This is a genomic window from Pseudomonas sp. HLS-6 TE3448 (assembly GCF_053629555.1).
In genome coordinates, this window is sequence record NZ_JBRJIO010000001.1 from 1,833,716 (window position 1) to 1,890,600 (window position 56,885).

51 protein-coding genes and 1 riboswitch (2 of these 52 running past the window's edge) are annotated in these 56,885 nt (G+C 60.9%); of the genes, 37 read left to right on the top strand and 14 right to left on the bottom strand.

The window, feature by feature from the left end; genetic code table 11:
* The 4 genes from AB7M23_RS08495 to AB7M23_RS08510 all read left to right on the top strand — a co-directional run.
* Positions 1-251, top strand: partial view of an antimicrobial resistance protein Mig-14 gene (locus AB7M23_RS08495; RefSeq protein ID WP_454240599.1) — the end only. The gene continues 646 nt to the left of window position 1, outside the view; 251 of the gene's 897 nt are visible here — the last part of the coding sequence; its start codon lies beyond the left edge, outside the window; it ends in the stop codon at positions 249-251.
* Positions 248-1,657: a PIG-L deacetylase family protein gene (locus tag AB7M23_RS08500; protein ID WP_454240600.1), complete on the top strand. Its 1,410-nt coding sequence runs from the start codon at positions 248-250 to the stop codon at positions 1,655-1,657. The genes AB7M23_RS08495 and AB7M23_RS08500 overlap by 4 nt, the downstream gene beginning before the upstream one ends.
* A gap of 48 nt (positions 1,658-1,705) precedes the next feature.
* Positions 1,706-2,662, top strand: a complete 957-nt coding sequence (locus AB7M23_RS08505) for a glycosyltransferase family protein (RefSeq protein WP_454240601.1) — start codon at positions 1,706-1,708, stop codon at positions 2,660-2,662.
* A gap of 323 nt (positions 2,663-2,985) precedes the next feature.
* Complete coding sequence (locus tag AB7M23_RS08510) at positions 2,986-4,101, top strand: glycosyltransferase (RefSeq protein ID WP_454240602.1); 1,116 nt, start codon at positions 2,986-2,988, stop codon at positions 4,099-4,101.
* Here the strand turns inward: AB7M23_RS08510 and AB7M23_RS08515 are convergent.
* Positions 4,087-4,692 (bottom strand): lipopolysaccharide kinase InaA family protein, encoded by a 606-nt coding sequence (locus tag AB7M23_RS08515; protein WP_330522286.1) that lies wholly within the window; start codon positions 4,690-4,692, stop codon positions 4,087-4,089. The genes AB7M23_RS08510 and AB7M23_RS08515 overlap by 15 nt on opposite strands.
* On the opposite strand from AB7M23_RS08515, the gene AB7M23_RS08520 reads away from it, so the two are divergent.
* From AB7M23_RS08520 to hldE, 3 genes are all read left to right on the top strand, one after another.
* Positions 4,691-4,897, top strand: a complete 207-nt coding sequence (locus tag AB7M23_RS08520; RefSeq protein WP_330522287.1) for a hypothetical protein — start codon at positions 4,691-4,693, stop codon at positions 4,895-4,897. The genes AB7M23_RS08515 and AB7M23_RS08520 overlap by 2 nt on opposite strands.
* Before the next feature lie 8 nt (positions 4,898-4,905).
* Positions 4,906-6,714 (top strand): lipid A export permease/ATP-binding protein MsbA, encoded by a 1,809-nt coding sequence (gene msbA / locus AB7M23_RS08525; protein WP_330522288.1) that lies wholly within the window; start codon positions 4,906-4,908, stop codon positions 6,712-6,714.
* Positions 6,715-6,847: 133 nt separating this feature from the next.
* Positions 6,848-8,269 (top strand): bifunctional D-glycero-beta-D-manno-heptose-7-phosphate kinase/D-glycero-beta-D-manno-heptose 1-phosphate adenylyltransferase HldE, encoded by a 1,422-nt coding sequence (gene hldE, locus AB7M23_RS08530; RefSeq protein WP_065758721.1) that lies wholly within the window; start codon positions 6,848-6,850, stop codon positions 8,267-8,269.
* A 15-nt stretch (positions 8,270-8,284) separates the two neighbouring features.
* On the opposite strand, the gene AB7M23_RS08535 is transcribed toward hldE, so the two are convergent.
* The 4 genes from AB7M23_RS08535 to AB7M23_RS08550 all read right to left on the bottom strand — a co-directional run bounded on the left by AB7M23_RS08535 (position 8,285) and on the right by AB7M23_RS08550 (position 11,673).
* On the bottom strand, positions 8,285-9,247 hold the full coding sequence (locus tag AB7M23_RS08535; RefSeq protein ID WP_454240603.1) for a metal ABC transporter ATPase: 963 nt from the start codon (positions 9,245-9,247) through the stop codon (positions 8,285-8,287).
* Between the two features lie 40 nt (positions 9,248-9,287).
* The gene (locus AB7M23_RS08540) at positions 9,288-10,100 is read right to left on the bottom strand and encodes an aldo/keto reductase (RefSeq protein ID WP_454240604.1); all 813 of its coding nucleotides are present in this window, start codon (positions 10,098-10,100) and stop codon (positions 9,288-9,290) included.
* Positions 10,097-11,272, bottom strand: coding sequence for an NAD(P)/FAD-dependent oxidoreductase (locus AB7M23_RS08545; RefSeq protein WP_454240605.1), 1,176 nt, complete (start codon positions 11,270-11,272; stop codon positions 10,097-10,099). Before AB7M23_RS08545 ends, AB7M23_RS08540 begins: the two co-directional genes overlap by 4 nt.
* A gap of 68 nt (positions 11,273-11,340) precedes the next feature.
* Complete coding sequence (locus tag AB7M23_RS08550) at positions 11,341-11,673, bottom strand: DMT family transporter (RefSeq protein ID WP_065758725.1); 333 nt, start codon at positions 11,671-11,673, stop codon at positions 11,341-11,343.
* A gap of 88 nt (positions 11,674-11,761) precedes the next feature.
* On the opposite strand from AB7M23_RS08550, the gene AB7M23_RS08555 reads away from it, so the two are divergent.
* Both AB7M23_RS08555 and waaA read left to right on the top strand, forming a co-directional pair.
* Positions 11,762-12,652, top strand: a complete 891-nt coding sequence (locus AB7M23_RS08555) for a LysR family transcriptional regulator (RefSeq protein ID WP_454240606.1) — start codon at positions 11,762-11,764, stop codon at positions 12,650-12,652.
* 14 nt (positions 12,653-12,666) lie between these two features.
* Complete coding sequence (waaA, locus tag AB7M23_RS08560; RefSeq protein WP_065758727.1) at positions 12,667-13,935, top strand: lipid IV(A) 3-deoxy-D-manno-octulosonic acid transferase; 1,269 nt, start codon at positions 12,667-12,669, stop codon at positions 13,933-13,935.
* Between the two features lie 62 nt (positions 13,936-13,997).
* Here waaA and AB7M23_RS08565 read toward each other — a convergent pair whose 3' ends face one another.
* Positions 13,998-15,428, bottom strand: a complete 1,431-nt coding sequence (locus AB7M23_RS08565; protein WP_454240607.1) for a TolC family outer membrane protein — start codon at positions 15,426-15,428, stop codon at positions 13,998-14,000.
* Positions 15,429-15,581: 153 nt separating this feature from the next.
* Positions 15,582-15,687, top strand: a riboswitch (TPP riboswitch).
* A gap of 154 nt (positions 15,688-15,841) precedes the next feature.
* Between AB7M23_RS08565 and thiC the strand changes: the two genes are divergently transcribed.
* On the top strand, positions 15,842-17,728 hold the full coding sequence (gene thiC, locus AB7M23_RS08570) for a phosphomethylpyrimidine synthase ThiC (RefSeq protein WP_065758729.1): 1,887 nt from the start codon (positions 15,842-15,844) through the stop codon (positions 17,726-17,728).
* A gap of 100 nt (positions 17,729-17,828) precedes the next feature.
* Positions 17,829-19,166, top strand: coding sequence for a putative hydroxymethylpyrimidine transporter CytX (cytX, locus tag AB7M23_RS08575; protein WP_454242158.1), 1,338 nt, complete (start codon positions 17,829-17,831; stop codon positions 19,164-19,166).
* Here cytX and AB7M23_RS08580 read toward each other — a convergent pair.
* Complete coding sequence (locus tag AB7M23_RS08580) at positions 19,135-19,881, bottom strand: RsiV family protein (RefSeq protein WP_454240608.1); 747 nt, start codon at positions 19,879-19,881, stop codon at positions 19,135-19,137. The two genes, cytX and AB7M23_RS08580, sit on opposite strands and share 32 nt — an antisense overlap.
* A 187-nt stretch (positions 19,882-20,068) precedes the next feature.
* On the opposite strand from AB7M23_RS08580, the gene AB7M23_RS08585 reads away from it, so the two are divergent.
* The 9 genes from AB7M23_RS08585 (at position 20,069) to AB7M23_RS08625 (ending at position 29,338) form a co-directional block, all read left to right on the top strand.
* Positions 20,069-20,686, top strand: a complete 618-nt coding sequence (locus AB7M23_RS08585; RefSeq protein ID WP_454240609.1) for an NUDIX domain-containing protein — start codon at positions 20,069-20,071, stop codon at positions 20,684-20,686.
* Positions 20,677-21,129, top strand: coding sequence for a DUF1249 domain-containing protein (locus AB7M23_RS08590; RefSeq protein WP_065758732.1), 453 nt, complete (start codon positions 20,677-20,679; stop codon positions 21,127-21,129). The genes AB7M23_RS08585 and AB7M23_RS08590 overlap by 10 nt, the downstream gene beginning before the upstream one ends.
* Before the next feature lie 84 nt (positions 21,130-21,213).
* On the top strand, positions 21,214-22,029 hold the full coding sequence (gene cpdA / locus AB7M23_RS08595; RefSeq protein ID WP_099773403.1) for a 3',5'-cyclic-AMP phosphodiesterase: 816 nt from the start codon (positions 21,214-21,216) through the stop codon (positions 22,027-22,029).
* A 107-nt stretch (positions 22,030-22,136) separates the two neighbouring features.
* The gene (locus AB7M23_RS08600; RefSeq protein WP_102052383.1) at positions 22,137-22,745 is read left to right on the top strand and encodes a YqiA/YcfP family alpha/beta fold hydrolase; all 609 of its coding nucleotides are present in this window, start codon (positions 22,137-22,139) and stop codon (positions 22,743-22,745) included.
* 36 nt (positions 22,746-22,781) lie between these two features.
* Positions 22,782-24,686, top strand: a complete 1,905-nt coding sequence (gene parE, locus AB7M23_RS08605) for a DNA topoisomerase IV subunit B (protein WP_065758735.1) — start codon at positions 22,782-22,784, stop codon at positions 24,684-24,686.
* Complete coding sequence (locus AB7M23_RS08610; protein WP_454240610.1) at positions 24,683-25,669, top strand: esterase-like activity of phytase family protein; 987 nt, start codon at positions 24,683-24,685, stop codon at positions 25,667-25,669. Before parE ends, AB7M23_RS08610 begins: the two co-directional genes overlap by 4 nt.
* The gene (locus AB7M23_RS08615; RefSeq protein ID WP_065758737.1) at positions 25,666-26,184 is read left to right on the top strand and encodes a retropepsin-like aspartic protease family protein; all 519 of its coding nucleotides are present in this window, start codon (positions 25,666-25,668) and stop codon (positions 26,182-26,184) included. The genes AB7M23_RS08610 and AB7M23_RS08615 overlap by 4 nt, the downstream gene beginning before the upstream one ends.
* Before the next feature lie 10 nt (positions 26,185-26,194).
* Positions 26,195-28,453, top strand: coding sequence for a DNA topoisomerase IV subunit A (parC, locus tag AB7M23_RS08620; protein ID WP_454240611.1), 2,259 nt, complete (start codon positions 26,195-26,197; stop codon positions 28,451-28,453).
* Between the two features lie 174 nt (positions 28,454-28,627).
* Complete coding sequence (locus tag AB7M23_RS08625; RefSeq protein ID WP_065758739.1) at positions 28,628-29,338, top strand: PqiC family protein; 711 nt, start codon at positions 28,628-28,630, stop codon at positions 29,336-29,338.
* A gap of 214 nt (positions 29,339-29,552) precedes the next feature.
* Here the strand turns inward: AB7M23_RS08625 and AB7M23_RS08630 are convergent, their stop codons facing one another.
* Entirely contained in the window at positions 29,553-31,055 is a 1,503-nt protein-coding gene (locus tag AB7M23_RS08630; protein WP_454240612.1) for a histidine kinase, read from the bottom strand.
* A 135-nt stretch (positions 31,056-31,190) separates the two neighbouring features.
* Here AB7M23_RS08630 and serB point away from each other — a divergent pair, with 135 nt between their 5' ends.
* Positions 31,191-32,405, top strand: coding sequence for a phosphoserine phosphatase SerB (serB, locus tag AB7M23_RS08635; RefSeq protein ID WP_454240613.1), 1,215 nt, complete (start codon positions 31,191-31,193; stop codon positions 32,403-32,405).
* A gap of 64 nt (positions 32,406-32,469) precedes the next feature.
* Here the strand turns inward: serB and asd are convergent, their stop codons facing one another.
* The 3 genes from asd to AB7M23_RS08650 are packed head-to-tail and all read right to left on the bottom strand — an operon-like array spanning position 32,470 to position 35,740.
* Positions 32,470-33,333: an archaetidylserine decarboxylase gene (asd, locus tag AB7M23_RS08640; RefSeq protein WP_065758742.1), complete on the bottom strand. Its 864-nt coding sequence runs from the start codon at positions 33,331-33,333 to the stop codon at positions 32,470-32,472.
* A 9-nt stretch (positions 33,334-33,342) separates the two neighbouring features.
* Positions 33,343-34,158, bottom strand: a complete 816-nt coding sequence (locus tag AB7M23_RS08645; protein WP_409277329.1) for a rhodanese-like domain-containing protein — start codon at positions 34,156-34,158, stop codon at positions 33,343-33,345.
* Positions 34,159-34,204: 46 nt separating this feature from the next.
* Positions 34,205-35,740, bottom strand: coding sequence for an HDOD domain-containing protein (locus AB7M23_RS08650; RefSeq protein WP_454240614.1), 1,536 nt, complete (start codon positions 35,738-35,740; stop codon positions 34,205-34,207).
* A 131-nt stretch (positions 35,741-35,871) separates the two neighbouring features.
* Here AB7M23_RS08650 and motA point away from each other — a divergent pair, with 131 nt between their 5' ends.
* Together motA and motB are read left to right on the top strand one after the other, a co-directional pair.
* The gene (gene motA, locus AB7M23_RS08655) at positions 35,872-36,723 is read left to right on the top strand and encodes a flagellar motor stator protein MotA (protein ID WP_065758745.1); all 852 of its coding nucleotides are present in this window, start codon (positions 35,872-35,874) and stop codon (positions 36,721-36,723) included.
* Between the two features lie 3 nt (positions 36,724-36,726).
* Positions 36,727-37,746 (top strand): flagellar motor protein MotB, encoded by a 1,020-nt coding sequence (gene motB / locus AB7M23_RS08660; RefSeq protein ID WP_454240615.1) that lies wholly within the window; start codon positions 36,727-36,729, stop codon positions 37,744-37,746.
* Between the two features lie 76 nt (positions 37,747-37,822).
* On the opposite strand, the gene rsgA is transcribed toward motB, so the two are convergent.
* Entirely contained in the window at positions 37,823-38,854 is a 1,032-nt protein-coding gene (gene rsgA, locus AB7M23_RS08665) for a small ribosomal subunit biogenesis GTPase RsgA (RefSeq protein ID WP_454240616.1), read from the bottom strand.
* A 93-nt stretch (positions 38,855-38,947) separates the two neighbouring features.
* Here rsgA and orn point away from each other — a divergent pair, with 93 nt between their 5' ends.
* Both orn and AB7M23_RS08675 read left to right on the top strand, forming a co-directional pair.
* A complete protein-coding gene (gene orn / locus AB7M23_RS08670) occupies positions 38,948-39,490 on the top strand; it encodes an oligoribonuclease (RefSeq protein WP_330522300.1) in 543 nt (180 codons plus the stop codon).
* Between the two features lie 101 nt (positions 39,491-39,591).
* Positions 39,592-40,203, top strand: a complete 612-nt coding sequence (locus AB7M23_RS08675) for a trimeric intracellular cation channel family protein (protein WP_065758749.1) — start codon at positions 39,592-39,594, stop codon at positions 40,201-40,203.
* Here the strand turns inward: AB7M23_RS08675 and queG are convergent, their stop codons facing one another.
* The gene (queG, locus tag AB7M23_RS08680; protein ID WP_330522301.1) at positions 40,204-41,286 is read right to left on the bottom strand and encodes a tRNA epoxyqueuosine(34) reductase QueG; all 1,083 of its coding nucleotides are present in this window, start codon (positions 41,284-41,286) and stop codon (positions 40,204-40,206) included. It lies immediately after the preceding gene.
* Between the two features lie 63 nt (positions 41,287-41,349).
* Here queG and AB7M23_RS08685 point away from each other — a divergent pair, with 63 nt between their 5' ends.
* From AB7M23_RS08685 to AB7M23_RS08740, 12 genes are all read left to right on the top strand, one after another.
* The gene (locus AB7M23_RS08685) at positions 41,350-42,210 is read left to right on the top strand and encodes an NAD(P)H-hydrate dehydratase (protein ID WP_454240617.1); all 861 of its coding nucleotides are present in this window, start codon (positions 41,350-41,352) and stop codon (positions 42,208-42,210) included.
* A complete protein-coding gene (gene tsaE / locus AB7M23_RS08690; RefSeq protein ID WP_102052356.1) occupies positions 42,198-42,668 on the top strand; it encodes a tRNA (adenosine(37)-N6)-threonylcarbamoyltransferase complex ATPase subunit type 1 TsaE in 471 nt (156 codons plus the stop codon). Before AB7M23_RS08685 ends, tsaE begins: the two co-directional genes overlap by 13 nt.
* Before the next feature lie 3 nt (positions 42,669-42,671).
* Complete coding sequence (locus AB7M23_RS08695) at positions 42,672-44,102, top strand: N-acetylmuramoyl-L-alanine amidase (protein WP_330522303.1); 1,431 nt, start codon at positions 42,672-42,674, stop codon at positions 44,100-44,102.
* The gene (mutL, locus tag AB7M23_RS08700; RefSeq protein WP_454240618.1) at positions 44,099-45,994 is read left to right on the top strand and encodes a DNA mismatch repair endonuclease MutL; all 1,896 of its coding nucleotides are present in this window, start codon (positions 44,099-44,101) and stop codon (positions 45,992-45,994) included. The genes AB7M23_RS08695 and mutL overlap by 4 nt, the downstream gene beginning before the upstream one ends.
* A 1-nt stretch (position 45,995) precedes the next feature.
* A complete protein-coding gene (gene miaA / locus AB7M23_RS08705; RefSeq protein WP_065758755.1) occupies positions 45,996-46,970 on the top strand; it encodes a tRNA (adenosine(37)-N6)-dimethylallyltransferase MiaA in 975 nt (324 codons plus the stop codon).
* A gap of 96 nt (positions 46,971-47,066) precedes the next feature.
* Positions 47,067-47,327 carry an RNA chaperone Hfq gene (gene hfq, locus AB7M23_RS08710; protein WP_065758756.1) on the top strand — a complete coding sequence of 87 codons (261 nt, stop codon included), beginning with the start codon at positions 47,067-47,069 and terminating at the stop codon, positions 47,325-47,327.
* A gap of 12 nt (positions 47,328-47,339) precedes the next feature.
* Positions 47,340-48,641 (top strand): ribosome rescue GTPase HflX, encoded by a 1,302-nt coding sequence (gene hflX, locus AB7M23_RS08715; protein WP_454240619.1) that lies wholly within the window; start codon positions 47,340-47,342, stop codon positions 48,639-48,641.
* A gap of 96 nt (positions 48,642-48,737) precedes the next feature.
* Positions 48,738-49,898, top strand: a complete 1,161-nt coding sequence (gene hflK, locus AB7M23_RS08720; protein ID WP_102052360.1) for an FtsH protease activity modulator HflK — start codon at positions 48,738-48,740, stop codon at positions 49,896-49,898.
* The gene (hflC, locus tag AB7M23_RS08725) at positions 49,898-50,767 is read left to right on the top strand and encodes a protease modulator HflC (RefSeq protein ID WP_102052361.1); all 870 of its coding nucleotides are present in this window, start codon (positions 49,898-49,900) and stop codon (positions 50,765-50,767) included. Before hflK ends, hflC begins: the two co-directional genes overlap by 1 nt.
* Positions 50,768-51,009: 242 nt before the next feature.
* Positions 51,010-52,197: an ATP phosphoribosyltransferase regulatory subunit gene (locus AB7M23_RS08730; protein WP_099773413.1), complete on the top strand. Its 1,188-nt coding sequence runs from the start codon at positions 51,010-51,012 to the stop codon at positions 52,195-52,197.
* A 54-nt stretch (positions 52,198-52,251) separates the two neighbouring features.
* Complete coding sequence (locus AB7M23_RS08735) at positions 52,252-53,544, top strand: adenylosuccinate synthase (protein ID WP_065758761.1); 1,293 nt, start codon at positions 52,252-52,254, stop codon at positions 53,542-53,544.
* A gap of 187 nt (positions 53,545-53,731) precedes the next feature.
* Positions 53,732-55,666, top strand: coding sequence for a methyl-accepting chemotaxis protein (locus AB7M23_RS08740; RefSeq protein ID WP_065758762.1), 1,935 nt, complete (start codon positions 53,732-53,734; stop codon positions 55,664-55,666).
* Positions 55,667-55,711: 45 nt separating this feature from the next.
* Here the strand turns inward: AB7M23_RS08740 and AB7M23_RS08745 are convergent, their stop codons facing one another.
* Positions 55,712-56,885 carry the 3' portion of an ABC transporter permease gene (locus AB7M23_RS08745; RefSeq protein WP_454240620.1) on the bottom strand. The gene runs 392 nt beyond the window's last position, so 1,174 of the gene's 1,566 nt are visible here — the last part of the coding sequence; its start codon lies beyond the right edge, outside the window — the gene reads right to left on this strand; it ends in the stop codon at positions 55,712-55,714.

Consider the following 56,885-nt stretch of genomic DNA (forward strand, 5'->3'; position numbering starts at 1 on the left):
GTGCCCCCATCGCCATTCAATTGGTGTATCGGGTTGAAGCGCCGGAATGGATCAGCGTTGAGTACGTCAATGGCGGTGTCGATCCTGAAACCAAGGCTTTCAGCCCTGGCAGCGTATTGAGCTTCCTCAACACACAGAGCGCCTGGGAAGACGCCCGTGCGCGGAACAAGCCGTTGCGGTTTTCTTTCGGTCGCTCCGATCGCGAGTACAAGGACCGATGGTGCAACCCCGTTCCGGTGTTTCAGGTGTGAGCCGCAAGCAACAGTTGCTCAAGCGCCATCGGCGCAACAAGCGTCTGGGCTTGCTGCTCGGCCTGCTCGTGCTGCTCGGCGTGGGTGTCGGCGTTCACTGGTGGTTGCCACTGGTGCTGTTGCCGCTGCTGTGGGTGGCCCACGAAGCGTGGTTCGCCGACCACTTGTTCTATTCGCCAGCCGAAGATTATCAGTACACCTTCCCTGAAGGCTGTGAGCCGGTTGCGGTGTCACTGGCCGGCCAGGCCCTGCGCGTGACTCAGCCACTGCCGGTAACGGGTGACGAAACATTGATTCTTCGGGTCCGCCTGAAGTGCACCTGGCTAGGGCGTTTCTTCGACCCTGCCATTGAGGTGCTGGGCGGTGACGTCCCAGACCTGCAGACGTTCGAGCGTGGTGTGCGAGGCGTGCGCTACCTCAACCTGACGGGCCAGGCGACGGCAGTAATGGCAGGTAATCTGCGCCTGCGTGGCCGGCATTGTCGGGTGCTGGATGCATCGCAACTGTGGGTCGTGCGCAACGGTGACCTGTACCAACGGCGGGTCATGGTCATTGCGCCCCATGCCGATGATGCCGAGCTGGCCGCCTATGGCCTTTACAGCAAGGCCGCAGAATCCTGGATCGTGACACTGACGGCAGGTGAGATCGAGGCAGAGCATTACCAGCAGATGGGCCTTGAGCGTGCCGAGGCTGCACGCCTCAAAGGGCGTCTGCGTGCCTGGGACAGTATTGCGGTGCCACGCTGGGCGGGTGTACCGCAGGCGCAGTGCGTACAGCTGGGGTACTTCTGCCTGCAGTTGCCCGCTATGCAAGCCGCACCGGATCAGCCGATGGCTTCTCGGGAAGCCGAGATGGCCGACACTCGGCTGTTCCGGCAGTTCAATAGCCTTGCCTTGCCCGGCGACCACGATGGCGCTCCAACCTGGAACAACCTGCTGGCTGACTTGCGAGCGCTGATTGTGCTGGCGCGTCCACAGGTGCTGGTGATGCCGCACCCGACACTCGATCCTCACCCCGACCACATGTGCGCCCAGGCAGCGGTGCTCGAAGCCTTGCAAGGCCTTGAATGGCAGCCTGAAACCCTGTTGTGCTACGCCAATCACCTGCATGACAACGATCGCTGGCCGATGGGCGACAGCGGTGCAGGCGTGGCGTTGCCACCGCAAATGGAGGCTGGCCAAGGCTGGACTCCGCACAGCCTGGTGCTTGACCTGAATGCACAGCGTGACAAGGCCATGGCGCTGGGCATGATGCATGACCTGCAGTCTGCTCCCCCGTTCAAGCGGCGCCTGCGACGCCTGTTGCAGCGCTGGCTGGCAGGCCGCAAAGCGTCGCCCTACGGTGAGAATGAGTTTTTCCGTAAAGCAGTGCGTCGACATGAATTGTTCTGGCGCCGGGATCTGTAGGTCCAGGGCGTGATTGATAGCGGTAGCGCATGCGCCGTAAGGAAGACAATGAAAGTTCTATTTCTGGTGCAGAAGGAACAGCGGGCCATTCTGGATCGCTTGTACGAAGGGGTTGCTGAGCATTGCGAGTGCGACCTGCGTTGGTTGACCAGCGCCGATCAGCGCAATCTACGTGCGTACTTTCGCCGTGAAATCGACGTCAGCCAGTATGACCGGATCATCTTCTTCCTGCGGTTCAAGCAGGAGATCCGGCAGGTCGGTTTCATTCGTACGGTTCCCAACCTGGTCATCCTCGAGCACGATGCTTACCAGAATTACATTCCCTGCAAGTACACCGGTGCTTTCAGCAAGCATTATCGCAAGCTGCCTTGGGCGCGCGTGATCAGCTCCGGCTACATGGTCAGCGAGCGTCTGCGGCAGGAAGGGTTTGATGCGGTATTCGTGCCCAAGGGGTATGACCAGCAGTTGCTGGCTGATCAGGGGCGTGAGCGGGACATCGAGTTGGCATTCGTTGGCAGCACCAACAGCGTTGCCTACAGCGGTCGCAAAGCCTTGCTCGATGAACTGGCTCAGGTCGAAAATCTGGTCGTTACCCGAACCAAATCGGGCGAAGAGTACTGCGATACGCTTAACCGGATTCGTTTTTTTGTAAGCGCTGATGTTGGCATGGGCGAGTACATGATCAAGAACTTCGAAGCCATGGCGTGTGGCTGCGTACTGCTCGCTTACGATCAGGGCGATGCTGAAAACCGTGCGCTGGGTTTGCAGGATATGCACAACGTCGTGCTGTATGGCAGCATTCCCCAGTTGCAGGAAAAGTTGAACATCCTGCGTGCAGATCCTGCGCTGGCGCAGCGTATTGCTGTCAACGGCCGTGATCTTGCGGTTTCGCGCTTCAGTTTTGCTCAGGTCGGACGCAGCATTGTCGAGCAGTTGCAACCGCCTCTTCGGCCTCGCCCGGCGTTGACCGGTTGGCAGCGCCTACGGCTAAGCCTGGGTTTCTGAGTGGCCCAGGCAATGTGCCGGTATGCCCTGGTTTCAGCAGGCATGCCGGCGTAACGTCTTCGATTACTTCAACCTGAGCCTTTTGCGCTTGAGGGGTTAGCCAGGCGCAGGCGGCGAAGGGCAGAACTGCTCCGCATCAGGCGCTCGGTTTGTGGCAATATCCTGCCTTTTTGGCGTCATGTATTCGTCGTGTTCATGCGCGCTGTTCGGATTGTGCAGTAAAGTGTGGAATGGATTTTATCAATGGAGATGACATTGGCTTTTTCAGTGGATGCGTTCGCCTGTGTCATTTTCGTATGGCGTGAAGCAGAGTGTGCTGCCTCATGAACGTGATCAACATCATGTGGGCTGGTGGCTCGCCTTTTGTTTCAGTGCACAAGGTCCATCAGCAGATTCTTTCGCTGGCGGCGCCCGGAACTTCAGTCATCAACTGGTTGCTGCAAGGCCGTGCCTTGTCCGACAGTGCTGGGTCGCCAAGCCTGGAATGGAACCTGTCCCCGCGCTTGATCAAGGGGCGGCACGTCTGGAAACTGCTTGGCCCTTGGTTGCGCGCGCGTTTTCGCAAGGCCTTGCTGGAGGCTGATGCCGGTGCGGTGCTGCTCGACGGTGTGGGTGTAGCGCGCTTGTTGCTCCCGGTCCTGCGCAGCTTGCCCAGTGTCCGGGTTGCCGTCCTTTTTCATGGCGAGACACGTCTGAGTACGGCCGATGTCTCGTTGCTCAAGTCCCTTCCTACCTCTCAGCTGACGTTGGTTGCCGTTTCTCGCACGCTTGCCGATGCACTGCAAGGCACTACAGGCTTGCCGGTGACCGTGTTGCGCAGTGCGCTTGAGCCCTCGTGCTTTGAAGCCGCACTGCTGGCACGTGAACAGGCTCGGCAGACACTGGGGGTGAGTACGGACGGGGTCAGGGTAATGGGCGCTGTCGGGCGTCTGGTCGCTAGCAAGGGTTTCGATTATCTGATCGATGCCTTTGCCCAGGCATCCAGGGCGCACCCCGATCTGCGTTTGTTTATTCTTGGTGAGGGTGCTGAGCGCGTGAATCTTGAAGCGCGTGTCGAGCGACTCGGGCTGCTCGGGAAGGTCATTCTGCCGGGGTACTTTTCTGGCTGTGATCAGCTCTATCGCGCTTTCGACTGGGTGTTGATTCCCTCCTATTCGGAAGGGCTGGGCCTGGTGCTGCAGGAAGCTGTTCTGGCTGGTGTGCCGGTGCTATGCAGCGATCTGGCCGTTTTCCGCGAGCAACTGGGCGAGGATGGATGCTACGCGCCCGTGGGTGATACCCAGGCATGGGCGCAGGCCATCGAACGCTGTGCTGCGCTACCTGCCGTCGAGGTAGCGAGTGCCCAGTACCGAGCCTTGGCACCTGCGCAGGCCTGGCAAACGTTCAGCCAGACCTCCCGCGATCTGCTGGCTCCGGTGTCTGCTTCAGCGGGCCAGTAACGCATGTTCCAGCTCAACGAGTGGAAACGCTTCGCTGAGCTGCTCGCGAGACAGGTAACGGGCAAAATGCTGCACGTTGCGTTTGATCATGCGTTCAGGCAAGGGTGCCCGGAGAAATTTCATGTCCGCTACGTCGATGAGCCCCAGGTGACTGTCGGGTGTCACGACGATATTGCCCAGGTGCAGTGAACGAAAATAGATCCCGCAGTGGTGCAGCTTGCGAATCAGCGACACCATTTCCGGCAGCGTTTTCTGCCAGCTGAAGCCGGGCTGTTGGCTGATTTGGCGCAAGGTCTTGCCGGGCAGCGGGCGGTACAGCACTGCAGTCTTGCCGGGTTCGTCGAGTCGGTAATGGGCTAGTACATGCAGTGTGGGGATGCCAAATGCTTCCAGGCGTACGGCATTGTCGATGAAGCGACGGGAGTAGGGTCGCAGCAGCGCCGAAGAGAAAAAACGCTTGCGCCTGAAGAGTTTAAGAATATTACCGTTCTCGAGCAGGTAGACTTTCGCGCCAAAGCTATCGGCCTCCAGGATCTGGGCGCCGAGTATCAGCTGTTCGAGGTCGGCCTGAGTGAGCCGGGAGCATTGCATGGTTGAGGCCTTGTTGAAAATGGCACGCAAAATGACAGGCCATAATGCCGAAAACTTCAGGAATGCACCATGGCAGGATGCTTTGATTCATTGGCAGCGCGGGCATCATGAGCCTGTGATTGCTCTTTACGGTGAGCCGAGTTCCTGTGATGGCATGCCCATCACGTCGGCTGTGATAAAATTTTCCGTTCTACCAGAACAGTGAGCTCGAAGATGGCTGAAACACCGCGAGAGGCGGAGCAGGGCTCCAGTCTGAAAATTTACTTTCGGCTGCTGAGCTATGTGAAGCCTTATATAGGCATTTTCCTGCTGAGCATCGTTGGCTTTGTGATCTTTGCCTCGACCCAGCCGATGCTGGCGGGCATTCTCAAATACTTCGTCGACGGCTTGAGCAACCCCGAAGCGGTGTTGTTCCCCAATGTGCCGTACCTGCGCGACCTGCAGTTGCTCCAGGCGGTGCCCTTGCTGATCGTGGCCATTGCCGCGTGGCAGGGGCTTGGCTCCTTCTTGGGTAACTACTTTCTGGCCAAGGTCTCCCTTGGCCTGGTGCATGACCTGCGGGTTGAGCTGTTCAACAATCTGCTGGTTCTGCCCAATCGCTACTTCGACAGCCACAACTCCGGTCATCTGATCTCGCGGATTACCTTCAACGTGACCATGGTCACGGGGGCGGCGACCGATGCGATCAAGGTGGTGATTCGCGAAGGCCTGACCGTTGTTTTCCTGTTCATCTACCTGTTGTGGATGAACTGGAAGCTGACGCTGGTCATGCTGGCGATCCTGCCGCTTATTGCAGTCATGGTCGGTACCGCCAGCAAGAAATTCCGCAAGCAGAGCAAGAAAATCCAGGTGGCGATGGGGGATGTGACCCATGTCGCTTCGGAAACCATTCAAGGCTATCGCGTGGTGCGCAGTTTTGGTGGTGAGCGCTATGAGCAGGAGCGGTTTGCCAATGCCAGCCAGACCAACACCAACAAACAGCTGCGGATGACCAAGACCGGTGCGATCTATACACCAATGCTGCAATTGGTGATCTATTCGGCCATGGCCGTGCTGATGTTCCTGGTGCTGTTCTTGCGCGGAGATGCTTCTGCCGGTGATCTGGTGGCTTACATTACTGCCGCGGGCTTGTTGCCCAAGCCGATTCGCCAGTTGTCGGAAGTCAGCTCGACCATCCAGAAGGGTGTGGCCGGGGCCGAGAGTATTTTCGAGCAGTTGGATGTTGAGCCCGAGTGTGACACTGGGACGGTGGAGCGTGAGCGCGTCAGCGGTCGCCTTGAAGTGCGCAACCTGAGCTTTACCTACCCGGGTACCGAGCGTCAGGTGCTCAATGACATCAGTTTCAGTGCCGAGCCCGGTCAGATGATCGCACTGGTGGGGCGTTCCGGCAGCGGCAAGTCGACCCTCGCCAGCCTGCTTCCACGGTTCTACAACCACGAGCAGGGCCAGATCCTGCTGGACGGCGTGGAAATCGAGGAGTATCGCCTGCGTAACCTGCGTCGGCACATTGCCCAGGTCACCCAGCACGTCACCTTGTTCAACGATACTGTGGCCAACAACATCGCCTATGGCGACCTGGCCGGAGCACCGCGTGAGCAGATCGAAGCAGCGGCTGCCGACGCCTATGCCAAGGACTTCATCGAGCAGTTGCCGCATGGTTTCGACACCGAGGTCGGTGAGAACGGCGTGCTGTTGTCTGGTGGCCAGCGTCAGCGCCTGGCAATTGCTCGGGCATTGCTCAAGAATGCCCCGCTGTTGATTCTTGACGAGGCAACTTCGGCGCTGGATACCGAGTCGGAGCGGCACATTCAGGCTGCGCTGGATCAGGTCATGAAAGGCCGAACCACCCTGGTGATCGCCCACCGACTGTCGACCATCGAAAAGGCCAACCTGATTCTCGTGATGGATCAGGGGCGTATCGTCGAGCGCGGTACACACAGCCAGTTGATTGCGGAGAACGGCTATTACGCCCGCCTGCATGCGATGGGGCTGGACGAGCCAAGCAAGGCCGACATCACCTGATGCATGCATGCCGGGGCCTGCTGTGCCCCGGCTGCCAATCGGCGTGTGAGCGCCCGCGTGTGCGGCGGCAATCAAGCCTCTGTTTCGCCTGTGCTAATATTCCGCCCCTGTTCATTTTGTATATGGGTTACCCATGAAGTTGTCCATGCCGCGTTTCGATCAAGCCCCGGTATTGGTGGTCGGCGATGTCATGCTCGACCGCTACTGGCATGGCGGCACCTCACGTATTTCGCCTGAGGCCCCGGTGCCGGTGGTCAAGGTCGAACAGATCGAGGACCGCCCGGGCGGTGCAGCGAACGTTGCCTTGAACATTGCTGCGCTGGGTGCGCCGGCGTTGCTGATCGGCGTTACCGGCCAGGACGAAGCGGCCGACAGCTTGACCAATAGCCTGAAGGCGGCCGGTGTCCGTTCGATCTTCCAGCGTATTGCCCATCAGCCGACCATCGTCAAATTGCGGGTGATGAGTCGTCACCAGCAGTTGCTGCGTATCGACTTTGAAGAACCTTTCGCCACCGACCCGTTGTCGCTCGGTGCCGAAGTTGATGCCTTGCTGGACGGCGTCAAGGTGCTGGTGTTGTCGGACTACGGCAAGGGTGCGTTGAAGAACCATCAAAGCCTGATCCAGGCCGCCCGTGCCAAAGGTATTCCGGTGTTGGCTGATCCCAAGGGCAAGGATTTCTCCATCTACCGTGGTGCCAGCCTGATCACGCCCAACCTGAGCGAGTTCGAGGCCATCGTTGGACGTTGCGCTGACGAGACCGAGTTGGTCGCCAAGGGCAGTCAGTTGATGCGTGAACTTGAATTGGGTGCGTTGCTGGTGACTCGTGGCGAGCATGGCATGACCCTGCTGCGTCCAGAGCAACCGGCCTTGCACTTGCCTGCGCGTGCGCGTGAAGTCTTCGACGTCACCGGTGCTGGCGATACGGTCATTTCCACCCTGGCGGCGGCCATTGCGGCCGGAGAAGCGCTTCCGCAGGCAGTGGGCCTGGCTAACCTGGCCGCCAGTATCGTGGTGGGCAAGCTCGGTACTGCAGCCATCAGTGCACCGGAGCTGCGCCGCGCCATTCAGCGCGAGGAAGGTTCCGAACGCGGCGTGTTGGGCTTGGAGCAGTTGCTGCTGGCCATCGATGATGCCCGGGCGCACAACGAGAAAATCGTGTTCACCAACGGCTGTTTTGACATCCTGCACGCGGGCCACGTGACCTACCTGGAGCAGGCGCGTGCCCAGGGTGATCGACTGATCGTGGCGGTAAACGATGATGCATCGGTCAGCCGCCTGAAAGGGCCAGGTCGCCCGATCAACAGCGTGGACCGGCGCATGGCGGTGCTGGCAGGCCTGGGTGCTGTCGACTGGGTCATCAGCTTCCCTGAAGCGACCCCGGAGAACCTGCTCAGCCAGCTCAAGCCGGACGTGCTGGTCAAAGGTGGCGACTATGGTATCGACCAGGTGGTCGGCGCCGAGATCGTCAGGGCCTACGGCGGAACCGTGAAGGTGTTGGGGCTGGTGGAAAACAGCTCGACCACAGCGATCGTCGAGAAGATCCGCAAAAACTGACCCGAACAGCCTGCGCTACTTGTGCAGGCTGCCACGGGCCATCTGCAGCAGTTGCCTGGCCTTGCCCGTCAGGCGACTCAGCCCAGACTCGCTGCGGGCCGGGTTCAGGCCTTCCTGCCTGAGCCAGTCCTTCCAGCGAATACGCTCTTCCTTGACGACCCAGCCGTCCTGCCGGGCAAAACTCTCAGCCAGATACACGCCGCGGGTGCTGGCCGGGTTCAGACGATCCTTCTTCAGCGTGTAGAGCTCAGCCAGGGGGCGTCCGTCTTCGAGTGGCATCAGGTAAAGGTCGGGCCGGCTGCGATTCAGCCGAGCGACCAGTTGGTCGCCTTCCAGGCGTTCGTCGACGTGGAACAGGCTCAGCGACCTCGCTTCCTTGGGTACCTGAAGGCGCAGGTCATAGACCAGTTGTAGCGACGCCGTGGGTAGATGCACATAGGCCCGTGGCCGTTCCAACAGTTGCAGGTTGGCGCAGCGTACGGGCCGTGCGGCACCTGAAAGTGGCGTCACGACAAAGGGCAGGGCGTCACGGTAGTGCAGGGCTTCAGCATAGGGCGCCGGTAACCAGGTTTCGTTGAAGCGTCCACTCAGCCACCCCTCGGGCGTCTCCAGCAGGCATTCCTCGGCCACTTCCTGTATCGCAGTGTGCAGCGGCAGGTTCAGTTCCTGAGCGGGGACATAACCGGAGATCAGCTTGAGCACGACATCGCCCCGGTCCTGACGGCGCTGGCGCACCAGTACCCAATAGTCGCGGTTCTGCCATTGCAGCGTCAGTCGCACCGACACCCCGAGGTTGGCCAGCTCGGCCACGAAGTGTTGGTGATCGCTCAACTGGATGGGTTTGCGCCGCTGCAGGGTCTGGGCAAAATTCAGCGGTTTGCCGATGCTCTGGTAGCTCAGCCCTTCCGGGCTGGCTTCGACATGGAGCGGCAGTGTCTTGAAGTTGCTGGGGTTCTTGCGGATCAGCGTTCGCGGCATGTCGGCTCCTTCTTGCGTTGGGGTCGGCCGCGACGGCGGCTCAGCGCTTGCTTAATACCTGGGCAACGGTGGCCACGTTATGGGCCAGGTGTACGGGGTTGATGGTGCCGACAATAGCACTGCTGACGCCGGGATGGGCAAACAGTAGCTCAAAGCTGGCACGCACGGGATCTTCGTCCGCGTGCAGGCAGACATGGCCGCTGGCCAGTGCCTTCTTCACCAGAATGGCTTTGCCGTGCGCGGCGGCATAGTCCAGTACCGGTCGTTCGCCCTGCTCGTTGAGATTGTAGGTGACCATGGCGCAATCGCCTTGTTCCAGAGCTTTCAAACCACCGGCGACGGTTTTTCCGGAGAGGCCAAAGCCGCGGATCTTGCCTTCCTGCTTGAGCTGCGCGAGGGCTTCGTAAACGCCTTCCTGCTCAAGGATATGCAGATCGTTGCCGTCAGAGTGCACCAGTACCAGGTCGATGCAGTCGGTTTCCAGGCGCGTCAAGCTGCGCTCGACCGAGAGGCGGGTATGGGCCGCGCTGAAGTTGAAGCTCGAAAGGCCGTTGTCGAACTCTTCGCCCACTTTGCTGACGATCACCCATTCATGCCGCTGGCCGCGCAGCAACGGGCCAAGGCGTTCTTCGCTGCGGCCATAGGCGGGCGCGGTGTCGATCAGGTTGATGCCCAGGTCGCGGGCCTGGACGAGCAACTGACGGGCTTCACGGTCATCCGGGATCGTGAAGCCGTTGGGGTATTTCACGCCTTGGTCGCGGCCCAGTTTGACGGTGCCCAGGCCTAGTGGCGAGACCATCAGGCCCAGGCTACCCAGCGGGCGGTGCAGGTCATGCAAGGTGGCTTGGTTCATGGCAGCAACTGCTCCCAGACAGGTGGGGCAATGGGCGGCTTTGGCAGTTCCGGCAGTGTGCTACAGGCTCCGGGCGTAATGCCGTCGCGCGTCAGGCTGGCCATTACGCGATCGGCGAAGTCTGGGGCCAGTGCCAGTTTGGTTGGCCAGCCGACCAGCAAGCGCTGCTGCTCGGCGAGGAAGGCGTTGTCTGGGCGTACCAGGCCTGATTGTGCCGGCTCTGCCCGATCAACCCGCAGGGTTGCCCAGCGCACCTGACTGAGATCGACCCAGGGTAGCAGGCTGGCCACTTCCTTCTTCGCTGCCGCGACCTGTGCATCCGGTTCGCGTGCAACGCCGTCTGCTTCTGCAAGGTCGCCGCCCAGGTACCACACCCACTGGCCATCGGCCGCCGGGTGGGTGGTGACGGTGACGCGTGGTTTGGGGCCACCACCGAGGCAATGCGCATAGAGGGGTTTCAGGCTTGGCCCTTTGGCCAGCACCATGTGCAGGGGGCGTGTTTGCATGGCCGGCTGGCTAAGGCCAAGTGCCGTGAGCAGTTCGGCGTTGCCGGCGCCCGCGCTGAGCACTACGCGCTGCGCACGGATCTCGCGGCCATCGACCCGCAGGCCGACCAGTTCATCGCCTTCACGCAGCGGCTCGATCCGCTCGCCCGCAAGCAGGCTGTCCCCGGCCAGGATCGCCAGGCGATCGAGCAGGCTGGGGACATCAATGACCAGTTCGGCCAGGCGGTAGACTTTGCCTTTGAAGGCGCGATCCTGCAGGGCAGGTGGCAGCTGCTCGCCCTTGACCTGATCGACCCGGCCGCGCACGGCTTTGCTGGCAAAGAAACTGGTGAGATTGCCCGCCAGGGTACCCGGGGACCACAGGTAGTGCGCTTCAGATAGCAGGCGCACACCGGACAGGTCCAGTTCGCCGCTACCGGCCAGGGCTTCGCGCCAGCGCCGAGGCATGTCGGCGATGGCTTCCGAGGCACCGGTCAGGGCGCCGTGCAGGGCGTACTTGGCGCCGCCATGGATGATCCCCTGGGATTTCAGGGTTTGCCCGCCACCGAGGCTGTCGCGCTCTACCAGAACCGTCGAATAGCCCTGACGACGCAGGCGCGCATTGAGCCAGAGGCCTGCGACCCCTGCGCCGACAATCAGGACGTCGGTAGAAATAACCGATGGCATGTACAAACCTCACAAGCTGGGACAGGAGCGCAGTATACAGCCTGCGGCGGTTTGCACCCTGCCTGGCATCAATGCCCGGCGGTTTTTGAAAACACCTGAATTACTACCACGCCGCCGACAATCATCGCCATGCCCAGGATGGCGGGGGTATCGAGCTTTTGGCCATAGAGGAGCAATGCGGCGATGCTGATCAGGACGATCCCCAGCCCTGACCAGATTGCGTATGCGATACCCACCGGAATGCTGCGCACGACCAGGGTCAGCATCCAGAACGCCACGGCATACCCACAGACCATCAGCAGCAGGGGCAGTGGCGTGCTCAGGCCTTTGACCGCTTTCATGGAGGCGGTGGCAATGACTTCTGCGAAGATGGCAATAGCGAGGTAGGTGTAGGCGTTCATGGTGGGTGTCCTCTGTAGTTGGTGGGCATTCTAGAGGATGGTCGAATGCGGTAAAGTCATTAGCTATCTAGATTGGAGATAGGTTGCGATGAGCGAGCAGTGGAGTCTGGAGCAGGTGCGGCTGTTCGTGCGCGTGGCGGAGTTGCGCTCGTTTTCCGCTGTTGCCCGTGAGCAGCGCAAGGCGCAGTCGGCGATCAGCAGTGGCATTGCCTTGTTGGAAGAAGACTTGGGGGTCGTCCTGTTCGAGCGCAGTAGCGGCCGTCAACCGCGCCTGACCGAAGCAGGCGCTGCGTTACTGGAGGACGCCCGCGAACTGTTGCGCCAATGCGAGCGCCTGGATGGCCGGGCCCTGGCGCTGATGCGCGGGCAGGAGGCGCAATTGCGTGTGGCCCAGGATGAGGCCATGCCTTATCAGCCGGTGATCGACAGCCTGGATGAACTGGCCCAGCGTTTTCCGCTACTTGAAGTGCAGTTGGCCAGCGGCGCACAGGGGGATGTAGCGCGCAAGTTGGTTGAGCGTCGGGCGGACCTCGGGTTGCTGTTCCATCATGACCATATGCCTGCCGCGCTGGAGCGTCGGGCGTTGGGTAGCGTCGAGATGGTTACGGTGTGTGCGATCCATCACCCGTTGGCGCAACTGCCGTGGGTCAGTCGGCAGCAATTGGCGCAGCACCGTCAGTTGTTGATTACCCCTCAGGAGAGCGGCTACCCCGGTGGCGAGCCGATCAGCCCACAGATCTGGCGTGCAGACAGTTTCTACGCCATGGCCGAGTTGCTGATGCGAGGCCTGGGCTGGGCCTGGTTGCCCCGGCATGTGGTGCAGTACCCGACTTACCAGACGCAGATGGTCGAGTTGGCCAGTGAATGGACGCCGCCAGCATTGGTGGTGGAACTGGCATGGCGGCGGGATGAGCCCCTGGGGCCGGCTGCACAGTGGTTGGCTGAACGCTTCGCACTGCACTTGCGCGCCATTGGCTAGTACACTGCGGCGCCATGAACAGAACCCTTTATACCCTGCTGTTTCACCTGGGCCTGCCGCTGGTCGCGCTGCGCCTGTACCTGCGCTCGCGCAAGGCGCCAGCCTATGCGAAGCGTATCGGCGAGCGCTTTGCCAAGGGCCTTGCACCGATGCAGACCGGCGGCATCTGGGTGCATGCCGTGTCGGTGGGCGAAAGTATTGCTGCAGCGCCGATGGTGCGGGCCTTGCTCAAACGTTATCCACAGCTGCCCATCACCATCACGTGCATGACCCCGACCGGCTCCGAGCGGGTCAGGGCTATGTTTGCCGATGAGCCGCGCGTTCAGCACTGCTACCTGCCGTACGATCTGCCCTGGGCGGCGGCACGTTTTCTGGATCACGTACAGCCGCGCCTGGCGGTGATCATGGAAACCGAGCTCTGGCCCAACCACATCAACCAGTGCGCCAAACGAGGTATACCGGTGGCTTTGGCCAATGCCCGGTTGTCTGAGCGCTCTGCGCGTGGCTACGGGCGATTTGCCAGGCTGACCCAGCCGATGCTGGCGCAGATGAGCCTGATTGCAGTTCAGACCGAGGCCGAGGCCGAGCGTTTCCGTCAGTTGGGCGCCCGTCCCGAATGTGTTGAGGTTACCGGGTCGATCAAGTTCGACCTGAGCATCGATCCTCAGCTGTTGGTCCGTGCCGGTCAGTTACGTGCACAGTGGCAAGCGGATCGGCGCCCAGTATGGATCGCGGCGAGTACCCATGAGGGCGAAGACGCGATCATTCTGCAGGCGCACCGGCAACTGCTGGAACACCACGCCGACGCCTTGCTGATTCTCGTGCCGCGTCACCCAGAGCGTTTCAATGCCGTGTTCGAGCTCTGTCAGCAGCAGTGTGTGACACAGCGCCGCTCCAGTGGCGAAGCGGTCACTGAGCAAACCCAGGTACTGCTCGGTGACACCATGGGCGAGTTGCTGTTCCTGTATGCGTTGGCAGACATTGCCTTCGTCGGCGGTAGCCTGGTCGCCAATGGCGGGCATAACGTCCTGGAACCGGCGGCCTTGTCCAAGCCGGTGCTCAGTGGGCCGCACCTGTTCAACTTTCTGGAAATCGCAGCGATGTTGCGTGAAGCGGGGGCTTTGCAGGAAGTGGACGACGCGCAAGGCCTGGCTGCACAGGTGCGCCGCTTGATTGAATTGCCAATCGACGCTCGGCGCATGGGTGATGCCGGGTTGTCAGTGATGCGCGCCAACCAGGGTGCATTGCAGCGTTTACTGGACGGGTTGGCGCGGTTGTTCTGAGGGTGTCACCGGCACGCCAGCACGGTCCATTGCGGTCCCGTGTGCGGCTTGCCGGTGTGCGGTCAGGGGCGGCGCTCGAAGTTCGCTTGTGCGGCCTTGGCCAGGTCAGGCGGCAGGAAGTCCTTGTCCGGGTTGTAGTCGGCTTTCAGGTAGCGAGTCAGGTCTTGCAGGTCCTGCGGGCTCAGTGTGCCAGCGGCTTGCTTGAGGCGCAGGTTGTCGAGGATGTAGTCGTAGCGGGTGTTGTTGTAGTCCCGCACCGAGGTGTACAGCTGACGCTGGGCATCGAGTACGTCGACGATGTTGCGTGTCCCGACCTGGTAGCCGATCTCGGTCGCTTCCAGTGCGCTCTGGTTGGAGATGATCGACTGCTTGCGCGCTTGCACCTGCTCCACATCGGTGTTCACTGCACGGTGCAGGTTGCGGGTGTTTTCCACCACTTGGCGGCGCAGGCTCTCGCGTTGCTGTTCAGTCTGGTTCAGGCGCTGGTAGGCCTCACGCACCTGCGAGCTGGTCAGCCCGCCACTGTAGATCGGAATGTTCAACTGCAGGCCAATGCTGCGTTGTTCGACATCGCCTCCGTATCGAACACCCGGCGTTGGGTTGCTGAACCCCAGGTTGTCGTTGTCGCCTTTCTGGTAGTTGGCCACTGCATCGAGCGTCGGGGCATGCCCGGCCTTGCGTTGACGCAGGGTTTCCTCCGCGGCGCTGACGGCATAGTTGGTCGCCTGCAAGGTCAGGTTCTGCCGTGCGGCGGTGTCGACCCAGGCGGTGGCGTCGTTCGGAATCGGCACCTGCACGGGCAGGGTATGTACGATGCCCTGGATCGCGTTGTACTCACGGTTGGTCAGGGTGATCAGTGCCTGGAAGGCGTCTTCGACCTGACGCTGGGCAAGGATCCGGTTGGCCCGCGCCGTGTCATAGCTTGCCTGGGACTGCAGTACGTCGGTCTTGTCCGACAGGCCCACGTCAAAGCGTTCGTTGGATTGGTCCAGCTGGCGCTTGAACGCGGCTTCCTCGGCCTTGGTCGCCGCCAGATTGTCCTGGGCACGCAGCACGCTGAAATAGCTGTCTGCACTCTGCAGAATCAGATTCTGTTCGGTAGCCGAAAGCTCCAGTGCCGCTTGTTCATTGACGGCCTGTGCCGCTTGTAACTGGAACCAGCGATCGGCACGGAAAATCGGCTGCGACAGGGTCGCTTGCCACGAGTTGCCACTGCGGTTGGCGGTGGTCGAGGGTTCATCGAACTGGGTGCGGGTGCTCTGCATCTCGGCCCCGGCCGAGAGGTTTGGCAGTAGCCCGGCACGCGCCTGCGGTACGACTTCGCGGCGAGCACCGTAGTTGGCCTGGGCCGCTGCCAGATCGGCGTTATTGTTGACTGCTTCTTGATAGACGCTGACCAGGTCGGTCTTTGCGGACAAGGGCGCTTCTGCTGCCCAGGCCATTCCGTTGGTAGCACAAGACACGGCAAGGGCCAGTGAAAGTTTGCGCAGCATAGGGCAATCCTTGAACGAGTTAGATAGTCGCTTAGTTCGGAGCGTAGTGCAGTGTAGTTGCGCTGACATGTTGCAACAATCTGCCATATCCGCCATTGATCGTACGCAGTTTTACAGTGGTGGCTTTACGCGTCACTCCAGTCTAGACTGACCCGGTTCTTGTCGGGGTGCCTTGTGTTGAGGCTGAGATCGGATAATTCCGGATCCCGTTGAACCTGATCAGGTTAGCGCCTGCGTAGGGAACAAGATTGCTCGCCTTCCCGCGAGCCCTCTTGTGCCAGGGTCCGGGAATGTCGAGTCAGCTTCAGGCTGCCAGGCATCGCCGACTATGGCACAGCACCAGTCCTGGTGCGTCCGTGCCTTTCAGGTTCACTCCGACATTCCACCGCTGGATGCCGTCTGGAGAGCCTGTGATGAGTAAACAAGAAAAATACGCCAACCTGAGTGAATCGGCTCAGGTCGATCAGCAGTCCGTGCAACCTTTTACCCGTTCGCGAAAAATTTATGTCGAAGGCTCGCGCCCAGACATTCGTGTGCCGATGCGTGAAATCAGCCTGGACGATACGCCGACCGACTTCGGTGGCGAGCCTAACGCTCCGGTGCTGGTCTACGATACTTCGGGCCCTTACACCGACCCGAACGTGGTGATCGATGTGCGTAAAGGCCTGGGCGACGTGCGCTCGGCCTGGATCGAAGCCCGTGGCGACACCGAGCGCCTCGACGGCCTCAGCTCGCATTTCGGCCAGCAACGCCTGAGTGACCCGGAGCTGACCGCACTGCGTTTTGCCCACGTCAAAAACCCGCGTCGGGCCAAGGCCGGTGCCAACGTCAGCCAGATGCACTATGCGCGCAAGGGCATCATCACGGCCGAGATGGAGTACGTTGCCCTTCGCGAAAACATGAAGCTGCAGGAAGCCCGTGCCGCCGGCCTGCTCAACCAGCAGCACGCCGGTCACAGCTTCGGTGCCAGTATTCCGAAAGAGATCACCCCTGAGTTCGTCCGCGAGGAAATCGCCCGTGGCCGTGCGATCATTCCGGCCAACATCAACCACGTTGAACTGGAACCGATGATCATCGGCCGTAACTTCCTGGTGAAGATCAACGGCAACATCGGCAACAGTGCCCTGGGCTCGTCCATTGAAGAAGAAGTGGCCAAGCTGACCTGGGGTATTCGCTGGGGTTCGGACACCGTCATGGACCTGTCCACCGGCAAGCACATCCATGAAACCCGCGAGTGGATCATCCGCAACTCGCCGGTTCCGATCGGTACCGTGCCGATCTACCAAGCATTGGAGAAGGTCAACGGTGTCGCCGAGGACCTGACCTGGGAACTGTTCCGTGACACCTTGATCGAGCAGGCCGAGCAGGGTGTGGACTATTTCACCATCCACGCCGGTGTGCTGCTGCGTTACGTGCCACTGACCGCCAAGCGTGTGACCGGTATCGTCAGTCGTGGTGGTTCGATCATGGCCAAGTGGTGCCTGGCGCACCACAAGGAAAACTTCCTCTACACCCATTTCGACGAAATTTGCGAAATCATGAAGGCCTACGACGTCAGCTTCTCGCTGGGTGACGGCCTGCGTCCGGGTTCGATTGCCGACGCCAACGACGAAGCGCAGTTCGGTGAGCTGGAAACCCTTGGTGAGCTGACCAAGATTGCCTGGAAACATGACGTTCAGTGCATGATCGAAGGCCCTGGCCACGTGCCGATGCAGTTGATCAAAGAGAACATGGACAAGCAGCTGGAGTGCTGCGACGAGGCGCCGTTCTATACCCTCGGCCCACTGACCACGGACATCGCTCCTGGCTATGACCACATCACCTCCGGTATCGGTGCGGCGATGATCGGCTGGTTTGGCTGCGCCATGCTCTGCTATGTGACGCCGAAAGAACACTTGGGCCTGCCGAACAAGGATGACGTTAAGACCGGCATCATTACCTACAAGATCGCCGCGCATGCTGCCGACCTTGCCAAGGGCCATCCGGGGGCGCAAATCCGTGACAATGCCTTGTCCAAGGCGCGCTTCGAGTTTCGTTGGGAAGACCAGTTCAACCTTGGCCTGGACCCGGACACTGCACGCAGCTTCCATGACGAAACCCTGCCGAAGGATTCGGCCAAGGTCGCGCACTTCTGCTCCATGTGCGGGCCGAAGTTCTGCTCGATGAAGATCACTCAGGAAGTGCGCGAGTACGCCGCCAACCAACGCATCGAAGCGCTGGATGTATCGGTCGAGGAAGGCATGCGTGAGCAGGCCGAGCGGTTCCGCCAGGAAGGCAGCCAGTTGTACAAAAAGGTCTAAGGACATCCTGGGGCGGCGCGCCATGCGCACCGCCTCGCAACCAGGCCAACCCCTACAGACACTGCACATGCCGGTGCCTGTGGGGGTTGGCTTGGGCGCAATGGGGTTCAAACGACTACCTGACTCTCTCCCTGTCGAGACCATCGCCGTGAGCACATCCAGCCACTACTCCCCCGACCATCCTGTTCCAAGTCATCAGCGTACCTTCGGTGCACGTGACCTGTTTTCCCTGTGGTTTTCCCTTGGCATTGGCCTGATGGTGCTGCAGACCGGCGCCTTGCTCGGTCCGGGGCTGGGGCTTGCGGGTGCGTTACTGGCGATTATCCTCGGCACGGCCGTGGGCGTGTTGTTGCTGGCGGCGGTCGGCGTCATCGGCAGTGATACCGGCCTCTCGGCCATGGCCGCTTTGCGGTTGAGCCTGGGGCGGCAGGGGGCGGCCTTGCCGGCACTGTTGAACCTGCTGCAACTGATCGGTTGGGGCGCGTTCGAGATCATTGTCATGCGCGATGCCGCCAGCTTGTTAGGGGCGCGGGCGTTCGGTGACGGGAGTCTCTGGGCCGGTCCGTTGCTTTGGACGCTGTTCTTTGGTGGCCTGGCGACCTTGCTGGCCGTCAGTGGCCCGTTGACCTTCGTACGGCGGATCCTGCGCAAGTGGGGCATCTGGTTGCTGCTGGGTGCCTGCCTGTGGCTGACCTGGAACCTGTTCGCCAAGGCAGATCTGGCCAGCCTCTGGCAACGTACGGGAGATGGTTCGCTGTCATTTGCACTGGGCTTTGATATCGCGATTGCGATGCCGTTGTCCTGGCTGCCGTTGATTGCCGACTACTCGCGTTTCGGTCAGCGTGCTTCGCGGGTGTTCGGTGGCACGGCGCTCGGCTTTTTTATCGGTAATTTCTGGCTGATGAGCCTGGGCGTAGCGTATACCCTGGCATTTGCCCCAAGCGGTGAAACCAATGCACTGCTGTTGGCCCTGGCCGGTGCTGGCCTGGGCATTCCCTTGTTATTGATTTTGCTGGACGAGTCGGAAAACGCGTTTGCCGACATTCACTCGGCCGCTGTTTCGACAGGCCTGCTGCTGCCCTTGAAAGTCGAGCATCTGGCCTTGGTCATTGGCCTGGTGTGCACACTGATCGCTTGTTTGGCGCCACTGGCGCAGTACCAGAACTTCTTGTTGCTGATTGGCTCGGTGTTTGCCCCGCTGTTTGGCGTCGTGCTGGTGGATCACTTCATCTGGCGCCGCCGCCGTGCGGACGTCAGCATACGGGCACTGCACTGGGGGGCGTTGCTGGCCTGGTGTGGCGGTGTGCTGATCTACCACCTGTTGGCGAATTACTCCCCTGAAGTCGGCGCAACCCTGCCGGCATTGCTGTCGGCAGGGTTGTTGTACGGGCTTTCAGTGGGCGTATTCAGCCGCGGCCAGGAAAAAGCTCCGGCTTGAGGATGCCGTTCAGGCGCGGGTAAGGGATCTTCAGCTCAGTGTGGCCCATGGAGTAGGGCGCGATGGTGTAGACCTCATATTTGAGTACCAGCGCGCCGTACGTCAGGGCAATGTGTGGGGTCTTGCGGAAGGGCCAGGTTTGCACGAACTCCGGGTCCTGATCCATCTTGACGCTCGCCAGCCAGCTCTTGTGAGCCAGTTGCGCTTGCTGCCAGAAGGCTTCCTCCTGATCAGGCAGGAGCATGTCCTGCAACGTCAGCACCTTGTCCTGTTGGCGCGAGTAGTTGATGAAGCCGCGTCCGGGCATGCCATGGGCACCGCCGGTGTCCAGGTAGCTGGACAGTTCAATGATCACCAGTCCGTCATGCTGTTCGCGTACCTTGGCTTGCAGGTAGCTGCTGTTGCGGCTTTCGGCGTCACGCAGAAACTGTTCTTCGTAGGCTTTGAGCGAGGCGGGCAGTGCTGTGCGGTTGTTGTCCTGGGTCATTTGCAACAGGCGTCGCTCGACGAGTGCATCCAGCTTTGGCTGTGCCGGGAAGTGAATCGTGTCGATGTTTACCAGCGGGCAGTCGGTGTTGTTGCAGCCTGGCTTGATGTGTTCCCAGGCCTCGCGTTTGACCTCCAGTGGCGTACGCATGTTGGGCTGGAACACGCTTTGGCAAGCGCCCAGCGCCAGTGCCAGTACGGCCACGGAAGTCAGTTTCGCAAGCGTCATGATGGTCCCTGTAAGGCTAAGGTAATCGGGCTTTGACCGTCGGCGGCGCCTTCGGTTCGCCACTAAGCTGAATAGACCAGCGGGCTGCCTATCCTCGCAGCCTCGCCGGTATCTTTAAAGAGGTGAAAGCTGGCCGAGTGCGCGTTAGGATGGCGCCAAGCGGTACACCGAAGCAATGAGGATTTCCATGACAGACAAGGCTAGTGCTGTGCCCAGCGCCGTTGAGATCGTTCAACGGGACAACTGCTACAAGGGCTTTTACCGGCTCGATAAGGTGCGACTGCGTCATGAGCTGTTCGCAGGCGGCATGGGGCGGGAGATAAGCCGTGAGCTGTTTGTGCGTCACGATGCCGTGTGTGTGCTGCCGTACGACCCGCAGCGTGATGAAGTGGTGCTGATCGAGCAGTTTCGCGTCGGTGCCATAGGCAAGGTTGAGAACCCTTGGCTGATAGAACTGGTTGCTGGTCTGATCGACAAGGACGAACAACCGGAAGAAGTTGCACACCGCGAAGCCGAGGAGGAAGCTGGCCTGAAGTTCACTGCCCTGTGGCCCATGACGCGGTATTTTCCATCGCCGGGCGGCAGTGATGAGTACGTTCATTTGTACCTTGGCCGTTGCAGCAGCGTGGGGGCGGGTGGCTTGCACGGTTTGGAGGCTGAGGGCGAAGATATTCGCGTGAAGGTCTGGTCATTCGAGGATGCCCTTCAGGCCGTGCGCGATGGGCAAATCATCAATGCGGCAAGCATCATTGCCTTGCAATGGTTGGCGTTGAACCGCGATGAAGTCAGGGGGCTATGGTCGTGAATCTGTTGCGTGAGCGCTATCGGGTCGATCTGGTGGGCTTGCAGGCTGCCTGCGAGGCCAACTATGCGCGCCTGATGCGGCTGTTGCCGGACATGCGCAACACCCAAAGCTCGCGCCGTATCGGTATGACCCAGGGCGACCAGATGCTTGGCGTTCTGGTGCTCGATGTTGTCCTTGCCTGTCCTTACACCACCACGCTACGTGTACGTCAGGAACACAGCCTGCCCTGGTTGCCGGTGCCGCAGTTGGAGGTGCAGGTCTATCATGATGCGCGCATGGCCGAAGTGGTCAGCGCTGAGCATGCCCGACGCTTTCGCAGCATCTACCCTTATCCGAACACGCAGATGCATCAGCCGGATGAAAAGGCTCAGCTCAACCTGTTCCTCGGCGAGTGGCTGAGCCACTGCCTGGCCTGTGGGCACGAGTTGGCGGCGGTGCGTTAAAAATGTGAAGCCGGTCGTGTAACGGGTTTGCTCCGACGTTTCGTCGCCACCATAATCGTGCCGAATCCGCCCCAGGAGCGAGCCTTGCAGCCTCAATCGACTTCCACCAGTGATGCCTCAGTGCTACTGGTCCAGCTTTCCGACAGTCATCTGTTTGCCGATGAAGGCAGCACGCTGCTTGGCATGAACACCGGTGACAGCCTGCAGCGGGTCATCGGGCAGGTGCTGAACGAGCAGCCACGTATCGATCTGGTGTTGGCAACGGGCGATCTGTCCCAGGACGGCACACAGGCGTCCTACGAGCGGTTTCGCCAGATGAGCGAGCAAATTTCTGCACCGGTACGCTGGTTGGCGGGCAATCATGACGAGCCCTTGCCCATGGCGCAGGCCGCGCAAGGCTCGGATGTGCTTGAGCCGGTCATGGATATCGGCGCCTGGCGGGTCATTCTGCTCAATTCGGCGGTGTCGGGTGCCGTGCCAGGCCTGCTGGCCGAGGATCAACTGCAATTGCTTGAGCAGGCGCTGGCCACGGCGCCCGAGCGCCATCATCTGGTCTGCCTGCACCACCATCCGGTCTCGATTGACTGCGCCTGGTTGGCGCCGATCGGCCTGCGCAATGGCGATGCCCTGTTCGCCGTCCTTGAGCGTTATCCACAGGTCAGGGCAGTACTCTGGGGGCATGTCCATCAGGAGTGGGATGAACAGCGTGGTGACATTCGTCTGCTCGCCTCACCGTCCACCTGTATTCAGTTCGAGCCAGGCAGCGAAGACTTCACCGTAGGCGCACAGGCGCCGGGGTACCGCTGGTTGCGACTCCACGGCAACGGTCAGATCGATACCGGCGTGTCCCGTGTCAGCGATTTTGCCTTCACGGTGGACTACGGTAGCACGGGTTACTGAGTACAAAGTGTTGCGAAGTCTCCAAAGCTGATCCAACGCCCGCCGGACACGCTAAACTGCATGCTTTTGCGCCCGCAGTGCGGGCCATGTCGATGCGCGGGGGTGGTATGTCGGGTTCGATTCTTTATATCCACGGGTTCAATAGCGCGCCGTCATCGAAGAAGGCCACTCAGTTGGTGGCGGTCATGCAGCAGCTGGGCTTGGAGGAACAGCTTCGGGTTCCGGCGCTGCACCACCATCCCCGTGAGGCAATCGCACAACTGGAAGCAGCCATCGCCGAACTCGGTGCGCCATTACTGGTCGGCAGCTCACTCGGCGGCTACTATGCGACCAGCCTGGCCGAGCGCCACGGTCTGAAGGCCCTGTTGATCAACCCGGCAGTCAATCCGCACCAGTTGTTCGACGGCTACCTGGGTAGCCAGCAGAACCTCTACACCGGTGAAACATGGGAACTGACGGTCGATCATGTGCATGCACTGGCCGAACTGGAAGTGGCCCCGCCACGCGATGCTGAGCGCTTCCAGGTCTGGTTGCAGACCGCTGATGAAACCCTTGATTATCGCCGTGCCGAAGCCTTCTACCGGGCATGCGCCTTGCGGATCCAGGCAGGGGGCGACCATAGCTTCCAGGGCTTCGCCGAACGTTTGCCGGCCTTGCTGAACTTTGCAGGAATTGCGCCGAAACAGTATCAAACGCTCGATTTTTCTGTATTTTGATTGCTTATTTTTACCTACGAATGACGACGAGAACCCATGGCCAATCCCAGCGCTAGCGCCTATAACGCAGACGCCATCGAAGTCCTCTCCGGCCTTGACCCTGTGCGCAAGCGCCCGGGCATGTACACCGATACCAGCCGGCCGAACCACCTTGCTCAGGAAGTCATCGACAACAGTGTCGACGAGGCCTTGGCCGGGCACGCCAAGTCGGTTCAGGTAATCCTGCACGCCGACCATTCTCTGGAAGTCTCGGATGACGGTCGTGGCATGCCGGTGGACATCCACCCTGAAGAAGGGGTCAGCGGGGTCGAGCTGATCCTGACCAAACTGCACGCGGGCGGTAAGTTTTCCAATAAGAACTACCAGTTCTCCGGCGGTTTGCATGGGGTCGGTATTTCGGTGGTCAACGCCTTGTCCAGTCAGGTTCGGGTCAAGGTCAAGCGTGATGGCAACGAGTACCAGATGACCTTCGCCGACGGCTACAAGGCCAGCGAGCTGGAAGTGGTCGGTACGGTCGGCAAGCGCAACACGGGTACCAGCGTCTACTTCGCGCCCGATCCAAAGTACTTCGACTCGCCGAAGTTCTCCATCAGCCGCCTCAAGCATGTGCTCAAGGCCAAGGCGGTGTTGTGCCCGGGGTTGCTGGTCAGCTTCGAGGACAAGGCCAGTGGTGAGAAAGTCGAGTGGCACTACGAAGACGGCCTGCGTTCCTACCTGGTCGACTCGGTCAGCGACTACCTGCGTCTGCCGGACGAACCGTTCTGCGGCAGCCTGGCCGGTAACAAGGAAGCCGTGGACTGGGCCTTGCTGTGGCTGCCCGAAGGCGGCGACAGCGTTCAGGAAAGCTACGTCAACCTGATCCCGACCGCCCAGGGCGGTACCCACGTCAACGGCCTGCGTCAGGGTCTGCTCGACGCCATGCGGGAGTTCTGCGAGTTCCGCAACCTGCTGCCGCGTGGGGTCAAGCTGGCGCCTGAAGATGTCTGGGAGCGCATTACCTTTGTGCTCTCGATGAAAATGCAGGAACCGCAGTTCTCCGGGCAGACCAAGGAACGCCTGTCCTCCCGCGAGGCGGCTGCGTTTGTCTCCGGCGTGGTCAAGGATGCCTTCAGCCTGTGGCTCAACGCCCACCCAGAGCTGGGCATGCAACTGGCCGAACTGGCGATCAGTAACGCCGGGCGTCGCCTCAAGGCGAGCAAGAAGGTTGAGCGCAAGCGTGTCACTCAAGGGCCGGCCCTGCCCGGCAAGCTTGCTGACTGCGCCGGGCAGGACCCGATGCGCGCTGAACTGTTCCTGGTCGAGGGTGATTCGGCAGGCGGCTCGGCCAAGCAGGCACGGGACAAGGAGTTCCAGGCGATCCTGCCGTTGCGCGGGAAGATCCTCAATACCTGGGAGGTCGATGGTGGTGAAGTCCTGGCCAGCCAGGAAGTGCACAACATTGCAGTCGCCATCGGTGTCGATCCAGGTGCCAGTGACATGAGCCAACTGCGTTACGGCAAGATCTGCATCCTGGCCGACGCCGACTCCGACGGCCTGCATATCGCCACCTTGCTGTGCGCGTTGTTCGTTCAGCACTTCCGCCCGCTGGTCGAGGCGGGCCATGTCTACGTCGCCATGCCGCCGTTGTACCGGATCGACCTGGGCAAGGAGATCTACTACGCCCTCGACGAGGCGGAGCGCGATGGCATTCTCGATCGCCTGGTCGCCGAGAAGAAGCGTGGCAAGCCTCAGGTGACGCGCTTCAAAGGTCTGGGTGAGATGAACCCGCCACAACTGCGCGAAACCACGATGGACCCAAACACCCGGCGCCTGGTTCAACTGACCCTGGATGATTTCGCGCAAACCAGCGAGATCATGGACATGCTGCTGGCCAAGAAGCGTGCGGGCGACCGCAAAAACTGGCTGGAAACCAAAGGGAATCTGGCCGAGGTCATGGCTTGATTCGTCCGCTGTTGGCGAGCGTGCTGCTGCTTTTCGCCTTGCCGACGCTGGCTGCGCCCTGGCCGGAACTGACACTCCAGGCCGAGCATCCTGTCGACGGCATGCGTGGCGGCAACCTCTCGGGCCTGGCCTTGTGTGGCAAGGACCTGTGGGCGATTTCGGATCGTGATGATGACCTGCTGTACCGCCTGGACACCTCGGCGCCCGTCTGGCAGGCCATCGCTAGCACGATGGTGTTGCCCCCTGCGCCGAACAGCGCATTGCCTTGGGGAGTGCGCATGCGTAATTGGGCTGCGTCCTGGGTACGGGGTGGCTCGATCGATTTCGAAGCCGTGAGCTGTGACGCCACTGGCAACAAGTACCTGGTCAGCGAGGCCCATGCGGCCGTACTTCAGGTGCCGGTTGATGGTGCGCCAAACTGGTTAAAAATTGACCCCGGCGTTATTCGTCAGGCCCGTGGCAGTGGCATGCTGCTGCACTTCAATGCCTTGTTTGAGGGGCTTGCCGTCAACCCGTCCGGTGACCGTATCTGGCTGGCTGCCGAGCGCGAAAGGCGCGGTCTGCTGTTGATTAAACGACAGCAGACGACCTGGGACTGCAATGGCGGTTGTGTATTGCTCAGTGAAGGCGGGGCTGAACTTCAGCCGGCGCAGATGCCCAACGCGAAAGCCTGGGAGCGTGATTTTGCCGACCTGGCGTTGTTCAATGACAAGCTGTTCACCCTGGAACGCAATGCGTTTCGAATCTGCCGCCGAGACCCGGCCACGGCTGTGGTCGAGCGCTGCTGGTCGTTTGCTGCTGAAGCCTTGACGGAGCCGCGTCGCTATTCACAACCCTTCGGCCTGGCTGAAGCGTTGGTGATCGACGCTGAAGGTGCCTGGGTAGGCCTGGATAACAATGGTGGCAGCCGTGCCGATGGCGAAAGCCGCCCGATCGTCTGGCGTTTTGCTGCGCCCAAGGACGGTTGGAGCGCCAAGCCATGAGCCAGGCCCCGGGCAAGCGTGCCGGTCGGGTGTTCCTGATACTGGCGTGGGCCGCCGGTCTGTTTCTGGCGACACGCTTTTTCGGGCAGTGGGAGCAGCGTCAGGAAAACCCGAACAAGGTCGTCAGTTCGGTGCGGGGCGAGGATTACATCGAGGTGCAACTGGTCGGTAATGGCCAGGGTCACTTCGTCGCCGATGGCCAGATCAATGGTCAGGCGGTGCATTTTATGCTGGATACCGGGGCGACCGATGTGGCCATCCCCGAGCGTCTGGCAACCCGGCTCGGTCTTGAGCGCGGCGCTCCGGTCACCCTGAGCACTGCCAATGGCCGTACAGAGGGTTACCGCACGCGGCTGGACGAACTGCAGTTGGGCGATATTCGCTTGCTCGATGTGCGTGCCCTGGTGGTGCCGGGGCTAGGCGGCGAGCAGGTGCTGTTGGGCATGAGTGCCCTGAAACGACTTGAATTTACCCAGCGCAGCGGCACCTTGCTGCTGCGCCAGACCTTGAAATGATGAGGCCCGCATGAGCGACTCCCTTGATCTCAGCCTCGATGGCGTAGAGCGCCGGTCACTGGCTGACTTCACCGAACAGGCCTACCTCAACTACTCCATGTACGTGATCATGGACCGTGCGCTGCCACATATCGGCGATGGCCTGAAACCGGTGCAGCGACGTATCGTCTATGCCATGAGCGAGCTGGGGCTGGACGCTGACGCCAAGCACAAGAAATCAGCACGTACCGTTGGTGATGTACTCGGCAAATTCCACCCCCATGGCGATTCGGCCTGTTATGAAGCCATGGTGTTGATGGCCCAGCCGTTCAGCTACCGCTACACACTGGTCGATGGCCAGGGTAACTGGGGCGCACCGGATGATCCGAAGTCCTTTGCCGCCATGCGTTACACCGAGGCACGCCTGTCGCGTTACTCCGAAGTACTGCTCAGTGAGCTGGGCCAGGGTACCGCCGACTGGGTGTCGAACTTTGACGGTACCCTCGACGAACCTGCCGTGCTGCCAGCACGTTTGCCGAACATTCTGCTCAACGGTACCACCGGTATCGCAGTGGGCATGGCGACTGACGTGCCGCCCCACAACCTGCGCGAAGTGGCCAGTGCCTGTGTGCGGCTGCTCGATGAGCCGAAAGCGACCGTCGAACAGCTGTGTGAGCATATCCAGGGCCCAGACTATCCGACCGAGGCGGAAATCATTACGCCACGGGCCGACCTGCTGAAAATCTACGAAACCGGTCGGGGTTCGGTGCGCATGCGCGCGGTCTACCGCATCGAGGATGGCGATATCGTCGTTACCTCGTTGCCGCATCAGGTCTCCGGCGCGAAGGTGCTGGAGCAGATCGCCGCGCAGATGCAAGCCAAGAAGCTGCCGATGGTGGCCGATCTGCGGGACGAGTCTGACCATGAAAACCCGTGCCGGATCGTGATCATCGCCCGCTCCAACCGGGTCGACCTCGACGAGTTGATGCAGCACCTGTTTGCCACCACGGATCTGGAGTCCAGCTACCGGGTCAACATGAACATCATCGGCCTTGACGGTCGCCCTCAGCTCAAGAATCTGCGGGCGCTGCTCAGCGAGTGGCTGGAGTTCCGGGTTGGTACTGTGCGTCGTCGTCTGCAGTTCCGCCTGGACAAGGTCGAGCGGCGCCTGCACCTGTTGGAAGGTTTGCTGGTGGCGTTCCTCAACCTGGATGAAGTGATTCATATCATCCGCACCGAGGACCAGCCAAAAGCTGCGCTGATCGCCCGTTTCGGCCTGACCGAAACCCAGGCGGAGTACATTCTCGAAACCCGCCTGCGCCAACTGGCGCGGCTGGAAGAAATGAAAATTCGCAATGAGCAGGACGAGTTGGCCAAAGAGCAGGCTCGCCTGATCGCCTTGCTGGGTAGCGAATCCAAGCTGCGCAAGCTGGTGCGCACGGAACTTATCAAGGATGCCGAGACCTACGGCGATGATCGCCGCTCGCCGATCATCGAGCGTGCCGAGGCCAAGGCCCTCTCGGAAAACGAGTTGATGCCGACTGAGCCGGTTACCGTGGTGCTCTCGGAGAAGGGCTGGGTGCGTTGCGCCAAAGGTCACGACATCGATGCAACGGGGCTTTCCTACAAGGCCGGCGACGGTTTCAAGACTGCCGCTGCGGGGCGTTCCAACCAATTCGCGGTATTCATCGACTCGACGGGCCGCAGCTATTCGGTGGCGGCTCATACCCTGCCGTCGGCGCGGGGGCAGGGAGAGCCGCTGACCGGCCGACTGACACCGCCGCCAGGGGCTACTTTTGAGTGCGTGCTGCTGCCTGACGATGACGCGCTGTATGTGATCGCTTCCGATGCCGGCTATGGCTTTGTGGCCAAGGGCGAAGACCTGCAGGCCAAAAACAAGGCGGGCAAGGCGCTGCTCAGCTTGCCGAATGGTGCCAAGGTCATTGCGCCGCGTGCGTTGGCCGACCGTGAGCAGGATTGGCTGGCAGCCGTCACGACCGAAGGTCGGTTGCTGGTGTTCAAGGTCAGCGACTTGCCGCAGTTGGGCAAAGGAAAGGGCAATAAAATCATTGGTATTCCAGGTGAGCGGGTTGCTAGCCGCGAAGAGTACGTCACTGATTTGGCGGTCGTTCCTGAGGGTTCAACCCTTGTATTGCAGGCCGGCAAGCGTACCCTGTCTCTCAAGGCTGATGACCTGGAGCACTACAAGGGTGAGCGAGGGCGGCGCGGTAGCAAGCTGCCACGTGGTTTCCAGCGGGTTGATGCGTTGCTGGTCGAGAGCCTTGGCTAGTGTGCTCGTGGGCCGTATACCCGGCTTTTTTGGTCGGGTATACGGCACAAATGCTGGAGTCGCGCCGCATATTCGCGGATGATAGGCCCCTTGTGGTGCCCAGGTAGCTGGGTGCCCGAGTGAATTTATGTGTATCACTGCGGTGAGCCGAGTGGCGACCGCCTGGATGGGATGATGACTTTTCTGCGCCTTCCATTTGTTCTACTGCTGGCAGGGGTATTGGGCCTTGCTGGCTGTAGCATGCATCAACCGGTTGCGCTGTATCAGCTCGACGATGGTCAGCCTGAGCAGCCTAAACAGGCGGGCGGCATGGCCGTTGTGCTGGGGCCGGTGTCGGTTGCTGATTACTTGCAACGTGAAACCTTCCTGCAGCGTCAAGCGGACGGCAGCCTGACTGCTGCCACCGATGGTCGTTGGGCAGGCAGCCTGTCGGCTGACATCGATCAGTTGCTGGTACGTCAGTTGGCCTGGCGTCTGGACAGCCATCGCGTCGTGCTGGCGCCGGCCACGTCGGGTTTCAGTCCTGACGTGCAAGTGCTGCTGTCGATCACACGTCTGGATTCGGGCGTGCATCAGCCTGCCATCCTGGATGCCCAGTGGCGGTTGATTGACCGTCGCGGCAAGGTTCGCGACAACCGTATCATCCACCTTGAGGAACGGCATCTGGGCAGCTCTGCTGATCAGGTCAAGGCTCAGGGGGTATTGCTGCAGCGATTGTCTGAACAGTTGAGCGCTGCGCTCAAACCGCTGGCCAATCAGCCGCCTGTGGTCGAAGAAACACCACGCAAGGCTGCTCCTGTGCAGGTGCGCAAGGAGGGGCCTGAAAAGTCGAAGATCCCTCTGGCTTCGCCAATCCGCACCGAAATGGAAGTGTTCCGCTTCTGAAGAACAAGCCCGCAGCGATGCGGGTTCAGGCTGTCGATGCTGCGCACTTACGGGTGCCCGTGCTGACGCCATCGCAGGCAAGCCTGCTCCCACAGGGAAATGTAGCCTTCTGCGCGGCCCCCTGTTGGAGTTGGCTTGCCAACGATGCAGGCGCCTCGCACTCACTGACACCCGTGCTGACGTCATCGCAGGCAAGCCTGCATCGCTGGGTGGGCTAGTTCTTGACGCGGCTTTCGTGCATGCGCGCCAGTTGGCGTTCCAGCATCGATGGATAAGGTTCCATCAGTCGCTCGACACAGCAGGCCCCTTCAGGGCTGGCGATCGGGCGAATGCGGGCGCGCTGGCGAATCAGGGCATCGTCGCTGATCTTGCGTTCGACCAGCAACAAATTGCGGCTGTGCTGGGATAAGGCCAGGGCATCCTGAGCCTTTTCGGTCAGCAACAGATCGATCTGGCTCAGCCCATGCAGGCCTTCACCCAACACCAGACCCAACTGCAGTTGCAGGGTGATGCCGCTGTCCGCGACCTCGATCTGCAGCGCATGGCCGAGTGCGCGCAGCAGTTCGCCGCAGCAAATGGCGTTGGTCAGGTAGTCGTCACCGCTGTCCTGGCGGTGGAACAGCATCAGGGTGCTGCCGTCATTGAGTGTCTGCACTTCGCCTTCATACAGCGAGGCGGCCTGGTCGAGGCAGTCGCGGTAGCGTTCCAGCAGTTCAGTCAGGCGCGCGCGCGGCAGGCGACGCAGTTGTTCCTGCGAGCCCAGTTGTATGGCCAGAACTGCACTGGCCTGTGGTGGGCGTGCCACTGCTTGCGGGGCCGGGCGAGCGACATCGCTGTCATCATGCAGGTCGGCGAACGCCTCGTCGTCCTCGTCCTCGTCCACGACAGCTCGGACGGTAGGGCGTGCAATGGCTGGGGTTTCGTCAAAGCTTGGGTCGCGCAGATTACGAACTTCAAATGTCGGTTCGTCTGCCTCGCTTTCCAGCGAGTCGTCATCCTCTGCTTCTGGCTCCACCTCACGTGGCGGCGGCGCGAAGCGGGCATGCAGTTGGCGCGCGAGGTCGCCAATCTCGTCCTGGCGCTCAGTGGCCGGGGTGAATTCATTCAGGTCACGCAGCCATACGCGCAGTTGCAGCAGCGGTGTGGAGATGAAACGCCCCAGACGAAGGCTCAAGGCCAGTGCCAGTGCCAGCAGGATACCGGCCAGAATGCCCATGCTTTGCAGGCTGATGGTCAGCGGCTGCTGGAACTGGCTCATGTCCAGGCTGATGCGCAGTTGCCCTGCCGTCACGTCCTGGAAAGTGATTTTGGTCTGGTAGAGGCCTTCCGCTTCGCCCAGCAGCCCGTTTTTCGGGCGCTGGCCAGCCTCGGCCAGGATCCGGTTATCGACGCTGTAGATGGCCGCGTGGGCCACCAGCGGGTTCTTCACCAGGTTGCCCAGCAGCACGTTGAGACTGAGGATGTCGTTGGACACCAGCAGTTCGGTAGCCGAGGTGGCCGTCTGGGTCGTCAGGCTCTGGCCCAGGGCATCAGCCTGTTCATGCATGGCTTCCTTGAACTGCAGGCCCATCACAACGGCATAGATCACCAGTGCCAAGGCGACCAGGAAGACGTTATGGCAGGCGATCCGCAGCGCCAACGGTACTCGGCGCTGGCGCAGGGCACGAAAGATCAGCAGGAAGAAGTTGTCGGTTTTTACAGGCGTAGGCCGGTTCACAGAGCGCGGCTCTTTATGTCGGTTAAGTTGCTGCGCAGTATAGCGAGCAGCTACAGGGCGGCAAAGTATCGGCGGTGCCCGATAGTCAGTGAAAGTCGGTAGAATGCGCTTTTTTTCAACGAGTCGGAGCCCGTCTTGCGCGAAATCGTCCTGATCAACATCACTGGTGAGGACCGTCCGGGTCTCACCGCCGCCATCACCGGTGTCCTGGCGAGGAGCGGTGTGAACATCCTCGATATCGGTCAGGCGGTGATTCATGACACCCTGTCCTTTGGCATTCTGGTCGAAATTCCAGAAAGCGAGCATGCCTCTTCGGTCCTCAAGGACATCCTGTTCGCTGGCTACGAGCTGGATCAGCAGGTGCGTTTTACGCCGGTTTCGGAAGCCGATTACCAGGCCTGGGTAGAGGGTCAGGGCAAGCCACGGCATATCGTTACGTTGCTGACCCGCAAGGTAACCGCTGAGCAAGTGCAGCGAGTGAGCGCGATTACCGCGCAATACGGGCTGAATATCGACCACATCGACCGTCTGTCCGGCCGCGTTGCGTTGGATACGCCGGTGGAAAAGAGCAAGGGTTGCATCGAGTTCTCAGTACGTGGCGAACCCGCCGACCCTCAAGCCCTGCGCGCCGAATTTCTCAGCGTGGCTCAGGAGCTGAACGTCGACATCGCTTTCCAGCAGGACTCGCTGTTCCGCCGTAACCGTCGTCTGGCGGTATTCGATATGGACTCCACCCTGATCGAAGCCGAAGTCATTGATGAGTTGGCCAAGGCTGCGGGCGTGGGTGAGCAGGTCTCGGAGATCACCGAGCGCGCGATGCGCGGCGAGCTGGATTTTCGGGCCAGCTTCAAGGAGCGCCTGGCGTTGCTCAAAGGGCTGGATGTCGCCGTGCTGGATGAGATCGGTGCGTCGCTGCGTCTGACCGAGGGTGCCGAGACCCTGTTTGCCGAGCTCAAGCGCCTGGGCTACAAGACCGCCATCCTGTCCGGCGGCTTCACCTACTTCGCCAAGCAGTTGCAGGCCCGTCTGGGTATTGACTATGTCTATGCCAACGAGCTGGAAGTCGTCGATGGCAAGGTCACCGGTGTGGCGGTAGAGCCGATTGTCGATGCACAGCGCAAGGCTGATCTGCTGACCGAGCTGGCACGCAAGGAAGGGTTGCAGATGGAGCAAACCATTGCCGTGGGCGATGGTGCCAATGACCTGCCAATGCTGGCCATTGCAGGGCTGGGTGTTGCGTTCCGGGCCAAACCGTTGGTCAAGCAGTCGGCCAAACAGGCGATTTCGACATTGGGCCTGGATGGTGTGTTGTACCTGCTGGGCATGCGTGACCGCCACGGTCGTGGCTGATCACGCTGCTTGCTAGCCCCGTATGACATGCGCCCCGGCCTGGGGCGCATGTCTGTCAGGAGCGTCAGGCTTGTGCAGGCAGTGCCAGGCCTTGGCCCATTCGTACAGCAGAACCTGCTGTCAGCTCTTCAGCCCATTTCACTTGATCCTGACCGAACAGCACGATAGCGGTCGAACCCAGTTTGAAACGTCCCAGCTCCGCACCCTTTTCTAGGTGGATCGGCGCACGGGCGGCGTCGTCGTAGCGGAAGGTTTTCAGCTCGCGCTTTGGCGGAGTCACCAGGCCTGCCCAAACGGTTTCGATCGATGCCACGATCATTGCACCCACCAGCACCACGGCCATCGGGCCACGTTCGGTGTCGAACAGGCAGACCACGCGTTCGTTACGGGCAAACAGCTCCGGTACGTTTTCGGCGGTAGTCTGGTTGACCGAGAACAGGCGACCCGGAACGTAGACCATTTCGCGCAGTGTGCCGGCCAGTGGCATGTGCACGCGATGGTAGTCTTTCGGCGACAGGTAGATGGTGGCGAACTGGCCGCCCATGAACGGCGCAGCAAGTGCTGGATCGCCGCCCAGTAGTTCCAGGGCGCTGAAGCTGTGGCCCTTGGCCTGGAAAATGCGTCCGTGCTCGATAGGGCCGAGCTGGCTCACTGCACCGTCGGCTGGGCAGAGAATCGCTCCCGGGGTTGTGTCCAGCGAGCGTGCATCCGGTTTCAGCGCACGGGTGAAGAAGGCGTTGAAGTGCTCGTAGGCGGTCACGTCTTCGACCAGCGCTTCACTCATGTTGACCTGGTAGCGTTTGGCGAACCATTGGGTGAACGCATTCTTGAACCAGCGCACGCGGCACTCGGCAATACAGCCTGCCAGGCGCGAAAGCAGGTGATGCGGCAGCAGGTACTGACTGATGATGAACAAGCGGGATTTCATTGGGTTTCCTTAAACTTCTACAGGCGTGTCCGGATGGTTGCCCCATTCGCCCCACGAGCCGGCATATGCCTTGACCCGCGGGTAGCCGAGGGCCTTGGCCACCAGGTAGGTAAAGCCGGAGCGGTGGTGTGTCTGGCAGTGGGTAACCACTTCCTTGTCTTTGCTGATGCCCAGTTGCTCGAGGATCTGTGGCATGTCTTTGCGGATACGCAGGGCGTTGTCGGTGTCCATGCCCTTGGTCCACTCGAAATTGACCGCACCGGGGATATGTCCGCCCTTGGCGGCGAGGACTTTTTCACCGCTGTATTCCAGCTGGCTGCGCGCATCCCAGATCGCCAGGTCGGCAGCGCCGAGGCGGCTTTGCAGGTATTCGCGGGTGGCCGTCGGTGCGTCGTTCAGGCTCAGGCTGACCGGGCCGCCTGCGGTGGCCGGTACATCGGTGGACAGGGCCAGGCCTGCGCCATGCCAGGCATGCAGGCCACCATCCAGGTAGTGGTAGCGTGTGTGGCCGATTACGTCCAGCAGCCAGATGAAGCGCCCGGCCCAACCGCCACCTTCGTCGTCATACACGACATAGACGGCATTGGGGTTATGCCCGAGCTCGCCGAACAGTTTTTCCAGGTCAGCTTTGGCCGGCAGCAAGCCTGGCGCTGGAGGCTGACCCAATTGCGTGCGCTTGGGATCAACGAAGCGCGCCCCCGGGATATGTCCACTGCCGTAGCGGTTGACGCTGGTCAGATCGACCAGAATCAGCTCCGGGGCCTCAAGGCGAGCCTGCAGGTCAGCGGGCTCGATCACCAGGGGCAAGCCAGAAAAGTCAGTCATCCAGGGTCTCCACGTCGAAAGAGAGGGGGCGATTGTAGCGCATGGGTCAGGCACTGCGATTGCTGAAGTTGTTCAGGGCGCGTTCGATGCATTGCGCGGTCTTGCCGAAGGCTTGCACGCTGATTTCCGAGAAGGGCGCGCCGCCTTGGTCGGCCACCAGCAGCATGACGACCCGGCCATGGCTCGACAGCGAGCGCAACAGCAGGTGACTGCCCTTGAACAGGCTGCGCAGGCTGGCCGGCAACAGTGCAGAAAACTGTGCGTTGTTTTCCGGGGTCAGGCGCAGTTGGGCTGACTGAGCCAGCAGGCGTTGCAGCACTTTGCTCTGATCGATCTGCAGGTTCAGGCTGGCAGCCTCTTTGGCCAGGCCGGCAATTTGATGAACGCGCAGGTGGGTCAGGTTCTTGTCGGTCATCAGTAGCATCACCCGCTGCATGCCGCAGGCGAGCAGCGCGTCCCGGGCGTGAGTCGTCAGGTGCATGGCGTTGGTGAAGGGGCTGGGCTCGGCCAGCAGTTCGGCGCAGTACTTGCGCCAGGCACCCAGTGCCTCGGTTGACGGCGGCGCCGCTGGTAACAGGCCGCGCGGGATCCGGCGTGCCTCCCACGGCCAGATCAATGCTTCTGCCGGGTGGAACAGGTCGGCGTCTGCATGGCTGCGGGCACTGCTGGCGGCGTGTTGGTGAATCTGCTGCTGTACCGCGTCGAGAGGTTCTTGCAAGTACAGGCTGATCAGGTACTCCCAGCGAACGTTGTGCGGGCTGGTCCAGGCCACCTGGGCCGACAACGCCAAACCATTGGCCAGCAGCACCGTGTTGGCGGGCTGGTTGAACCAGCGTCGCAAGCCGGGATCATCGTCCAGTTGCTGTTGTTGATGCAGCGGGTCGTCATCACGCGCAATGTGGGTGACCTTGGCCAGCAGCTCGCGCTCCTCTTGCAGCAAGTGATAGCCCTGAGTGACCCAGTTTGGCAGGCGCCAATGATTGGCCAGGGCCTGGAAGATGGCGAGCAGGCGCACACCGAACAACTCGTGCTCAACGGCTGTTGATGACTCGCTCTTGTGGACAACCCGCACTTCCCATTCTTCAAGCAACTTGGGGTAAGTGATTGCCAGAGGCCAGAGCGGTGACAGGAACAGCAGGCTGCCCCAGTGGATTTCCTGCCACAGTCGTGCCAGTCGATTGGCGAACAGGCCATTGGCTTGCGTGCAGGCATGCTGGCTGACCATCTGCAACTGCCGCAGGGGTTGCGGGATCTGCGCCTGATCCAGGGTGGGCAAGCGCTCAAGCAGTTCTTCGGTACGCTTGAGGCCCAACCTGTTCAGGGCGATTTCCAGGCTCTCGGCCGGTTCACTCATGCTCGAATGAGTGTGTTGATTGGCCTCGCGGATCACGCTCAGCACCAGCGCTGGGCTGCCCTGCATCAGCTCGGCAATGTCACGTAGCGAGCTTCGGTTGTCGCTGATCGCCGCACGAACCCGTGCATGGCTGTCGCGGGGTACCGGAAGGCGAGCGCTGTCTAGAAGCCTGACCCAGGCATCGAGTGTTTTGGGGATTTTATTTGGCACGATAGTTTCATTAGGCATGCTGTAGGGCGCCTGAACTGGCTTTTCGCCTTGACTGGCTATAGTCTGGCGCAGAAGTGCCGATAAGTAGAAGAAGAGTTTTCGAGCTTCCGCCCCCCCGACCCTGACCACGACAGTAAGTGCTTTAAACTATGGCTAAAATTATCGGCATCATCGTCGTATTCGCGAGTGTGCTTGGCGGATATGTGCTTTCTCACGGCAAAATCGCTGCGTTGATTCAGCCTTTCGAAGTGCTGATCATCGGGGGTGCTGCATTCGGTGCGTTTTTGCAGGCCAACCCTGGCCATATGACCATGCACGTGGTCAAAAAATCGTTGCAGATGTTCAGCACGCGTTTCACGCACACCTTTTATATCGAGGTGTTGGGCCTGGTCTACGAGATCCTCAACAAGAGCCGTCGTGAAGGCATGATGGCGATTGAAGCCGATATCGAAGACGCAGCGGCCAGCCCGATTTTTGCCAAGTACCCGGCTGTGCTCAAGGATGAACGCATGACCGCGTACATCTGCGACTACCTGCGCATCATGTCTACCGGCAATATGGCTCCCCACGAGCTGGAAGGCCTGTTCGACATGGAATTGCTGAGCCTTAAGGAAGAGCTTGAGCACCCGTCGCACGCGGTGACAGGTATTGCCGACGGTATGCCGGGTTTCGGTATCGTGGCTGCCGTACTGGGTATCGTGGTGACCATGGCCTCGCTGGGTGATGGCGATCAGAAATCCATCGGTCTGCACGTGGGTGCGGCGCTGGTCGGTACCTTCTTCGGTATTCTCGCGGCCTATGGTTTCTTCGGTCCACTGGCCAATACGCTGCGTCATGACGCCCGTGAAGAACTCAATGTCTACGAGGCCATCAAGGCTTCGCTGGTCGCCTCGGCGTCGGGCATGCCGCCATCGCTGGCTGTAGAGTTCGGTCGCAAGGTGCTGTTCCCGTCGCATCGTCCGAGCTTCGCTGAGCTGGAACAAGCGGTTCGCGGTCGCTAAGCCATGGAGAACAATCAGCCCATTATCGTCAAGCGCGTCAAACGCTTTGACGCTGGCCATCACGGTGGCGCCTGGAAGATTGCGTTCGCCGACTTCGCGACGGCGATGATGGCGTTCTTTCTGGTGCTCTGGCTGATGTCGACGGCCACGCCGGAACAGAAGCTTGCCATCGCTGGCTACTTCAAGGACCCGATAGGGTTCTCTGAAAGTGGTACGCCGTACATTATCGACTTGGGCGGTTCGCCTCAGTTGGCCCCCGAAAAGACCATCAACCCTGAGGTGAAGTCCGAGCCGACGCCTGACACCAGCATCCAGCTGGATAAGGACAAGGTCGAAACCATGGCCGAACAGGTTGAGCGTGAGCGTCTGGAGCTGTTGCTGCAGGAACTGCAAAACAAGGTCGAAGAAAACCCGCAGCTACAGAAGTTCAAGGATCAGATCCTCTTCGAGATTACGCAGGACGGCCTGCGTATCCAGATCATGGACGCGGAAAACCGGCCGATGTTCGATTTGGGCAGTGCGCGCTTGCAGCCCTATTTCGAAGATATCCTGCTGGCCATGGCCGATACCATCAAGGCTGTGCCGAACAAGATCAGCATCAGTGGTCACACGGATGCCAAGCCGTTCGCCGGTATGGGTGATTTCGGTAACTGGGAGCTCTCTGCCAACCGCGCCAACGCCGCTCGGCGTGCGCTGGTGGCGGGTGGTTACCCGGACACCCAGGTCGCTCGGGTAGTGGGCTATGCGTCGTCGTCGCTGTTTGATCGCGCTAACCCGTTCAATCCGGTTAACCGTCGTATCGACATCATCGTGCTGACCAAGAAGGCCCAGCGTGCGATGGAGGGTGAGCAGGCGCCTGCCGCGCCGGATGGCACTCAGCCAGGTGGCGCACCGGCTTCGCCGGGCGGTTCCAGCGGTGTAACTGCGCCAGAGCCCGAGCCCATGCAGCCACGCGAACTGCGCCAGAAGCTGAATATCTTCGAGGATGGTGTGCTGAGGATGGACGAGCCTGGCAAGCGTTAAGTGCAAGGCACTCAAAACGCCCGCGCAGAGCGATCTGCGCGGGCGTTTTGCTGTGTGCTGACGGGCTCGTTATTGCTCAGTAGCTGTCTTGCGGCAAGCTGGCAATGATCGAGCGGTAGCTGTTCATGCGCTGCTGCTGGATGCGCCCGTCTTCCAGTGCCTTGAGCAGGGCGCAGCCGGGTTCGCGATCATGCTTGCAGTCGCGGAAGCGGCAGGTACCGAGCAGGTCATTGAACTCTATAAAGCCCGACTCGACATCAGCGCGGCTGACATGGCCCAGGCCGAACTCACGGATACCCGGTGAGTCGATCAGTTCGCCACCCCCGGGGAAGTGGAAGAGGCGGGCGGTCGTCGTGGTATGAGTGCCTTGGCCTGACCATTCGGACAGTGCGCCGACACGGGTTTGCACCTCGGGTAGCAGGCTGTTGACCAGCGATGACTTGCCCACCCCCGACTGGCCGACGAACACACTGATATGGCCGTCGAGTTGGTGCTGCAACTGTTGCATGCCGTCGCCATGGTGGGCCGAAACCTCCAGCAGCGGGTAGCCCAGTTGCCGGTACACCGCCAGCAGTGCATTGAGTGCCGGTGCGTTCTGTTCGTCGATCAGGTCGGCCTTGTTCAGCAGGAGCAAGGGGCGAATGCCGGCGTGTTCGGCGGCTACCAGGTAGCGGTCGATCAGGTTGGCATGCGGTTCGGGCATCGGTGCGAAGACGATCACGATCAGGTCGACGTTGGCCGCCACAGGTTTCAGCTGGCCGCGCGAGTCTGGGCGGCACAGTTCGGTGCTGCGCGGCATCTGCGCCACGATAACGCCAATGCCCTGGTTGCCTGCGCGCCAGACGACGCGGTCGCCGGTTACCAGTGCAGGCAGATTCGCGCGCAGGTGGCAACGAAAGACCTGGCCGACCTGTTCGCCGTCCTGGGCCTCGACTTCAACTTGTACGCCAAAGTGGGCGATTACCAGGCCCAGTTGCTCGGGCCCCAAGTCGCCACCTTCGAGTACCTCCATGGCCTGTTGTTCGCGTTTGGCGGCGCGTGCAGCGCGTTCGCCCTGGATTTTTTCGATACGCCAGTTCTGGCGACGATTGAGCTGGCGTTTGGCCATGAAGGTTCCGTGCGGGAGGCAATATTAAATCGGTCTGGAGTTTAGCATGCTCCACTAGGCTAAACTGCGTAGCTACGTTGAGGAGCACACTGTATGCAGAACCCCCAGAACCTGATCTGGATCGATCTGGAAATGACCGGTCTGGACCCTGATCATGATGTCATCATCGAGATGGCCACGATTGTCACCGACAGTGACCTGAATACCCTGGCTGAAGGGCCGGTCATCGCGATCCATCACAGCGATGAGGTGCTGGCGCGCATGGATGAGTGGAACACTCGCACCCACGGCGCTTCGGGCCTGACCCAGCGCGTACGGGAGAGCAAGGTCGACATGGCCGCCGCCGAAGCACAGACCTTGGCCTTCCTCGAGCAGTGGGTGCCGAAGGGCAAGTCGCCGATCTGTGGCAACAGCATCTGTCAGGACCGCCGCTTCCTCTACCGCCACATGCGTGAGCTGGAAAACTATTTCCACTACCGTAATCTGGACGTCTCAACGCTCAAGGAGCTGGCTGCACGCTGGGCGCCTGAGGTCCGCGACAGTTTCAAGAAAGGTGGAACCCATCTGGCACTGGACGACATCCGCGAATCCATTGCCGAGCTGCGTCACTACCGCGAGCACTTCATCAAGTTCTGATGCGGTGCGCACCCGGGGTGTGCGGATTATCCTCCGTGCGCCCCCTTTTGGTGCCGCGGGCAACTGGGTAGACTGCGCGCCCCTTTGCTCGGATCTGCACCATGTTGTTGATGCTCTACTTGATTGCAATCACCGCTGAAGCCATGACGGGTGCGTTGTCGGCCGGTCGTCGCGGCATGGATTGGTTCGGCGTGGTGCTGATCGCCTGCATTACCGCACTGGGCGGCGGCTCGGTGCGGGATGTACTGCTGGGGCATTACCCGCTGACTTGGGTCAAGCACCCCGAGTACCTGGTGCTGACCAGTGTTGCGGCGCTGGTCACTATCTTCATTGCCCCCTTGATGCGCCACCTGCGTTCGCTGTTCCTGGTGCTTGATGCGCTGGGGTTGGTGGCCTTCACCCTGATTGGCTGCATGACCGCGCTGGAAATGGGTCAGAGCTTTTTGGTTGCATCGATCAGTGGGGTCATTACCGGGGTCTTCGGCGGCATCCTGCGCGACATCTTCTGCAACGACATCCCACTGATATTCCGTCGTGAGCTCTATGCCAGCGTCTCTTTCGCCGCGGCCTGGTGCTACCTGGCCTGTGTTGCGCTGGAGTTGCCAGGCGAGCAGGCCATTTTGCTCACCTTGTTCGGCGGCTTCCTGTTGCGCCTATTGGCCATTCGTTTTCATTGGGAAATGCCCAAGTTCCATTACAACGACGAGCAATGATCAAACCGACAGGGGTGACAACCGCTCGGCATGTTGCCTTAGTGCCCACTCGACGTGCTCGCGTACCAGATCGGAAGGGTAGTCGCGACGCGCCTTGAGGGCTTCCAGCACGGGAATGCTCGAGGGTGCGTTGCCCAGGCCCACGGCAAGGTTGCGCAGCCAGCGCTCATAGCCGGCCCGGCGCAACGGCGAGCCCTCGGTGCTGGCCAGGAATTTTTCTTCATCCCAGAGAAACAGTTCGGCCAACTCGGCGTTGTCCAGGTTGTGTCGAGGCTTGAAGTCGCGCTCTTCGGTTGGGCGAGCAAAGCGGTTCCAGGGGCAGACAATCTGGCAGTCGTCGCAACCGAATACCCGGTTGCCAATGAGGGCGCGCAGGTCTTCGGGGATGGCGTTTTTCAGCTCGATGGTCAGGTAGGAAATGCAGCGTCGGGCATCCAGTACATAGGGGCCGACGAAGGCTTTGGTCGGGCAGATATCCAGGCAGGCACTGCAGCGACCACAATGCTCGCTGGCCTGTGCCGGGTCGACGGGCAGTGGAATGTCGACGAACAGTTCGGCAAGGAAGAAGTAGCTGCCGGCCTTGCGGTTCAGCAGCAGGGTGTTTTTGCCGATCCAGCCGAGTCCGGCCTGCTCGGCGATGGCTTTTTCCAGCACAGGGGCACTGTCGACAAAGGCGCGAAAGCCAAAGGGGCCAATAGCCTGCTGGACACGCTCGGCCAGTTGCTGAACGCGCTTGCGGACCAGCTTGTGATAGTCGCGGCCCAGGGCGTAGCGGGAAATGTACGCTTTTTCGGGTTGTGCCAGGCGTTGTGCCATCTGGGTGTCGCCCGGCAGGTAGTCCATGCGCAGCGAAACCACCCTAAGCGTACCGGGTACCAGTTCCTCAGGGTGCGAGCGCTTGCTGCCGTGGGCGCCCATGTAGTCCATCTCGCCGTGGTAACCGGCTTCAAGCCAGCGCTCCAGGTGTTTTTCATGCTCGCCAAGTGCCACCCCGGCGATGCCGACATGGGCAAAGCCAAGCTCGCGGCCCCATTCCTTGATGGATTGGGCCAGGGCGGGAAGATCAGTGACAGGAACAGGCATGCTAAACAAGGCAATCAGGACTCAGGTGCGTATAATTCTGCCAGACATCGGAGCCCAGTACGCATGCCGCATACCAAACACATCGCAAAAGACGTGCTGACGCTTGAGGGCGACAGCCTGCCGTTGCTGGCAGCACGACCCGTTGATGCACATAAGGGCCAGTTTGGTCATGTGCTGGTAATCGGCGGGGATCGCGGCACCGGCGGTGCCGGGCTTCTGGCGGCAGAGGCTGCCCTGCGCTGTGGTGCCGGGCTGGTTTCACTGGCGACCCGTGGTGAACACCTGGCTGCAGCGCAGGCGCGGTTGCCGGAAGTGATGAGCCTGGGTGTGCAGTCGGCCAACCAGTTGATGGCGCCGTTGTCACGTGCCTCGGTGTTGGTGGTGGGGCCAGGTCTGGGGCAGGCGGCTTGGGGTCGTAGCTTGTTGTCAGCCCTTGTTGATGTGGGGTTGCCGCAGGTGTGGGATGCCGATGCGTTGAACCTGTTGGCGCGCTCGCCCTTGTCGGTGCCCGCCCATAGCATTCTGACCCCGCATCCGGGTGAGGCCGCACGTTTGCTGGGTATCGCCACCGAAGCGGTGCAGGCGGATCGGGCCGGGGCGGCGCGCAAGCTGGCGCGCAAATATGCGGCGGTGTGCATTCTCAAGGGCGCCGGCAGCCTGGTTGCTGCTCCGGATGGTCATCTGGCCCTGTGTCAGCATGGGCATCCGGCCATGGCGACAGCAGGCTTGGGTGATGTGCTCAGTGGTGTGCTGGGGGCACTGCTGGCGCAGGGAATGGCACCATGGCAGGCCGCCTGTCTTGGTGTTTGGTTGCATGCCCGTGCCGGAGAGCGGCAGGGTGAAAAAGGGCGTGGCCTGGCGGCCAGTGACCTGATTCCAGAGATTCGTCAGTTGTTGGAGGAGCATTCAGCGTGTCAGGTGTAACCCTGTTTATGGCCGATGAGCAGGCCATGGTCGATTTCGGCGCACGTATTGCCGAAGTGACTGAAGGTCGTGGCGTGATCTTTCTCGAGGGCGACCTCGGGGCGGGCAAGACTACCCTGTCGCGCGGCATTATCCGTGGGCTCGGGCATCGTGGCGCGGTGAAAAGCCCGACGTTTACCCTGGTTGAACCCTATGAGATAGGTGACAAGCGCGCCTTCCACTTTGACCTGTATCGTCTGGTCGATCCCGAAGAGCTCGAGTACATGGGCATTCGTGACTATTTTGATGATGACGCCCTGTGTCTGCTGGAGTGGCCCCAAAAGGGGGCGGGCATTTTGCCAAAGCCTGACCTGACCATTACCATAAGCCCACAAGCGGGCGGTCGTTCGCTGAACCTGTTGCCGCAGGGCTCGCGCGGCGAAGCCTGGTGTGTCGCTCTGGCCTTGGAATTCAAATAGAAAATGGGGATAGGTATGCGCATTCGCGCACTGGTTGCCGTCGTAGGACTATTGCTTACGGTCGTGACCGTTGACGCTTTGGCCGTCACTCAAGTCAAAAGCGTGCGTTTGTGGCGGGCGCCGGACAACACGCGGCTGGTATTCGACCTGTCGGGGCCTGTGCAGCACAGCGTATTCACGCTGAGTGCGCCGGATCGCCTGGTGATCGACATCAATGGCGCTACCATGGCCGCGCCGCTGTCGCTTCCCACTGCCAATACCCCGATTACCAGTGTGCGCTCGGCGCAACGTACCCCGACTGACCTGCGTGTGGTGATTGACCTTAGCAAGGCAGTCAACCCCAAGAGTTTCATTCTGGCTCCGAATCAGCAGTACGGTAACCGCCTGGTGGTGGACCTGTTCGATCAGGACGCTGATACCTCGCCGTCGACGCCAGCACCGCCGCCGGCCACTGCAACCGCGCCTGCCGTTCCGGTCACACCTGCGCAGCCTGCGATCAAATTGCCGCCGGTACCGAACGGCAAGCGCGATATTGTCATCGCCATCGATGCCGGTCACGGCGGTGAAGACCCGGGCGCCTCGGGCTCGCGTGGCCAGCATGAGAAAGACATTGTCCTGGCGATCGCCAAGGAACTGCAGCGCCAGATCAATACCGAGAAAGGCTTTCGCGCCGAACTGACCCGTACCGGTGACTACTTCATCCCGCTGCGTAAACGTACCGAGATTGCCCGCAAGAAAGGCGCTGACCTGTTCATTTCGATCCACGCCGACGCGGCGCCCTCCACGGCAGCTTTCGGTGCCTCGGTGTTTGCCTTGTCCGACCGTGGTGCGACGTCGGAAACCGCGCGCTGGCTGGCGGACAGCGAGAACCGTTCCGACCTGATCGGTGGTGCCGGTAACGTCAGCCTGGACGACAAGGACCGCATGCTGGCCGGCGTACTGCTCGACCTGTCGATGACCGCCTCGCTGAGTTCCAGCCTGAACGTTGGGCAAAAGGTGCTGGGTAACATTGGCAGGATCACCCCGTTGCACAAGCGTCGGGTTGAACAGGCAGGCTTCATGGTGCTGAAGTCGCCGGATATCCCATCGATCCTCGTGGAAACCGGGTTTATCTCTAACGCCAACGAGGCGTCCAAGCTGGCCACGCCTAGCCATCAGCAGTCGCTGGCGCGTTCTATCCACAGTGGCGTGCGGCAGTTCTTCCAGCAAAACCCGCCGCCGGGTACCTATGTGGCCTGGCTGCGTGACAGCGGCAAGATCGCCCAGGGGCCACGTGAACATGTGGTGCGTCCTGGCGAAACGCTGGCGATGATTGCTGTGCGTTATCAGGTCAGTGTGGCGACGCTGCGCAGTGCCAACAGCCTCAAGACCGATGAACTGAAGGTTGGTCAGAACCTGGACATTCCCAGTGCCACCCTGGCGGCCCAGCAATGAGTACCAGCGCTCGAATCGAGCTGCTTAGCCCGAGGCTCGCCAACCAGATTGCCGCCGGTGAAGTTGTTGAGCGTCCGGCTTCGGTGATCAAGGAACTGTTGGAGAACAGTCTTGATTCCGGCGCCCGGCGTATCGATGTGGACGTGGAGCAGGGGGGTGTCAAACTGCTGCGCGTGCGCGATGACGGTAGCGGTATCTCTGCCGATGATCTGCCACTGGCGCTGGCACGCCACGCTACCAGCAAGATTCGCGACCTCGAAGACCTGGAACGGGTAATGAGCCTGGGTTTTCGCGGTGAGGCGCTGGCGTCGATCAGCTCGGTTGCACGCCTGACCCTGACCTCGCGCACCCGTGACGCCGACCAGGCCTGGCAGGTCGAAACCGAGGGGCGCGACATGGCGCCACGGGTGCAGCCTGCGGCGCATCCGGTAGGAACGTCGGTGGAAGTCCGGGACCTGTTCTTCAATACGCCGGCCCGGCGCAAGTTCCTCAAGACTGAAAAGACCGAATTCGATCACCTTCAGGAGGTCATCAAGCGCCTTGCGCTGGCACGTTTCGATGTGGCGTTCCACTTGCGCCATAACGGCAAGACCATCCTGAGCCTGCATGAGGCCAATGACGATGTGGCCCGGGCGCGGCGCGTTGCCGCGGTTTGCGGCCCTGCGTTCCTTGAGCAGGCTTTGCCGATCGAGATCGAGCGTAACGGCTTGCACCTGTGGGGCTGGGTCGGCTTGCCGACCTTCTCCCGCAGCCAGGCAGACCAGCAGTATTTCTTCGTCAACGGTCGGGCCGTGCGCGACAAGCTGGTGGCTCATGCGGTACGCCAGGCCTACCGCGACGTGCTGTTCAACGGCCGGCATCCGACCTTTGTGCTGTTCTTCGAGGTTGACCCTACGGGTGTCGACGTCAACGTGCATCCAACCAAGCACGAAGTGCGCTTCCGTGACGGCCGTATGGTGCATGACTTCCTCTACGGCACGTTGCACCGGGCGCTGGCTGATGTTCGTCCGGAAGATCAGGTGGCGGCGCCTGCGGCAGTGCCCGAAGCGATTCGGCCGAGTGGGCTGGCGGCGGGCGAGTTTGGTCCTCAGGGCGAGATGCGCCTGGCGGCCAACCTGCTCGAGCAGCCTGTGGCCGAGCCTGCGTCTCGTCCGGCAGGCAGTGGTTCGGGTGCCGGTTACGGGTATCAGTACACCCCGCGCCCTGCTTCGCCGATGCCAACGGCGGAAACCCAGAGCGTCTACCGCGAGTTCTTTGCCCCGCTGCCCGAAACTGCAGCGGTCGCCTTGCCGGAAGGCCAGGGCGACATTCCGCCGTTGGGCTATGCCCTGGCCCAGCTCAAGGGGATCTATATCCTGGCTGAAAACGCTCAGGGGCTGGTGCTGGTGGACATGCATGCGGCCCATGAGCGGATCATGTATGAGCGCCTGAAAATCGCCATGGCCAGTGAGGGGCTTAGTGGGCAGCCGCTGTTGGTGCCGGAGTCGCTGGCATTGAGTCAGCGTGAGGCTGACTGTGCAGAAGAGCATGCCCAGTGGTTCCAGCGGCTGGGCTTCGAGTTGCAGCGCCTGGGCCTGGAAACCCTGGCAATCCGGCAGATTCCGGCCTTGCTCAAGCAGGCTGAAGCCAATCGCCTGGTTCAGGATGTCTTGGCCGACCTGATGGAATACGGCACCAGTGACCGTATTCAGGCACACTTGAACGAGTTGTTGGGCACCATGGCCTGTCATGGCGCGGTGCGTGCCAATCGCCGTCTGGCGGTGGCAGAAATGAATGGCTTGCTGCGCGATATGGAAAACACCGAGCGCAGCGGTCAATGTAACCATGGTCGTCCGACCTGGACCCAATTGGGCCTGGATGACCTGGACAAACTGTTCTTGCGTGGTCGTTGATATGCCTGCTTCCAGGCCGCCGGCAATTTTTCTGATGGGCCCGACTGCCGCGGGCAAGACCGATCTGGCCATCGAACTTACAAAAGTATTGCCCTGCGAGTTGATCAGCGTTGACTCTGCGCTGGTCTATCGCGGTATGGATATCGGCACGGCCAAGCCGTCCAAGGATATTCTGGCGGCTCACCCGCATCGCCTGATCGACATTCTGGACCCCGCCGAGAGCTACTCGGCCGCGGACTTCCGGCGCGATGCCCTGGAAGCCATGGCTGAAATCACTGCGCGGGGCAATATCCCGCTGTTGGTGGGCGGTACCATGTTGTACTACAAGGCGCTGCTCGAAGGGTTGGCTGATATGCCGCCCGCCGATCCGCAGGTGCGGGCGGAAATCGAAGACGAAGCCCAGCGCCTTGGATGGCAAGCCCTGCACGATCAACTGGCGGCCATCGATCCGGTATCGGCGGCGCGTATTCATCCCAATGATCCGCAGCGGCTGATGCGTGCGCTGGAGGTCTATCGGGTCAGCGGCTTGAGCATGACGGCCCATCGAGAGCGTCAATCTGCGCAAAGTAGCGTACTAGGCGCGTCGGGACAGGGGCAATTGCCCTATACTGTCGCCAGTTTGGCGATCGCACCGAAGGACCGGCAGGTTCTGCATGAGCGAATTGCACTGCGCTTTGGTCAAATGTTGGAACAGGGCTTCGTTGATGAGGTCCGATTGCTGCGTGCCAGAAGTGACTTGCATGCCGGATTGCCGTCTATACGAGCAGTCGGTTATCGCCAGGTATGGGATCATCTCGATGGCAAGTTGACTTCAGTTGAAATGCAGGAGCGCGGCATTATTGCCACTCGCCAGTTGGCGAAGCGGCAGTTTACCTGGTTGCGTAGTTGGGCTGATCTGCACTGGCTGGATAGCCTGGCTTGCGACAATCTGTCTCGCACCTTGAAATACTTGGGATCGGCCTCCATATTGAGCTGAGTCCTTGCAATTGCCGTCTATCCTTGGGGTGGGGCGGCCTGAGCCATCAGTTTTTTTTGAATTTTCTTACTATTGATCCTTACAGGAGTGCGGCACATGTCAAAAGGGCATTCGCTACAAGACCCTTACTTGAATACTTTGCGAAAAGAAAAGGTCGGGGTCTCGATCTATCTGGTCAACGGCATCAAACTGCAAGGCACGATCGAATCGTTTGACCAATTCGTGATTCTGCTGAAGAACACCGTCAGCCAAATGGTTTACAAGCACGCTATCTCGACAGTGGTTCCAGTGCGTCCAATCCGTCTGCCAAGCGCAGCTGATGCCGAACACGGTGACGCTGAGCCAGGTAACGCCTGATAGGAGTCTGCTTTGTTCTTTGAGCGCCACGGTGGTGGTGAACGGGCGATCCTCGTTCACTTGGAAGGTCAGGACCCTGAGGCGCGCGAAGACCCGCAGGAGTTTCAGGAGCTGGCAGTGTCGGCAGGTGCCGATATAGTTGCGTTCGTCACGGTGACGCGACACCAGCCTTCCGCCAAATTCCTGATTGGCACTGGCAAGGTCGAGGAGTTGCGCGACCTGGTCAAAGCCGAAGAAGCGGACCTGGTGATTTTCAATCACACCCTGACGCCCAGTCAGGAACGTAACCTCGAACGCGTTTTCGAGTGTCGCGTGCTTGACCGTACCGGTTTGATTCTCGATATCTTCGCTCAGCGCGCACGTACCCACGAAGGCAAACTGCAGGTTGAGCTGGCTCAGCTTGAGCACATGAGCACGCGCCTGGTACGCGGCTGGACCCACCTCGAGCGGCAGAAGGGCGGTATTGGTCTGCGAGGCCCGGGTGAAACCCAGCTGGAAACCGACCGTCGCCTGTTGCGAGTCCGTCTGCGGCAAATCAAGGCACGCCTGGAAAAGGTGCGCAGCCAGCGTGAGCAGGCGCGTCGTGGACGCAAGCGTGCAGACATCCCGTCAGTCTCGCTGGTGGGGTATACCAACGCCGGCAAGTCGACCCTCTTCAATGCCCTGACCGCCTCCGAGGTGTATGCAGCCGACCAGCTGTTCGCCACCCTCGACCCGACCTTGCGCCGCCTTGAACTCGACGATGTCGGGCCGATCGTGCTGGCCGATACCGTGGGCTTCATTCGTCATCTGCCGCACAAGCTGGTTGAAGCTTTTCGAGCTACGCTCGAAGAGTCGAGCAACTCTGATTTGCTGTTGCACGTGATCGATGCCCATGAGCCGGAGCGCATGGCACAGATCGAGCAAGTCATGGCAGTGCTCACTGAGATCGGTGCTGAAGGCTTGCCGATACTTGAGGTGTATAACAAACTCGACCTGCTTGAAGGTGTAGAGCCTCAGATTCAGCGTAACCAAGAAGGTAAACCGCAACGTGTCTGGGTGTCGGCACGTGACGGACGCGGTCTGGAGCTGGTCGGGCAGGCGATTGCCGAATTGCTGGGGGATGACCTGTTCATCGGTACCTTGCGCCTTGAGCAGCGCTATGCGCGATTGCGTGCGCAGTTCTTTGCGCTCGGTGCGGTGCAGAGCGAAGAACACGATGAAGAAGGTAACAGCCTGCTGGCGGTGCGGTTGTCGCGAATAGAGTTCAATCGACTGGTCAGTCGTGAAGGGATGAAACCGTTGGATTTCATCGAGCAACACACTTTGCAATAAATGCCAGGCCTAGCGGTCAGGCAGCCGTGACAGGCATTCTGTAGCATTGGACGGCGCGCCGTGAGCGCGTCTTTGCTTTATCAGATGGAGAGCGCTATGGCTTGGAATGAGCCGGGTGGCAACTCGAACAATCAGGACCCTTGGGGTGGCCGCCGTGGTGGCGACAAGAAAGGGCCGCCGGATCTCGACGAAGCCTTCCGCAAGCTGCAGGACAGCCTGAACGGTATGTTCGGCAGTGGCAAGAAACGTGGCGGCGACAGCGGCACCAACAAGGGCGGTGGTTTTGGCCTGCTGGGTGTCGGTCTCGCCGTGTTGGCGGCTATCTGGCTTTACAGCGCCGTCTATGTGGTTGACGAGCAGGAGCAGGCAGTCGTTCTGCGCTTCGGCAAATACTACGAAACGGTTGGCGCGGGCCTGAACATCTACTTCCCGCCGATCGATCGCAAGTACATGGAAAACGTCACCCGCGAGCGTGCCTACACCAAGCAGGGGCAAATGCTGACTGAAGACGAGAATATCGTCGAAGTGCCGTTGACCGTGCAGTACAAGATCACCAACCTGCAGGATTTCGTGCTGAACGTCGATCAGCCTGAAGTCAGCCTGCAGCACGCGACCGACAGCGCATTGCGCCACGTGGTGGGCTCCACCGCGATGGATCAGGTGCTGACCGAAGGCCGTGAACAGATGGCGGTCGAGATCAAGGAGCGCCTGCAGCGTTTCCTCGACACCTACCGTACCGGTATCACCGTCACTCAGGTGAACGTGCAGAGCGCGGCAGCCCCGCGTGAAGTGCAGGAAGCTTTCGATGACGTGATTCGCGCCCGTGAAGACGAGCAGCGTGCCCGCAACCAGGCTGAAACCTACGCCAATGGCGTGGTGCCGGAAGCCCGTGGTCAGGCGCAGCGTATCATCGAGGACGCCAACGGTTATCGCGACGAAGTGGTTTCTCGTGCCAAGGGTGAGGCGGATCGCTTTACCAAGCTGGTGGCCGAGTACCGCAAGGCGCCTGAGGTGACCCGTCAGCGTCTGTATCTGGACACCATGCAGGAAGTCTACAGCAACACCAGCAAGGTGCTGGTCTCTGGCAAAGACGGCCAGAGCAACCTGCTCTACCTGCCGCTGGACAAGATGATCGAAAACACGCGCAGTAGTGCTCCTGTGAGCAGCGTGCCGGTCTCGGTCAATGATGCAGCCAACCGTGCTGCCACTGACCTGCAACAGCAGCAACGTGAGTCGCGTTCTAGGGAGAGCCGCTGATGAGCAATAAATCGCTGATCGCCCTGATCGTTGGCGTAGTGCTGGCGATCGTGGCCTGGAACAGCTTCTACATCGTTGCCCAGACCGAACGCGCCGTGTTGCTGCAATTCGGTCGTGTGGTGAAAACCGACGTTCAGCCTGGCCTGCACGTGAAGGTGCCGTACGTTAACCAGGTGCGCAGGTTCGATGCCCGCCTGATGACCCTCGATGCTCCGACCCAGCGTTTCCTGACGCTGGAGAAGAAAGCCGTGATGGTCGATGCCTACGCCAAATGGCGGGTCAAGGACGCCGAGCGCTTCTACACCGCTACCTCGGGCCTGAAGCAGATCGCCGACGAGCGTCTGTCGCGTCGTCTGGAAAGCGGCCTGCGTGACCAGTTCGGTAAGCGTACCCTGCACGAAGTGGTGTCCGGTGAGCGTGACGCCTTGATGGCGGACATCACCGCTTCGCTGAACCGCATGGCCAACAAGGAGCTGGGCATCGAAGTCGTCGATGTTCGGGTCAAGGCCATCGACTTGCCGAAGGAAGTGAACCGCAGCGTGTTCGAGCGCATGAGCACCGAGCGTGAGCGTGAAGCCCGTGAGCACCGTGCCAAGGGTAACGAGCTGGCTGAAGGTATCCGTGCCGATGCTGACCGTCAGCGCCGTGTGCTGCTGGCTGAAGCCTATCGCGAGTCGGAAGAGGTGCGTGGTGATGGCGATGCCCAGGCAGCGGCCATCTATGCCAAGGCCTACGGCCAGGACCAGGAGTTCTACGCGTTCTACCGTAGTCTCAAGGCCTACCGTGAGAGCTTCGCGAACAAGAGCGACGTGCTGGTACTCGACCCAAGCAGCGATTTCTTCCGCTTCATGGGCAAGACCAAGCCTTGATGATGTACCCCGCCGGGCGGCTAATACCTCTGGCGGGGTGATCCTGCGCGAAAACGGGTGTATGATGCGGCAGCCGGGAAATTCCCGGCTTTTTTGCGTCTGCATGTTTGATCGGCAGCGCAGCAAGGTTTTCGAGGGTATCGCCCCGGCTTGAAGCGCCTGTACAGGCGGCGTCAGGCGATACCTGCTTCACTCAAGGCGGGCCTGCGGACAGGCCGTCGGGACCCAAGGGGAATGGCGTAATGGCAACGGTAGACCGCTGGCTGCTGCCAGATGGCATCGAAGAAGTACTGCCACCGGAAGCGGCGCGCATCGAAATCGCGCGTCGTCAGGTGTTGGATCTGTTCCAGAGCTGGGGCTACGAGTTTGTCGTAACCCCTCATATCGAGTACCTGGAATCGCTGCTTACCGGTGCCGGCCAGGACCTGGACCTGCGTACCTTCAAGGTCGTCGACCCACAATCCGGTCGGCAGATGGGCTTCCGTGCCGACATCACGCCGCAGGTGGCGCGTATCGACGCGCACACCCTGCGTCGTGAGGGCCCAAACCGACTGTGCTATGCCGGCAGCGTGCTGCATGCGTTGCCTCGGGCGCTTTCGACCTCGCGCAGCCCAATTCAGCTGGGCGCCGAGCTGTATGGCGATGCCAGCCCGGTCAGCGACGTCGAGGTGATCAGCCTCATGCTCGCAACGCTGCAACTGGCTGACGTGGCGGACGTCCACATGGACCTCGGGCATGTCGGTATCTACCGCGGCCTGGCGCGTGCCGCCGGGTTGTCCGGTGCGGTTGAGCAGCAGTTGTTCGACGCACTGCAGCGCAAGGCCGTCGACGAAGTTGAAGCACTCACGGCAAACCTTCCGGCAGAGCTGGGCGGCATGCTGCGCGCCCTGACCGAATTGTGCGGCGGGCGAGAAGTGCTGGAAGCGGCGCGTGTGCGCCTGGGGCGTGCACCTGCAGCGGTACTGGCTGCGCTGGATGATCTGCTGGCGATTGCCGAGCGCTTGTCCGCGCGTTATCCAGACCTGCCGCTGTATTTCGACCTGGGTGAGTTGCGTGGTTATCACTACCACACCGGCGTTGTGTTCGCCGTGTTCGTTCCGGGTGTCGGTCAGTCGATCGCCCAGGGCGGCCGCTACGATGATATCGGCGCGGATTTCGGTCGGGCGCGCCCGGCCACCGGTTTCTCTACGGATTTGAAGACCCTGGTCACACTGGGGCGAGCTGAAGTCGTGTTGCCGTCTGGCGGGATCTGGATGCCCGACAGCAGCGATGCCGCGCTTTGGCAACAGGTCTGCCAGTTGCGTAGCGAAGGTCAGCGTGTGGTTCAGGCATTGCCTGGGCAACCGTTGTCCGCCGCCCGCGAGGCAGATTGTGATCGGCAATTGATTCAGCAAAACGGGCTTTGGCAGGTTCTGCCACTGGCCATTTGAGTTTTCCCGCCGGCGATGCCCGGCGCCAAGTTTGCGCGAATGAGGACAAGTGTTATGGGTAAGAATGTCGTAGTCCTGGGCACCCAGTGGGGTGATGAGGGCAAAGGCAAGATCGTCGATCTGCTGACCGAACATGCTGCCGCCGTAGTGCGCTACCAAGGCGGTCACAACGCCGGTCACACCTTGGTGATCGACGGCGAGAAGACCGTGCTGCACCTGATTCCATCGGGCGTACTGCGCGAAGGCGTGCAGTGCCTGATCGGCAACGGCGTGGTGGTTGCACCAGACGCCCTGCTGCGTGAAATCACCAAGCTGGAAGAAAAAGGTGTACCGGTGCGTGAGCGCCTGCGCATCAGCCCATCCTGCCCGCTGATCCTGTCCTACCATGTAGCGCTGGACCAGGCCCGTGAAAAGGCCCGTGGCGAGCTGAAGATCGGCACCACTGGTCGTGGTATCGGCCCGGCCTACGAAGACAAGGTTGCCCGTCGCGGCCTGCGTATCGGTGACCTGTTCCACCGTGAGCGTTTCGCTGCCAAGCTCGGCGAACTGCTGGACTACCACAACTTCGTGCTGGTCAATTACTACAAAGAGCCTGCGATCGACTTCCAGAAGACCCTGGACGAGTGCATGGCCTTTGCAGAAGAGCTGAAGCCGATGATGCTCGACGTCACTGCCGAACTGCACGCCCTGCGTCGCGACGGCAAGGACATCATGTTCGAAGGTGCCCAGGGTTCGCTGCTGGACATCGACCACGGCACCTACCCGTATGTCACCAGCTCGAACACCACTGCTGGCGGTATCGCCACCGGTTCCGGTTTTGGCCCGATGTACCTGGACTACATCCTGGGTATCACCAAGGCCTACACCACTCGCGTTGGCTCCGGTCCATTCCCGACCGAACTGTTCGACGACGTTGGTGCTTTCCTGGCCAAGCGTGGCCATGAGTTCGGTGCTACCACGGGCCGTGCCCGCCGTTGTGGCTGGTTCGACGCCGTGATCCTGCGTCGCGCCATCGAGATCAACAGCATCTCCGGCCTGTGCCTGACCAAGCTGGACGTTCTCGACGGCCTGGAAACCATCCGTATCTGCGTTGGCTACAAGAACGAGAACGGTGCGGTTATCGATGCACCGACCGATGCCGACAGCTACATCGGCCTGGAGCCGGTCTACGAAGAAATGCCGGGCTGGAGCGAGTCGACCCTGGGTGCCAAGACCCTGGAAGAACTGCCGGCCAACGCCCGTGCCTACATCAAGCGTGTGGAAGAGCTGGTCGGCGCGCCGATCGACATCATCTCCACCGGCCCGGACCGCAACGAGACCATCGTGCTGCGTCATCCGTTTGCCTGATATACGTTTGCGTTAAACACAAACCCCCGCTTTTTAGCGGGGGTTTTTTTAAGCCAAAGACTGGTGCTGATCCCACAGGAAGCGCAGTGCTCAGGCATTTTATCGGGAGTGCGGCATGGGGATTGCTAAGAGAACCGTTACAGGTGAGCCATCATTTTAATGGCGCCAGAAAGTAGAGGGTTCTTTCGTGTCAGCCGTTCTCTCACTGTTACGAAGCCGCCTGTTGCGGCCTGTCTTTGTTGCCCTTGGTATCGCTCTTTTGGTGCAAGTGCTGGTAGCGGTAGCGCTTACCCGGAGCACGGTGACCACGCTTGAAGCGGATTTGGGTAATCGTTTGGGGGTCGACAGTCAGAAATTGTCGGCGGAATTGGAGCGTGCGGAGCAGGAGGTCAGCTCCGGTCTGGACAGCCTTTCGGCCAGTACACGTCAGCGCCTGACGGGCGGGCTCTCGGCTCGCCTGGAAAGCGAGCAGGCGCAGTTACGAGCCACCCTGGAAAAGAACCTCAAGGACTCGGCCAATGACATGGCTGAGTTGCTGGCCTCTGTGGCGCCAAGAGCGATGTGGGACAACGATGTGCCGACCCTGTCGGAGTTCTCGCGACGGGCCCAGCGCAATCCCAATGTGCTCTTTGTGGTCTACGACGATGCTCAGGGTCAGCACTTGACTCGTTACCTGAACCGGCAAAACCCGATCAACCAGGCCTTGCTGGAAAAGGGTGAGGGAGAGCGGGCGCTGGACAAGGTGGTCAATGCTGCGCGCAACGATCCGTCGGTGTACTTCGTCGAGGCGCCGATCAACCCTAATGGTGTCGAGATCGGCAAAGTGCTCATGGGAGTATCCACGTCGTCAGTCGAACACGAACTGCAGGCCTTGGATCAGCGCTTCGCGGCGTTGATCGCCAGTGGTGATCAATTGGTGGGTGAGAGCCTGATGGGGGCAGCGGCAGACAGCACCAAGGCCTTGCGTGCGCGTTTGGAGGCGGCTCAGGCCAGTGCTGCGGGCATGCAGGCGAACACCTCGCAGAGCGTTCAGGAAGCCGCTGCTACGTTGCGTTGGAACATTGGTCTGGGGCTGGCGTTGGTCGGTCTTGGCGTGCTTCTGGTTGTGGCGGTGGTGCTGGGCCATCGGGTCGTCAGCAAGTTGCGTTTGCTCATTGCCGCGCTTAACGACTTGGCCGCTGGCGAGGGTGATCTGACCAAGCGTGTGCCGATTGATAGCCGTGACGAAATTGGTGACATGGCGACGGCGGTCAACCGCTTTGTCGACAAGTTACAGCCGATTGTTCGCGAGGCGGGTGAAGTGGCACAGCGTACGGGCATCGAAATCGGTGTCATGGCCCAACACAATGCCGGCGCCGATGCGGCGGCCGAGTTGCAGCGTGATGAAGTGGCCGAAAGCCTGCGTGCCTTGTCGGCCATGGCTGATGAGGCGCAGAACGAAAGTCAGGTAATGCAGTCTGCCCTGCAACAGGTTGTGGACATTCGCCAGGCCACGGATGAAGGCAGCCGTACCTCGGCTCAGGTGGCCGGCCTGATCGAAGCCTTGGCCGGGCAGGTGCAGACCGGCTCGAAAGTGATCGAGCGACTGGCTGAGCAGAGCGAGCAGATTGAAGTGGTGTTGACGGTGATTCACGGTATTGCCGAGCAGACCAACCTGCTTGCGCTTAATGCGGCCATCGAGGCGGCTCGTGCGGGTGAAACAGGCCGGGGCTTTGCCGTGGTCGCGGATGAGGTGCGCGCGCTGGCCAGCAAGACTCAGAGCTCAACGGGTGATATTCAAGCGCACATCGGGGCCTTGCAGCAGGGGGCGCGGGAGGCCGTTGCGGCGATCAGCCAGGCAGGGCGTCAAGCCAGCGAGGGGTTGCTGGTACTGCGTGACAATGCGCGGGTACAGCAGGCCGTACAGGCCTCGGTCGAGCAGGTGCATGCGGCCATCGGTATGGCGACCCGTGCGGCTGAGGAGCAGGCCAGGGGTGCGCAGGCGGTACGTGGTCGAGTGGAAACCATTCATGAGCAAGCTGAGCGCGCTGCCAGGGTGGTTCAGCAAACGACGGCCAGCAGTAAAGTGCTGGACGATCTGGCGGCTCAGCTCAAGGCCAGCCTGGGGCAGTTCCGTGCCTGAACAACTGATCGACAGCCGCTGATCGATCAGCGGCTGTCGGCAGTGTCAGGCCCGGTTCAGGTACATGCGTGTGGTCAGCAGATACACCGGCAGGCCCGAGACAAGGATCAACAGGGCTGCATAGGGCGCTGCTGCCGCAAACTCGACGTTGGCGGTGTGTGCCCATACCTCGGTAGCCAACGTGGTCATGCCTGTCGGGCTGAGCAGCAGGGTTGCCGTGAGCTCTTTCATGGCATCCAGAAAGACCAGCGCAAAAGCTGCTGCCAGTGCCGGGAAGATGATCGGCAGGGTCACCCGGCAGAAGGCGCCAAACGACGTTGCGCCAAGGGTGCGTGCTGCCTCTTCCAGTTGCGGGGAGGCCTTGTTCAGTGCTGTGCGCACCGGCGCCTGGGCCAGTGGCAGAAACAGCAGGGCATAGGCCAGCAGCAACAGCCCGGTGGTCTGGTACAGGGCGGGCACGTAGTGCAAGGCGAAGTACACCAGCGTCAGGGCAATCACCAGCCCCGGCAGGGCATGTAACAAATACGGCAGGCGCTCAGCCCAGACTGCCAGGCGTCCCTTGTGGCGCACCACCAGGAAGCTCACTGGCAGCGCCAGTAGCAGGCTTACCCCGGCACCGCCCAGCGATAGCGACAATGAGGAGACCAGTGCCCGGCTGATATCGGCAACCGGGAAGGCTGCCGAAGAGCCGACACTGAGCCAGTACGCGAGCATGCCCAGCGGAATGCCGCTGCCCAGTAACATCAGTATCAGGCAGAACAGCTGTGCGATGTGCGTCCACGCACGCAGGCGCACGGGAGCAGCGCGACGTGCCACGCCTTGGCCGATACGTACATGGCGTGCCTTGCCGCGCACCCTCAACTCCAGCCATAGCATCAGCAGGCACATGAACAGCAGCACGGCTGACAGCATGGCTGCATTGGCATTGCTGAACTCCAGCTCGAATTGCTGGTAAATCGCCGTGGTGAAGGTTTGTAGCCCGAGGATCGACAGGGCGCCGAACTCCACCAGCATGTGCAGGGCGATCAGCAGGCTGCCGCCGAGAATCGACGGCCAGAGCAGTGGCAGGGTGATTCTGAAGAACACTCCCCAGCGATTCTGGCCCAGGGTGCGTGCCGACTCCTCCAGGGAGGTGTCGAGGTTGCGCAGTGTTGCGGCCACCGGCAGGAACACCAAGGGGTACTTGGACAGCGCCATCACCAGAATCGCCCCGCCCAGC

Coding starts and splice junctions, on each gene's coding strand:
- AB7M23_RS08505 (WP_454240601.1), top strand. CDS start 1,706: ATGAAAGTTCTATTTCTGGTGCAGAAGGAACAGCGGGCCATTCTGGAT.
- AB7M23_RS08510 (WP_454240602.1), top strand. CDS start 2,986: ATGAACGTGATCAACATCATGTGGGCTGGTGGCTCGCCTTTTGTTTCA.
- AB7M23_RS08520 (WP_330522287.1), top strand. CDS start 4,691: ATGGTTGAGGCCTTGTTGAAAATGGCACGCAAAATGACAGGCCATAAT.
- AB7M23_RS08515 (WP_330522286.1), bottom strand. CDS start 4,692: ATGCAATGCTCCCGGCTCACTCAGGCCGACCTCGAACAGCTGATACTC.
- msbA (WP_330522288.1), top strand. CDS start 4,906: ATGGCTGAAACACCGCGAGAGGCGGAGCAGGGCTCCAGTCTGAAAATT.
- hldE (WP_065758721.1), top strand. CDS start 6,848: ATGAAGTTGTCCATGCCGCGTTTCGATCAAGCCCCGGTATTGGTGGTC.
- AB7M23_RS08535 (WP_454240603.1), bottom strand. CDS start 9,247: ATGCCGCGAACGCTGATCCGCAAGAACCCCAGCAACTTCAAGACACTG.
- AB7M23_RS08540 (WP_454240604.1), bottom strand. CDS start 10,100: ATGAACCAAGCCACCTTGCATGACCTGCACCGCCCGCTGGGTAGCCTG.
- AB7M23_RS08545 (WP_454240605.1), bottom strand. CDS start 11,272: ATGCCATCGGTTATTTCTACCGACGTCCTGATTGTCGGCGCAGGGGTC.
- AB7M23_RS08550 (WP_065758725.1), bottom strand. CDS start 11,673: ATGAACGCCTACACCTACCTCGCTATTGCCATCTTCGCAGAAGTCATT.
- AB7M23_RS08555 (WP_454240606.1), top strand. CDS start 11,762: ATGAGCGAGCAGTGGAGTCTGGAGCAGGTGCGGCTGTTCGTGCGCGTG.
- waaA (WP_065758727.1), top strand. CDS start 12,667: ATGAACAGAACCCTTTATACCCTGCTGTTTCACCTGGGCCTGCCGCTG.
- AB7M23_RS08565 (WP_454240607.1), bottom strand. CDS start 15,428: ATGCTGCGCAAACTTTCACTGGCCCTTGCCGTGTCTTGTGCTACCAAC.
- thiC (WP_065758729.1), top strand. CDS start 15,842: ATGAGTAAACAAGAAAAATACGCCAACCTGAGTGAATCGGCTCAGGTC.
- cytX (WP_454242158.1), top strand. CDS start 17,829: ATGGGGTTCAAACGACTACCTGACTCTCTCCCTGTCGAGACCATCGCC.
- AB7M23_RS08580 (WP_454240608.1), bottom strand. CDS start 19,881: ATGACGCTTGCGAAACTGACTTCCGTGGCCGTACTGGCACTGGCGCTG.
- AB7M23_RS08585 (WP_454240609.1), top strand. CDS start 20,069: ATGACAGACAAGGCTAGTGCTGTGCCCAGCGCCGTTGAGATCGTTCAA.
- AB7M23_RS08590 (WP_065758732.1), top strand. CDS start 20,677: ATGGTCGTGAATCTGTTGCGTGAGCGCTATCGGGTCGATCTGGTGGGC.
- AB7M23_RS08600 (WP_102052383.1), top strand. CDS start 22,137: ATGTCGGGTTCGATTCTTTATATCCACGGGTTCAATAGCGCGCCGTCA.
- parE (WP_065758735.1), top strand. CDS start 22,782: ATGGCCAATCCCAGCGCTAGCGCCTATAACGCAGACGCCATCGAAGTC.
- AB7M23_RS08615 (WP_065758737.1), top strand. CDS start 25,666: ATGAGCCAGGCCCCGGGCAAGCGTGCCGGTCGGGTGTTCCTGATACTG.
- parC (WP_454240611.1), top strand. CDS start 26,195: ATGAGCGACTCCCTTGATCTCAGCCTCGATGGCGTAGAGCGCCGGTCA.
- AB7M23_RS08625 (WP_065758739.1), top strand. CDS start 28,628: ATGACTTTTCTGCGCCTTCCATTTGTTCTACTGCTGGCAGGGGTATTG.
- asd (WP_065758742.1), bottom strand. CDS start 33,333: ATGAAATCCCGCTTGTTCATCATCAGTCAGTACCTGCTGCCGCATCAC.
- AB7M23_RS08645 (WP_409277329.1), bottom strand. CDS start 34,158: ATGACTGACTTTTCTGGCTTGCCCCTGGTGATCGAGCCCGCTGACCTG.
- AB7M23_RS08650 (WP_454240614.1), bottom strand. CDS start 35,740: ATGCCTAATGAAACTATCGTGCCAAATAAAATCCCCAAAACACTCGAT.
- motA (WP_065758745.1), top strand. CDS start 35,872: ATGGCTAAAATTATCGGCATCATCGTCGTATTCGCGAGTGTGCTTGGC.
- motB (WP_454240615.1), top strand. CDS start 36,727: ATGGAGAACAATCAGCCCATTATCGTCAAGCGCGTCAAACGCTTTGAC.
- rsgA (WP_454240616.1), bottom strand. CDS start 38,854: ATGGCCAAACGCCAGCTCAATCGTCGCCAGAACTGGCGTATCGAAAAA.
- orn (WP_330522300.1), top strand. CDS start 38,948: ATGCAGAACCCCCAGAACCTGATCTGGATCGATCTGGAAATGACCGGT.
- AB7M23_RS08675 (WP_065758749.1), top strand. CDS start 39,592: ATGTTGTTGATGCTCTACTTGATTGCAATCACCGCTGAAGCCATGACG.
- queG (WP_330522301.1), bottom strand. CDS start 41,286: ATGCCTGTTCCTGTCACTGATCTTCCCGCCCTGGCCCAATCCATCAAG.
- AB7M23_RS08685 (WP_454240617.1), top strand. CDS start 41,350: ATGCCGCATACCAAACACATCGCAAAAGACGTGCTGACGCTTGAGGGC.
- AB7M23_RS08695 (WP_330522303.1), top strand. CDS start 42,672: ATGGGGATAGGTATGCGCATTCGCGCACTGGTTGCCGTCGTAGGACTA.
- mutL (WP_454240618.1), top strand. CDS start 44,099: ATGAGTACCAGCGCTCGAATCGAGCTGCTTAGCCCGAGGCTCGCCAAC.
- miaA (WP_065758755.1), top strand. CDS start 45,996: ATGCCTGCTTCCAGGCCGCCGGCAATTTTTCTGATGGGCCCGACTGCC.
- hfq (WP_065758756.1), top strand. CDS start 47,067: ATGTCAAAAGGGCATTCGCTACAAGACCCTTACTTGAATACTTTGCGA.
- hflK (WP_102052360.1), top strand. CDS start 48,738: ATGGCTTGGAATGAGCCGGGTGGCAACTCGAACAATCAGGACCCTTGG.
- hflC (WP_102052361.1), top strand. CDS start 49,898: ATGAGCAATAAATCGCTGATCGCCCTGATCGTTGGCGTAGTGCTGGCG.
- AB7M23_RS08730 (WP_099773413.1), top strand. CDS start 51,010: ATGGCAACGGTAGACCGCTGGCTGCTGCCAGATGGCATCGAAGAAGTA.
- AB7M23_RS08735 (WP_065758761.1), top strand. CDS start 52,252: ATGGGTAAGAATGTCGTAGTCCTGGGCACCCAGTGGGGTGATGAGGGC.